This is a genomic window from Streptomyces sp. BBFR51 (assembly GCF_044591655.1).
Taxonomy (GTDB): Bacteria; Actinomycetota; Actinomycetes; order Streptomycetales; family Streptomycetaceae; genus Streptomyces.
Genome location: NZ_CP172448.1, coordinates 3,270,830 through 3,324,985 on the forward strand (window position 1 = coordinate 3,270,830; position 54,156 = coordinate 3,324,985).

Annotated in this window: 57 protein-coding genes, 1 tRNA gene and 1 riboswitch (2 of these 59 only partly in view); of the genes, 24 read left to right on the top strand and 34 right to left on the bottom strand. The window is 71.0% G+C overall.

What is annotated here, in order from left to right; genetic code table 11:
* Positions 1-401 carry the start of a C45 family autoproteolytic acyltransferase/hydolase gene (locus tag ACGH7X_RS14825; protein WP_399885498.1) on the bottom strand. 544 nt of this gene lie to the left of the window's left edge, so the window shows 401 of its 945 coding nt (coding positions 1-401); its start codon is at positions 399-401; its stop codon lies off the left edge, out of view.
* A gap of 161 nt (positions 402-562) precedes the next feature.
* Between ACGH7X_RS14825 and ACGH7X_RS14830 the strand changes: the two genes are divergently transcribed.
* On the top strand, positions 563-985 hold the full coding sequence (locus tag ACGH7X_RS14830) for a MerR family transcriptional regulator (protein WP_399885500.1): 423 nt from the start codon (positions 563-565) through the stop codon (positions 983-985).
* 85 nt (positions 986-1,070) lie between these two features.
* Here ACGH7X_RS14830 and ACGH7X_RS14835 read toward each other — a convergent pair whose 3' ends face one another.
* Complete coding sequence (locus tag ACGH7X_RS14835; RefSeq protein ID WP_399885502.1) at positions 1,071-1,658, bottom strand: TetR/AcrR family transcriptional regulator; 588 nt, start codon at positions 1,656-1,658, stop codon at positions 1,071-1,073.
* A 380-nt stretch (positions 1,659-2,038) separates the two neighbouring features.
* Here ACGH7X_RS14835 and ACGH7X_RS14840 point away from each other — a divergent pair, with 380 nt between their 5' ends.
* Positions 2,039-2,821 carry a DUF5937 family protein gene (locus ACGH7X_RS14840; protein ID WP_399885504.1) on the top strand — a complete coding sequence of 261 codons (783 nt, stop codon included), beginning with the start codon at positions 2,039-2,041 and terminating at the stop codon, positions 2,819-2,821.
* Positions 2,822-2,929: 108 nt separating this feature from the next.
* Here the strand turns inward: ACGH7X_RS14840 and ACGH7X_RS14845 are convergent, their stop codons facing one another.
* A complete protein-coding gene (locus ACGH7X_RS14845; RefSeq protein WP_399885506.1) occupies positions 2,930-3,466 on the bottom strand; it encodes a peptidase inhibitor family I36 protein in 537 nt (178 codons plus the stop codon).
* Positions 3,467-3,652: 186 nt separating this feature from the next.
* Here ACGH7X_RS14845 and ACGH7X_RS14850 point away from each other — a divergent pair, with 186 nt between their 5' ends.
* Positions 3,653-4,216, top strand: a complete 564-nt coding sequence (locus ACGH7X_RS14850) for a GNAT family N-acetyltransferase (RefSeq protein WP_399885508.1) — start codon at positions 3,653-3,655, stop codon at positions 4,214-4,216.
* A gap of 178 nt (positions 4,217-4,394) precedes the next feature.
* Here the strand turns inward: ACGH7X_RS14850 and ACGH7X_RS14855 are convergent, their stop codons facing one another.
* Entirely contained in the window at positions 4,395-5,909 is a 1,515-nt protein-coding gene (locus ACGH7X_RS14855; RefSeq protein ID WP_399885510.1) for an MFS transporter, read from the bottom strand.
* 280 nt (positions 5,910-6,189) lie between these two features.
* Between ACGH7X_RS14855 and ACGH7X_RS14860 the strand changes: the two genes are divergently transcribed.
* The gene (locus ACGH7X_RS14860; protein WP_399885512.1) at positions 6,190-9,015 is read left to right on the top strand and encodes a hypothetical protein; all 2,826 of its coding nucleotides are present in this window, start codon (positions 6,190-6,192) and stop codon (positions 9,013-9,015) included.
* Between the two features lie 132 nt (positions 9,016-9,147).
* Here ACGH7X_RS14860 and ACGH7X_RS14865 read toward each other — a convergent pair whose 3' ends face one another.
* On the bottom strand, positions 9,148-10,017 hold the full coding sequence (locus ACGH7X_RS14865) for an NAD(P)H-binding protein (protein WP_399885515.1): 870 nt from the start codon (positions 10,015-10,017) through the stop codon (positions 9,148-9,150).
* 99 nt (positions 10,018-10,116) lie between these two features.
* Here ACGH7X_RS14865 and ACGH7X_RS14870 point away from each other — a divergent pair, with 99 nt between their 5' ends.
* From ACGH7X_RS14870 to ACGH7X_RS14900, 7 genes are all read left to right on the top strand, one after another.
* On the top strand, positions 10,117-10,809 hold the full coding sequence (locus tag ACGH7X_RS14870; RefSeq protein WP_399885516.1) for a TetR/AcrR family transcriptional regulator: 693 nt from the start codon (positions 10,117-10,119) through the stop codon (positions 10,807-10,809).
* A gap of 450 nt (positions 10,810-11,259) precedes the next feature.
* Positions 11,260-13,038, top strand: coding sequence for an ATP-binding protein (locus tag ACGH7X_RS14875; RefSeq protein ID WP_399885518.1), 1,779 nt, complete (start codon positions 11,260-11,262; stop codon positions 13,036-13,038).
* A 2-nt stretch (positions 13,039-13,040) separates the two neighbouring features.
* A complete protein-coding gene (locus ACGH7X_RS14880; RefSeq protein ID WP_399885520.1) occupies positions 13,041-13,463 on the top strand; it encodes a roadblock/LC7 domain-containing protein in 423 nt (140 codons plus the stop codon).
* The gene (locus ACGH7X_RS14885; RefSeq protein WP_399885522.1) at positions 13,460-13,813 is read left to right on the top strand and encodes a DUF742 domain-containing protein; all 354 of its coding nucleotides are present in this window, start codon (positions 13,460-13,462) and stop codon (positions 13,811-13,813) included. Before ACGH7X_RS14880 ends, ACGH7X_RS14885 begins: the two co-directional genes overlap by 4 nt.
* Positions 13,791-14,438, top strand: coding sequence for a GTP-binding protein (locus ACGH7X_RS14890; protein ID WP_399885524.1), 648 nt, complete (start codon positions 13,791-13,793; stop codon positions 14,436-14,438). The genes ACGH7X_RS14885 and ACGH7X_RS14890 overlap by 23 nt, the downstream gene beginning before the upstream one ends.
* Positions 14,435-15,655 (top strand): cytochrome P450, encoded by a 1,221-nt coding sequence (locus ACGH7X_RS14895; RefSeq protein WP_399885526.1) that lies wholly within the window; start codon positions 14,435-14,437, stop codon positions 15,653-15,655. The genes ACGH7X_RS14890 and ACGH7X_RS14895 overlap by 4 nt, the downstream gene beginning before the upstream one ends.
* Before the next feature lie 11 nt (positions 15,656-15,666).
* On the top strand, positions 15,667-16,893 hold the full coding sequence (locus tag ACGH7X_RS14900) for a cytochrome P450 (RefSeq protein WP_399885528.1): 1,227 nt from the start codon (positions 15,667-15,669) through the stop codon (positions 16,891-16,893).
* Positions 16,894-16,942: 49 nt separating this feature from the next.
* On the opposite strand, the gene ACGH7X_RS14905 is transcribed toward ACGH7X_RS14900, so the two are convergent.
* Together ACGH7X_RS14905 and ACGH7X_RS14910 are read right to left on the bottom strand one after the other, a co-directional pair.
* Positions 16,943-17,416: a carboxymuconolactone decarboxylase family protein gene (locus ACGH7X_RS14905; RefSeq protein ID WP_399885530.1), complete on the bottom strand. Its 474-nt coding sequence runs from the start codon at positions 17,414-17,416 to the stop codon at positions 16,943-16,945.
* A 108-nt stretch (positions 17,417-17,524) separates the two neighbouring features.
* Positions 17,525-18,406: an alpha/beta fold hydrolase gene (locus ACGH7X_RS14910; protein WP_399885532.1), complete on the bottom strand. Its 882-nt coding sequence runs from the start codon at positions 18,404-18,406 to the stop codon at positions 17,525-17,527.
* Positions 18,407-18,611: 205 nt separating this feature from the next.
* Here ACGH7X_RS14910 and ACGH7X_RS14915 point away from each other — a divergent pair, with 205 nt between their 5' ends.
* Positions 18,612-18,914, top strand: coding sequence for a hypothetical protein (locus ACGH7X_RS14915; RefSeq protein ID WP_399885534.1), 303 nt, complete (start codon positions 18,612-18,614; stop codon positions 18,912-18,914).
* Positions 18,915-18,965: 51 nt separating this feature from the next.
* Here the strand turns inward: ACGH7X_RS14915 and ACGH7X_RS14920 are convergent, their stop codons facing one another.
* The 3 genes from ACGH7X_RS14920 to ACGH7X_RS14930 all read right to left on the bottom strand — a co-directional run bounded on the left by ACGH7X_RS14920 (position 18,966) and on the right by ACGH7X_RS14930 (position 22,350).
* Positions 18,966-19,325, bottom strand: a complete 360-nt coding sequence (locus tag ACGH7X_RS14920) for a VOC family protein (protein ID WP_399885536.1) — start codon at positions 19,323-19,325, stop codon at positions 18,966-18,968.
* Between the two features lie 30 nt (positions 19,326-19,355).
* The gene (locus ACGH7X_RS14925) at positions 19,356-20,834 is read right to left on the bottom strand and encodes an MFS transporter (protein WP_399885538.1); all 1,479 of its coding nucleotides are present in this window, start codon (positions 20,832-20,834) and stop codon (positions 19,356-19,358) included.
* Positions 20,835-20,949: 115 nt separating this feature from the next.
* Entirely contained in the window at positions 20,950-22,350 is a 1,401-nt protein-coding gene (locus ACGH7X_RS14930; protein WP_399885540.1) for a DUF445 domain-containing protein, read from the bottom strand.
* Between the two features lie 198 nt (positions 22,351-22,548).
* On the opposite strand from ACGH7X_RS14930, the gene ACGH7X_RS14935 reads away from it, so the two are divergent.
* On the top strand, positions 22,549-23,913 hold the full coding sequence (locus tag ACGH7X_RS14935) for an SGNH/GDSL hydrolase family protein (protein WP_399885542.1): 1,365 nt from the start codon (positions 22,549-22,551) through the stop codon (positions 23,911-23,913).
* A gap of 120 nt (positions 23,914-24,033) precedes the next feature.
* On the opposite strand, the gene ACGH7X_RS14940 is transcribed toward ACGH7X_RS14935, so the two are convergent.
* From ACGH7X_RS14940 to ACGH7X_RS14955, 4 genes are read right to left on the bottom strand one after another with little or no spacing between them, the layout of a single operon-like run.
* Positions 24,034-24,870: a DUF1707 domain-containing protein gene (locus tag ACGH7X_RS14940; RefSeq protein ID WP_399885544.1), complete on the bottom strand. Its 837-nt coding sequence runs from the start codon at positions 24,868-24,870 to the stop codon at positions 24,034-24,036.
* A gap of 33 nt (positions 24,871-24,903) precedes the next feature.
* A complete protein-coding gene (locus ACGH7X_RS14945; protein WP_399897025.1) occupies positions 24,904-25,875 on the bottom strand; it encodes an ATP-binding cassette domain-containing protein in 972 nt (323 codons plus the stop codon).
* Between the two features lie 23 nt (positions 25,876-25,898).
* Complete coding sequence (locus tag ACGH7X_RS14950) at positions 25,899-26,777, bottom strand: ABC transporter permease (RefSeq protein ID WP_399885546.1); 879 nt, start codon at positions 26,775-26,777, stop codon at positions 25,899-25,901.
* On the bottom strand, positions 26,770-27,576 hold the full coding sequence (locus ACGH7X_RS14955) for an ABC transporter permease (RefSeq protein ID WP_399885549.1): 807 nt from the start codon (positions 27,574-27,576) through the stop codon (positions 26,770-26,772). Before ACGH7X_RS14955 ends, ACGH7X_RS14950 begins: the two co-directional genes overlap by 8 nt.
* A gap of 181 nt (positions 27,577-27,757) precedes the next feature.
* Between ACGH7X_RS14955 and ACGH7X_RS14960 the strand changes: the two genes are divergently transcribed.
* Positions 27,758-30,196 (top strand): transglycosylase domain-containing protein, encoded by a 2,439-nt coding sequence (locus tag ACGH7X_RS14960; protein WP_399885551.1) that lies wholly within the window; start codon positions 27,758-27,760, stop codon positions 30,194-30,196.
* Positions 30,197-30,208: 12 nt separating this feature from the next.
* On the opposite strand, the gene ACGH7X_RS14965 is transcribed toward ACGH7X_RS14960, so the two are convergent.
* The 3 genes from ACGH7X_RS14965 to ACGH7X_RS14975 form a co-directional block, all read right to left on the bottom strand.
* Positions 30,209-30,529, bottom strand: coding sequence for a DMT family transporter (locus ACGH7X_RS14965; RefSeq protein ID WP_399885553.1), 321 nt, complete (start codon positions 30,527-30,529; stop codon positions 30,209-30,211).
* A 31-nt stretch (positions 30,530-30,560) separates the two neighbouring features.
* Positions 30,561-30,628, bottom strand: a riboswitch (guanidine-III (ykkC-III) riboswitch).
* Positions 30,629-30,680: 52 nt separating this feature from the next.
* A complete protein-coding gene (locus tag ACGH7X_RS14970) occupies positions 30,681-30,983 on the bottom strand; it encodes a GroES family chaperonin (protein WP_399897028.1) in 303 nt (100 codons plus the stop codon).
* Between the two features lie 77 nt (positions 30,984-31,060).
* A complete protein-coding gene (locus tag ACGH7X_RS14975; RefSeq protein ID WP_399885555.1) occupies positions 31,061-31,393 on the bottom strand; it encodes a DUF3618 domain-containing protein in 333 nt (110 codons plus the stop codon).
* A gap of 92 nt (positions 31,394-31,485) precedes the next feature.
* On the opposite strand from ACGH7X_RS14975, the gene bcp reads away from it, so the two are divergent.
* The 3 genes from bcp to ACGH7X_RS14990 all read left to right on the top strand — a co-directional run bounded on the left by bcp (position 31,486) and on the right by ACGH7X_RS14990 (position 32,954).
* Positions 31,486-31,953, top strand: a complete 468-nt coding sequence (bcp, locus tag ACGH7X_RS14980) for a thioredoxin-dependent thiol peroxidase (RefSeq protein WP_399885557.1) — start codon at positions 31,486-31,488, stop codon at positions 31,951-31,953.
* Positions 31,954-32,623: 670 nt separating this feature from the next.
* Positions 32,624-32,836 (top strand): HNH endonuclease, encoded by a 213-nt coding sequence (locus ACGH7X_RS14985; protein ID WP_399885559.1) that lies wholly within the window; start codon positions 32,624-32,626, stop codon positions 32,834-32,836.
* Positions 32,837-32,869: 33 nt separating this feature from the next.
* Positions 32,870-32,954 (top strand) — tRNA-Leu (locus ACGH7X_RS14990).
* Positions 32,955-32,999: 45 nt separating this feature from the next.
* Here the strand turns inward: ACGH7X_RS14990 and rdgB are convergent.
* The 4 genes from rdgB to ACGH7X_RS15010 form a co-directional block, all read right to left on the bottom strand.
* Positions 33,000-33,602 carry an RdgB/HAM1 family non-canonical purine NTP pyrophosphatase gene (gene rdgB / locus ACGH7X_RS14995; protein WP_399885561.1) on the bottom strand — a complete coding sequence of 201 codons (603 nt, stop codon included), beginning with the start codon at positions 33,600-33,602 and terminating at the stop codon, positions 33,000-33,002.
* 46 nt (positions 33,603-33,648) lie between these two features.
* The gene (locus ACGH7X_RS15000) at positions 33,649-34,053 is read right to left on the bottom strand and encodes a hypothetical protein (protein ID WP_399885563.1); all 405 of its coding nucleotides are present in this window, start codon (positions 34,051-34,053) and stop codon (positions 33,649-33,651) included.
* Positions 34,054-34,210: 157 nt separating this feature from the next.
* Positions 34,211-34,948, bottom strand: coding sequence for a ribonuclease PH (gene rph, locus ACGH7X_RS15005; RefSeq protein ID WP_399885565.1), 738 nt, complete (start codon positions 34,946-34,948; stop codon positions 34,211-34,213).
* A 119-nt stretch (positions 34,949-35,067) separates the two neighbouring features.
* On the bottom strand, positions 35,068-35,301 hold the full coding sequence (locus ACGH7X_RS15010) for a glucose PTS transporter subunit EIIB (protein ID WP_003975905.1): 234 nt from the start codon (positions 35,299-35,301) through the stop codon (positions 35,068-35,070).
* Positions 35,302-35,471: 170 nt separating this feature from the next.
* Between ACGH7X_RS15010 and ACGH7X_RS15015 the strand changes: the two genes are divergently transcribed.
* Positions 35,472-36,767: a PTS transporter subunit EIIC gene (locus ACGH7X_RS15015; RefSeq protein ID WP_399897031.1), complete on the top strand. Its 1,296-nt coding sequence runs from the start codon at positions 35,472-35,474 to the stop codon at positions 36,765-36,767.
* A 216-nt stretch (positions 36,768-36,983) separates the two neighbouring features.
* Positions 36,984-38,234: a PTS transporter subunit EIIC gene (locus tag ACGH7X_RS15020; protein ID WP_399885568.1), complete on the top strand. Its 1,251-nt coding sequence runs from the start codon at positions 36,984-36,986 to the stop codon at positions 38,232-38,234.
* Positions 38,235-38,323: 89 nt separating this feature from the next.
* On the opposite strand, the gene ACGH7X_RS15025 is transcribed toward ACGH7X_RS15020, so the two are convergent.
* Positions 38,324-39,076: an MBL fold metallo-hydrolase gene (locus tag ACGH7X_RS15025; protein ID WP_399885570.1), complete on the bottom strand. Its 753-nt coding sequence runs from the start codon at positions 39,074-39,076 to the stop codon at positions 38,324-38,326.
* A gap of 204 nt (positions 39,077-39,280) precedes the next feature.
* Here ACGH7X_RS15025 and ACGH7X_RS15030 point away from each other — a divergent pair, with 204 nt between their 5' ends.
* The gene (locus ACGH7X_RS15030) at positions 39,281-39,748 is read left to right on the top strand and encodes a type II toxin-antitoxin system PemK/MazF family toxin (RefSeq protein WP_399885572.1); all 468 of its coding nucleotides are present in this window, start codon (positions 39,281-39,283) and stop codon (positions 39,746-39,748) included.
* Positions 39,749-39,761: 13 nt separating this feature from the next.
* On the opposite strand, the gene ACGH7X_RS15035 is transcribed toward ACGH7X_RS15030, so the two are convergent.
* From ACGH7X_RS15035 to clpS, 7 genes are all read right to left on the bottom strand, one after another.
* A complete protein-coding gene (locus tag ACGH7X_RS15035; RefSeq protein ID WP_399885574.1) occupies positions 39,762-40,712 on the bottom strand; it encodes a PLP-dependent cysteine synthase family protein in 951 nt (316 codons plus the stop codon).
* A gap of 6 nt (positions 40,713-40,718) precedes the next feature.
* Positions 40,719-41,006, bottom strand: coding sequence for a MoaD/ThiS family protein (locus ACGH7X_RS15040; RefSeq protein WP_399885576.1), 288 nt, complete (start codon positions 41,004-41,006; stop codon positions 40,719-40,721).
* 120 nt (positions 41,007-41,126) lie between these two features.
* Positions 41,127-41,222, bottom strand: a complete 96-nt coding sequence (locus tag ACGH7X_RS15045; RefSeq protein ID WP_309546867.1) for a putative leader peptide — start codon at positions 41,220-41,222, stop codon at positions 41,127-41,129.
* 79 nt (positions 41,223-41,301) lie between these two features.
* The gene (locus tag ACGH7X_RS15050) at positions 41,302-41,724 is read right to left on the bottom strand and encodes a M67 family metallopeptidase (RefSeq protein WP_351400952.1); all 423 of its coding nucleotides are present in this window, start codon (positions 41,722-41,724) and stop codon (positions 41,302-41,304) included.
* Positions 41,725-41,891: 167 nt separating this feature from the next.
* Positions 41,892-43,319, bottom strand: a complete 1,428-nt coding sequence (locus ACGH7X_RS15055) for an amino acid permease (protein WP_399885578.1) — start codon at positions 43,317-43,319, stop codon at positions 41,892-41,894.
* Between the two features lie 369 nt (positions 43,320-43,688).
* A complete protein-coding gene (locus tag ACGH7X_RS15060; RefSeq protein ID WP_399885580.1) occupies positions 43,689-44,297 on the bottom strand; it encodes a DUF2017 domain-containing protein in 609 nt (202 codons plus the stop codon).
* 41 nt (positions 44,298-44,338) lie between these two features.
* Positions 44,339-44,656 carry an ATP-dependent Clp protease adapter ClpS gene (clpS, locus tag ACGH7X_RS15065; protein WP_399885582.1) on the bottom strand — a complete coding sequence of 106 codons (318 nt, stop codon included), beginning with the start codon at positions 44,654-44,656 and terminating at the stop codon, positions 44,339-44,341.
* 109 nt (positions 44,657-44,765) lie between these two features.
* On the opposite strand from clpS, the gene ACGH7X_RS15070 reads away from it, so the two are divergent.
* A complete protein-coding gene (locus ACGH7X_RS15070) occupies positions 44,766-46,112 on the top strand; it encodes a nicotinate phosphoribosyltransferase (protein WP_399885584.1) in 1,347 nt (448 codons plus the stop codon).
* A 157-nt stretch (positions 46,113-46,269) separates the two neighbouring features.
* A complete protein-coding gene (locus ACGH7X_RS15075) occupies positions 46,270-46,857 on the top strand; it encodes a nicotinamidase (RefSeq protein ID WP_399885586.1) in 588 nt (195 codons plus the stop codon).
* A gap of 5 nt (positions 46,858-46,862) precedes the next feature.
* On the opposite strand, the gene ACGH7X_RS15080 is transcribed toward ACGH7X_RS15075, so the two are convergent.
* Both ACGH7X_RS15080 and ACGH7X_RS15085 read right to left on the bottom strand, forming a co-directional pair.
* Positions 46,863-47,207: a hypothetical protein gene (locus tag ACGH7X_RS15080; protein WP_399885588.1), complete on the bottom strand. Its 345-nt coding sequence runs from the start codon at positions 47,205-47,207 to the stop codon at positions 46,863-46,865.
* 146 nt (positions 47,208-47,353) lie between these two features.
* Positions 47,354-49,699 (bottom strand): immune inhibitor A domain-containing protein, encoded by a 2,346-nt coding sequence (locus ACGH7X_RS15085; protein WP_399885589.1) that lies wholly within the window; start codon positions 49,697-49,699, stop codon positions 47,354-47,356.
* Positions 49,700-50,114: 415 nt separating this feature from the next.
* On the opposite strand from ACGH7X_RS15085, the gene ACGH7X_RS15090 reads away from it, so the two are divergent.
* On the top strand, positions 50,115-50,402 hold the full coding sequence (locus ACGH7X_RS15090) for a hypothetical protein (protein ID WP_399885591.1): 288 nt from the start codon (positions 50,115-50,117) through the stop codon (positions 50,400-50,402).
* 18 nt (positions 50,403-50,420) lie between these two features.
* Here the strand turns inward: ACGH7X_RS15090 and ACGH7X_RS15095 are convergent, their stop codons facing one another.
* Positions 50,421-51,128, bottom strand: coding sequence for an RDD family protein (locus tag ACGH7X_RS15095; protein ID WP_399885593.1), 708 nt, complete (start codon positions 51,126-51,128; stop codon positions 50,421-50,423).
* Between the two features lie 280 nt (positions 51,129-51,408).
* Positions 51,409-53,145, bottom strand: a complete 1,737-nt coding sequence (locus ACGH7X_RS15100; RefSeq protein WP_399885595.1) for an RDD family protein — start codon at positions 53,143-53,145, stop codon at positions 51,409-51,411.
* Between the two features lie 293 nt (positions 53,146-53,438).
* Here ACGH7X_RS15100 and ACGH7X_RS15105 point away from each other — a divergent pair, with 293 nt between their 5' ends.
* Positions 53,439-53,867 (top strand): SsgA family sporulation/cell division regulator, encoded by a 429-nt coding sequence (locus tag ACGH7X_RS15105; protein ID WP_399885597.1) that lies wholly within the window; start codon positions 53,439-53,441, stop codon positions 53,865-53,867.
* 13 nt (positions 53,868-53,880) lie between these two features.
* Here the strand turns inward: ACGH7X_RS15105 and ACGH7X_RS15110 are convergent, their stop codons facing one another.
* Positions 53,881-54,156: the 3' end of an FAD-binding oxidoreductase gene (locus ACGH7X_RS15110; protein WP_399885599.1), read on the bottom strand. Its footprint extends 1,149 nt past the window's final position; only the last 276 of its 1,425 coding nucleotides appear in the window; its start codon lies off the right edge, out of view; its stop codon occupies positions 53,881-53,883.

The following is a 54,156-nucleotide window of genomic DNA, read 5'->3' on the forward strand; positions in this document are numbered from 1 at the left end:
CCCCACAGCATGTCCTGCATCCCGATCACGGGGCGCAGGAAGCGGGAGAAGACGATGGTGCCCTCGCACTGATCGGGCCGTAGGTCGTAGTTGCGCAGCAGAGTGCCGTTCCGGCCGATCTGGGTGCAGGCCGGGGAGAAGGGCCGCAGTGCCGCGTGGGTGAGGAAGGCTTCCGCTCCGGGCCGGTCGAGTTGGCCGGCCAGTCGGTCCATAACCGGGACCAGTTCCGGCATGTGCGCACGGAACAGCGCCCGTACACGATCCGCCCCCTCCGGAGTCCGGCCCTCCTCGGTCAGCAGGCCCTCCATCTCCTGCCACAGGGGCCGGGCGTAGGCGGCCCACCGCCCGTCTTCGCCGTCGCCGACCTCGATCGCCTGGAACGTCTTGTGCTGCTGCCGCACGGCTGCCACTCCCCCTGTGGGAATCGGACGAGGCGTGGGCAACCTAGCCAATTGGGCAGCCAATCACCAGGGCGAGTGGAGCGACTGCTGATCGGTGCCGGTCATGCCTCCGGCGCTACGATCTGGAGCGAGGCCTGGATCAAGCCCCGGGGGTGAGCGGCATGACGAGCGGCGAAGCGGCCGTGCAGTGGCTGAGCATCGGCGCGGTGGCCGACCGGACCGGGCTGAGCGTGCACGCGCTGCGGTTCTACGAGCGCGAGGGTCTGCTCGTCGGGCCGGTCGAGCGCACTTCGGGCGGCCGACGGCGGTACACCTCCTTCGACGTCGACTGGCTGCTGATCTGCGTCAAGCTCCGCTCATCCGGCATGCCGCTCGCCGACCTCAAGCATTTCGCCGAACTGGTACGCCAGGGACCGGGCAACGAGTCGGAACGCCTGCGGTTGCTCGACGCCCATCAACGGCGCGTCGACGCACAGATCCAGGCGCTGGAGGAGTGCCGGTCCGTCATCGCCTGGAAGGTCGGTGTCTACGCCGAGCACCTCGCGCGCGGCGAGGCCGGTGGGCTCTGGGACCCGACGGCCTGAGGCGGGCAGGCAGGCGGGCAGGCGGGCAGGCGGGCAGGCGGGCAGGCGCGAACAGCTCCGGCGCGTGCTCCGTACCGCGTGCCCCCTACCGCGTGCCGTGGTGATCGGGGTTGTGCCAGGTCGCGGTGTCGAGCACGGCCTGTGCCGCCCGGCGGGCGTGGAGCGCTGCGTCGGTGTCGCCGGTGAACGTGGCTACGGCCATCGCCCCGTCGAACAGCACCGCCAGCTGCGCCCCGACCACGTCCGCGTCCCGTATGCCGGTCTTCGCCGCCAGCTCGGTCAGCAGCTCACGCATGGCCTGCTTGTGTGCCTGCACCGCCGTGACGACGATCGGTGACGCGGCACCCGCCTCCCCGAACGCCCCGGCGAACACGCAGCCGCGAAAGCCTGGTTGACGAAACCAGTCGTCCAGGAAGTCGAAGGGGCCGAGGGCCCTGGCCACCGGATCCTCGATCGCGTCGATCCGCTGCCCGACCGCCGCGCGAGCCGTCAGGTCGCGGCGGGCGAGACAGTCCGCCAGCAGCGTGTCCTTGGACGGGAACATCTGATAGAGCCGCTTCAGCGGCACCCCCGCCGCGTCCCGGACGTGCCGCATCGTCACCGCGCGGACGCCATGGGTGTAGAACAGCTCGTCGGCGACCGCGACCACGTGGTCGCGCTCCGGGTCAGACATGCTCCGCCCACCGTGTCCAACACCCGTGTCTTGAATGCGGCTTCAGCATCTGCCTCACCCTCGGATCGGCTTGAGAACCACGGTTCTCGCCACTATGGTCCCATTATAGGCAGGATTGCTTCGGCTCGTCGGACGGTCCGGGGCATGCATACGTCGCAGAAAACGCCGTAGCGGACTATCGGGGGAAAGCCGTGCTGCGTATCCACTTCAGCGCCGGAGACTTGGCCCGCACAAGGATCGCCGAGGATCCGGACCCATTATGGGAAACCGTCCTGAGCCTGCACCAACTCCGGGAGAAGAGGCGGGAACCGGTGCTCGACGGCTGGCGGCGGCGCAGGTGCCCACGCGGTGCCCGCGCGCTGCGGATGCTGTCGCCGCTGATGCCGTCGCGAGGCTACTTCCCGGACTTCCTCACACCGGCCGAGGCGGCGGGCGGGCTGGAGTGCGGGATCGAGGCGGTACTCGCCACTCCGCGTCGCCGACTGCGCACCGAACTCGGGCTGCTGTCGGCCCGCGGTCCGCTGTCCCACTGGGCCCGGCAGCTGGCCGACGGCGAAGCGAGCAGCCTGCACCTCCTGGGCCGGGCACTGCGCGAATACCACGCCTCCGTCCTCGAGCCCGGCTGGCGGGACATCGCCTCCCGCATCGAGGGCGACCGACGGCACCGGACCGAAACCCAGTGCCGCCTCGGCACCGAGGAGATGCTGCGCAGCTTCGCGCCCGTGCTGCGCTGGCAGTCCCCGGTCCTGTCCGCCGACTACCCCGTCGACCGGGACGTGCACCTGGAGGGGCGCGGACTGCTGCTCGTACCCTCGTACTTCTGCCGCCACACGCCGGTGGCCCTCCTGGACGAGGCCCTGTGTCCGGTCCTGGTCTATCCCCTCGACCACCGGGTGTGGGAGCCGGACCTGGAGAACTACGCCGGTGTCGCGCTCGCCGACCTGGTGGGATCCAGCCGCGCCGCCGTCCTGGAGGTCGTCGGGGAGGTGAGCGGCGGGAACACCGGTCAACTCGCGCGACGCGTGGGGCTGTTGCTGTCCTCGACCAGTCAGCACCTCGCCGTGCTGCGTCGTTCGGGGCTGGTGGCCAGCACGCGCGAAGGCAACAGTGTGCTGCACGAGGTGACGCCGCTCGGCTCCGCCCTGCTGCGCCGCTGCCTGTGACCGGCTCGGGTCGGCCTGGGCCGGCCTGCGCCGGATCCCTTCGGGAGCGCGCCGGTGCGCCACCGCGGGCTGACCGCGCGATGGCGCACCGGAGGGCCTTACAACCCCTCAGCCGTAGATGCTGGAGGCGTCGTCGTTGTGGCCCAGTTGCGAGACCTTGGTGCCCTCGGAGAACTTCAGCTGCCAGCCTCCGCCGGACTCCCCGTCCGCCAGATAGGCGTTGTCCGAACCCACCAGGTCGTTCTGGCGGTTCCACAGTGAGGACGCCTTGTTGCTGAAGTCGTAGCTGGACAGGTTGTGCCAGTACTCGTCGTTGAACCTCAGCATCCGGCCGCCGTAACCGGCGTCCTCCCAGATGCACACCCAGTCCTCGGTGCAGCTGGCCCGCTCGTCGCGAACGCTCTTGCCGATGGTCTCGTCGAGGTCGACGCACGTGGTCTTTCCGTTGGACACCGCGCATTCGTCGGCGCCCTGCCAGCCCTTGCTGAGGTCGATGGTCCGGCCGTCCAGTTCGGCCATCGACGCGCGGGAGTCCCTCGCGGAGGAGGGCCCCGGGACATCGGCCGAGGCCGGCGCGGCCCCTGCGGCCAGCACGGCCAGAGCGGTGGTCGCCATCGCGGAGGTGAGCTTGAGGGTGAGTCGCATTCTGATCTCCCCGTGTGTGTTCCGTTGGCCGCGGCAGCGGCCGGGACTGGTACGAATCTAGGGAGAGGCCAACGAGGCAAGGGCGTGTTTCAACGGGCAGTGAAACACCCGGGTCTCTCCGGCCCCGCCGAGGGGCCTCGGATATTCGGTGTTCCGCCTGCCCCATGAGGACGCAGGATGATGCGCATGACTCTGGCCACCCCCGTACTGCGGACCGACCGGCTGCGACTGCGGCCCTTCACCGACGCCGACGCGGACCATCTCTTCGCCCTGCACAGCAACACCCATGTGATGCGCTACTGGGATTCCCCGCCGTGGACCGAACGGGCTCGCGCCGAGCGCTTCGTCATGATGTGCCGGAAGGCGGCGGACGAGGGCACGGGAGCGCGGGTGGCCATCGACCGCGCTTGTGACGGGGCCTTCGTCGGCTGGTGCGGCCTGAGCGAATGGAACCCGGTCTATCGCAGCGCGTCGTTGGGCTACTGCCTTAACGAGGCGATGTGGGGCCACGGCTACGCGACGGAGGCCGCGCACGCCTTGCTGCGGTGGGCGTTCGACACGCTGGACCTGAACCGGGTCCAGTCCGAGGCCGATACGCGCAACGTGGCGTCCGCCCGGGTTCTGGAGAAGATCGGCTTCGTGCGTGAAGGGACGTTGCGGGAGGACTGCGTCGTGAACGGCGAGGTGTCCGACTCCTGGGTGTTCGGGCTGATCAGACGGGAGTGGCGGCCGTCGACCAGCCCGCTTTGACCGCGGACCGGCCCCCGCACCACCGGGACCGGCCCCCGTACCAGCGGGACCGGCACCGCCCGCCGCCCGAAGCACACTGCCCGCACGCAAGCGGGCCCGGTACTCGCTCGCCGAGTACCGGGCCCGTCGCTCGCATCCGCCCCGTCCCCACAGGTGGGTGCGAGCCTCCACATGCCGCTTACATGTGGACCGAGGGGGCGGCGTTGGGATCGGCCGCCGCCGGGACGCCACGCCGGTAGAGCAGCGCCGAGACCACCGCTCCCGCGGCGAAGAAGGCGGCCGACCACAGGAAGCTGGTGGAGTAGGACTCCATGGACGCCTGGGCCTGGACGAGCTTGTTGGTCGGGTCCCTGCCGACGAGGTAGGACGTGGCGGCGCTGGCGGCCAGGGTGTTGAGCAGGGGCGTGCCGATGGAGCCGCCGATCTGCTGCATCGTGTTGACGGAGGCGCCCGCGACTCCGGCGTCCTCGGTGGCCACGCCACTGGTGGCGACGCTCATGGCCGGGGCCATGATCAGGCCGATACCGAGGCCGGCGACCAGGAGGGGCGGCAGGACGTTGGCGGCGTACGAGCTGTCCAGTCCCAGGGCGGTGAGCCAGAACATGCCGCCGGCCGCGAGTGCCATGCCCACGGGGACGACGATCTTCGGTCCGACGAACGAGAGGATGAAGGTGGTGGACAGGGTGGCCGACAGCATCAGGGTGGCCACCATGGGAAGGAAGGCCAGGCCTGTCTGGATGGCGGAGAAGCCCAGGGTGAGCTGGAGGTAGTAGGTGAGGAACAGGAACACGCCGAACATTCCGGCGCTGGCGACCAGCATGGACACGAAAGAGGCGCCACGGTCGCGGTCCAGGAGCACGCGCAGCGGCAGCAGGGGATGCGCGGCCTTGGTCTGCCACCAGGCGAACACGGCCAGCAGCGCGGTGCCGGCGGCCAGGAAGCCCCATGACAGCGGCGAACTCCAGTCGTGCGACTCGGCGTTGGAGAACCCGTAGACGATGCCGAACAGGCCCGCGGTGACCAGAACGGTGCCGGGGACGTCGAGCTTGGCGCCGCGGTCGCGCTCCGTGCTCTGCAGCAGCAGCCAGCCGCCGACGATCGCGACGGCCGCGATGATGAGGTTGACGTACAGCGTCCAGCGCCAGTTCAGGTACTCGGTGAGCACGCCGCCCAGCAGCAGGCCGACGGCCGCGCCGGAGCCCGCGATGGCACCGAAGATGCCGAAGGCCTTCGCCCGTTCCTTGGCGTCCGTGAACGTGGTGGTCAGCAGCGAGAGGGCGGCCGGGGCCAGCAGCGCGCCGAACAGGCCCTGCAGCGCGCGGCCGGTGACGAGTACCTCGAAGTTCGGGGCGGCGCCGGCTATCGCGGAGGCCACCGCGAATCCGCCGATGCCCACCAGGAAGGCCGGCTTGCGGCCGAACAGGTCGGCGATCCGTCCGCCCAGCAGCAGCAGACTGCCGAAGGCGAGTGAATAGGCGGTGACGATCCAGGTCCGGTTGCCGTCGGAGAAGCCGAGGTCGGCCTGGGCGGACGGCAGGGCGATGTTCACGATGGTCGCGTCCAGTACGACCATCAGCTGGGCGAGCCCGATCATGGCGAGGATCCACCAGCGGCGACCGGACGAGGCTCCGTCGGCCGGAGAGCCGGCCTTCCGGAGCGCGGCCGCCTGGGGCTCTGCTGTCTGTTGGGACATGGGGACGTTCTCCAGTGCTTGACTCGGCGGGCATGAGTGGGCGAAACGAAACTGTTTCGTATCGATGCCAGCTTACGTCCTCCCGTGAGTGACCGCATGCGTCCCCATCACCGATTTCCGTGTGAGAGGAGCCACACGCGAGTGATCCGGGCGGATGAGGGAGCCCGTGCCGGGACGCGTTCCGCACGCGTCCGTGAAGTGTTTCCCCGCCGCACCCCTTCTGTTCGCCGGGCCTGGCTACCTTCGCCTCGCCCGGTCCGGCAGCAGGAGAGGTATGTCCATGAGCGTCCCTGTCCACCGAACCCCCGAACGGCCTTCCGTAGCCGCCCTGACAGCGGCCCGGGAGCGTCGGGAGACAGGACGGAGCGGGAGTTCGTCCGGGTCGTCCGGGTCGTCCGGGACCTCGGCGGAGCAGGCTCTCCTCGGGCTCCAGTCGAGCGCCGGCAACCAGGCGGCAGCCGCCACGGTGCAGCGCGCCAGGGGCAGGGCCCTGGAGCGGACCCCGGGGACCGACACCACCAGAGCCGGCTCGGCCCCCGGCACCCGAAGGGCGCCGGCCGGCCGCGCCCGAGGCGGCTCGGCCCCCGGTGCCCTGGCCGACCGCACCCCCCTCGACCCTGAATCCGGCATCCGAACCGCCTCGGACCCCGAAGTCCGAAGCACCACCAGCACCACCAGCACCACCAGCACCCCGGAACGGGCCGCGACACCCGAGGCCACCACGGCGACCCGCTTCGCCCCGTCGGGACGCACCCGGCGCGGCTCCGAATCCGACACCAGGCCCGACCCGGCCGGCCCCGTCCGACGCGGCTCGGTATCCGGCACCCAGGGAATGGAAGTCGACCCCGGCTTCCGGGAGCAGATCGACACGGCCAGGGACGAAGCACGCCTCGCCGCCGAACGGGCCGCCGAAGAAGCGCGCCTCGCCGCCGAACGCGCCGCCAAGGAAGCGCGTCTCGCCGCCCTCGCGGCCGGTTTCGCCCCCTCGGGACGTACCCGGCGCGGCTCCGAATCCGACACCCGGTCCGAGCCCGCCGGCCCCATCCGACGCGGCTCGGTATCCGGCACCCACGGAATGGAAGTCGACCCCGGCTTCCAGGAACACGTCGACACGGCCAGGGACGAAGCACGCCTCGCCGCCGAAGAAGAGGAAGCACGCACCGCCGCCGAGCGTGCCGCCGAAGAAGCACGCCTCGCCGCCGAACGTGCCGCCAAAGAAGCCCGCATCGCCGCCCTCGCGGCCACCTTCACCCCGTCGGGACGCACGCGGCGCGGTTCGGACCTCGGCACCCGGCCCGACCCCGCCGGCCTCACCCGACGCGGCTCCGAAACCGGCATCCGGGACATGGAGGTCGACACCGGCTTCCAGGAACACGTCGACACGGCCAGAGACGAAGCACGCCGCGCCGCCGAAGAAGAGGAAACACGCCTCGCCGAAGAACGCGCGGCCGCGGAGAGGGCACGCCTCGCCGCCGAACGCGCCACCGCCGAAGAGGCACGCATCGCCGCCCTCGCGGCCCGCTTCACCCCCTCGGGACGCACCCGGCGCGGCTCGGACCTCGGCACCCGACCCGACCCCGCCGGCCTCACCCGACGCGGCTCCGAAACCGGCATCCGGGACATGGAGGTCGACACCGGCTTCCAGGAACACGTCGACACCGCAAGGGACCAAGCACGCACCGCCGCCGAGGAACGCGAGCCCGAAGAAGCACGCACCGCCGCCGCGGCGGCCGACTCGGAGGCCAGGAGTGATCGCCTGAAGGCAGTCGCCGAGAACGCGGACCAGGGGAAGAGGCTCCTCGATCCCACGGACGCCCTGGGCAAGGGGGTCCAGGCCCCCACCGCCGCCGGGCTCGGCCAGGAGGCCACCGCGAAAACGGCCTCCGGCGCACCGGACGCCTCCGCCCTGAAGCACGACGCCGCCGCCGCGGGGGTCTCCGGCGCCTCGGTGAGCGCCCTCACGGAGCTCCTCGCCCTCGGGGCCAGCGTCGCGGATTCGTTCAGGAACCTGAAGGCGTCCCTGCGGAAGAAGACCGGAGCCGGGCACCACAACGCGCGGAAGAAGGCCAAGACCAAGGCGACCGACGCGGGCGTCAGTGTCACCAGTACGGGTGCCAACGCCGGCGCCCTCGCCAAGGACGCGGTCAAGCTCCAGGGAGTGGCGAACACCGCGTCCGCCGCCGAAGCGAGCGGCATCCTCAGCGCCGTCGCCGGTCTGGCGAAGAGCATCCGTGCCCTCGGCAAGGTCGGGGGAGCGACCAGCAAGTACCGGAAGCTGAGGAAGCTCGGAGACGCCGGCGTCGTCCACGCCGGACTGCTGGACGGCCTGCAGACCCAGGCGAACACCGCGGAGCGGGACGCCGCCACCGCCTATGCCGCGATCACGGCGCTGGAGACGGAGCTGAACGGCGGTCGCGCACGGGCGGAGCTGAACGACGCGCTCACCGCCGCCGTGACCGCCTACGAGGCGGCGGCGCTGCTCGAGGCCCAGGCCAAGGTCGCCTACTTCAGCGCCCTGCGGGACGTGGACACCCTGACCGACACGACGAAGCTCGCGAAGAAGAAGCAGGTCTCCAAGGGCGCGAAGGAGGCGATGGGCGGCGTCGTGGGCGAGGGTCTCAAGGGCGCGGGCGGCATCGCGACGGCGGCCATCGTCGCCACGGGAGCGCTGGCGTCCAACCCGGCCGGTTGGATCATCGCCGGGGTGGGGGCGGGCCTCGTCGTCACCGTCGCCGGCTACAAGGGAGGCCGGGCGGCCACCAAGCGCTTCCAGGAGGCCCACCACCCCGAGCGCTACACGCCGGACGGCGAGGAGACGCCGGTGGCCCAGCCCACCTGGGAATCGCTGAAGCACGCCATGAAGGTCTGGAAGAAGGTGTCGAGGCACAAGCGCCGGCTGGCGGCGCACAGGATCTACGCCATGGCCTCGAGTCCCGACACGGCGCCCGATCTGCGCCGCTCCGCCCTGGAGCTGCTGGTGGTGATCAAGTCCGGTCCCAAGGAGCACAAGATGGAACAGGAGGCGTGGGAGGCGAGCCTCATGGACCCGGCGGGCAAGGCCGATTGGATCAAGGAGATCACGGACCAGCTGAGCTCCGGATCGTGAGGGAGCGGGGCGGGAACAGGGTGTCTTGGCGATGACACCCCCGTTCCCGCCCCGCGGCACCCGGCCGGCGGTACGGGCCCGCAGCACCGGCCCGCGGCTCACCGGCCGGTCGAACGGGTCGACCGGACCGGATCAGGCGCCGGTCAGCCGCTCGCGCAGTACCTCCCGCAGGCCGATCGGCTCCCGGCCCAGCAGCCCGGCCAGGGTCGGGTCGGCCGCGGAGAACTCGCCCGCGCGGGCGGCGGCGAAGATGCCGAGGAGATGGTCGGCCGACTCGGCGGGGACGCCGTTGCCGACCAGTTGGTCCCGGAACGGGGCGTCGGGTGCGGTGGTGCGGGTGAAGGTGCGGCCGGTCAGCTCGGTGGCGATGCCCGCGATGTCGTCGAAGGTGAACGCCCGGGAGGCGGTGAGCGGCGGGGTGGGGCCCTCGAAGCGGCCCTCGTCGGCCAGGATCGCGGCGGCCGCCTCGGCGAGGTCGGCGTGGGCGGTCCAGGCGACCGGTCCGTCGGCGGGGAGCACGATCTGGCCGGACTCCACCGCGCGGTCGAGGAAGAGCACGGCGCTGGCGGCGTAGAAGCCGTTGCGCAGCGAGGTGTACGGCACACCGCTCTCGCGCAGGATCTCCTCGGTGGCGGCGTGGTCGCGGCAGGACTGGAAGTGCGACCCCTCACCGGCTCCCATCTGGCTGGTGTAGAGGATGCGGCGGGCGCCCGCCGTGACGGCCGCCTCGATCGCGGCCCGGTGCTGCTTGACGCACTCCTCGCCGATCTTGTCCACGGAGACGACGAGGACCTGCGAGGCGCCCTCGAAGGCGTGGGCGAGGCTCGCGGCGTCCGTGAAGCTGCCCCGCCGTACCCGCACGCCCTGGTCGGCGAAGGCCCGCGCCTCGGGCTTCTCCGGGTCGCGGACGCTGACGCCGATCCGGTCCGCAGGCACCCGGGTGAGCAGGTGCTCGACGATCTGACGGCCCAGCTTGCCGGTGGCTCCGGTCACGATGATCATGATTCGCTCCAGTGATCACATAAGTTTGTTTCCAGTGGAATCACTTCCACGGTAACACTGATAATGACGATGGGAACACTGACGCGATATCGTTGATTCATGTCCTCTCGTTCCGACCAGACCCGGCAGCGGGTCATCGAGGCCGCCATCGGCCTGCTGACGCGCGGCGGACGCGACGCGGTCACCACGCGCGCGGTCGCCGAGGCGGCGGGACTGCAGCCGCCGGCCATCTACCGGCTGTTCGGCGACAAGGACGGGCTGCTGGACGCGGTGGCCGAGCACGGCTTCGCGACCTTCCTCGCCGGCAAGCGCGTCGACCCCGACCCGCCGGACCCCATCGCGGACCTGCGGGCCGGCTGGGACGTCGCGGTCGAGTTCGGTCTGGCCAATCCCGCGCTGTACACGCTGATGTACACCGAGCCGACCAGAACGGAGTCGGCCGCCTTCAGGACCGGCATGGAGGTCCTCATGGGCCGGATCCGGCGCCTCGCCGCCGGTGGCTGGCTCCGCGTGGACGAGGAGCTGGCGGCCCAGATCATTCACGCCACGGCACGCGGCGCGGTGCTCACCTGGCTGTCCCTGCCCCAGGACCGGCGCGACCCGGCCCTGCTCACCACCCTGCGGGAGTCCATGGTCGCCGCCGTCACCGGCGAACGCCCCGCCGTACGGGACGCGGGCCCGGCGGGCGCCGCCCGCGCCCTGCGCGCCGCCCTCCCCGACCAGACGGCACTCAGTGACGCGGAGCAGCGGCTGCTGAGCGAGTGGCTGAGGCGCCTCGCCGACGACGGCTGACCGCCTACCAGGATTCCGCGAGCGGGGCCAACACTCTTTCCAGCCACAGCCGTTCGGCCGTCATCCGGGTATTTTTCGCGCCAAAGCCCCGATGGTTCCGGCTCGCAGTCACGAGGCTGACACGAGGTGTGAGCGCAAGCGGTATGGTCCCTTCCCGTACGTCGAACGCCGGTCGTGGATACGGGAGTTCGAGGCGGTGCAGGGTGCGCGGTCCTGGTCCGTCTCGAGTCCGCGTCGTCGTCGCCCCCTGCTCGTACCGGCCCTCGCGTGTTCCTTGGAGATCCATGTCGTGCGCCCTCGCCGCCGCCGGGTCGTTCCGGCCCGTCGAGGTCCGCGGGCATCACCGCCGCCCCCAGCCCCCGCCCTTTGCCCGGCCCCACCCCTTGCCCGGCCCCTCCGCGTCTCGGCCACCCTCCCCCACACCGACGGCTTCCGATCCGTGAGGACCTGATGACTGAACTGATATTGACCGCCACCGCGGCGCTGGCGGTGGCCGCGGTCGGGGCCGCGTGGCGTTTCCGGCGCAAAGGCGACCAGGCCCGGCGCCGGGCCGAGTTGCTGCGCGAGCACGCCGACCGGCTCACCCTGCAACTCGTCGCGGCCGAGCAGTGCGTGCAGCACCTCACGACCACCGTGATTCCGGCGGCGGCGAAGGACGGGCGGAGCGCCGCGGGCCCCGAGGGCGGGCTTCTGGTGCCGGCGCAGCTCGAGGGGACCCCGCTCGCCGAGCGGCTGCGGGCCGTGCCCGGGTCGGTCGCCGCCGCGGTGGAGGACGTACGGGCCCAGGAGCGGACGGCCGCCGGGCAGGCCGCGGCCCAAACCGCCGACCACGTGCGGCAGGACACCGAGCTGCGGATCGCACAGGTACGGCGCGAATCCGTCGGCGTGGCCCGGGCCGCCGTACGCGGCTTCGCCAACAACGTCGTGGCCCGGTCGGCGCGGCTGGGCCGGGCCGTCAGCCAGGGCGTACGGCGGCACATCTCGGACGAGGCGTACGCGACGCTGGTGGAGATCGACCACCTCGCGCAGCAGATGCTGCTCACGGCGTCGGGGTACTCCGTACTCGCCGGGGACAAGCTGTCCCGGCGCTGGCCCGCCACCACGCTGACCGACATCGTGCGCGCGGCCATGGGCCGCATCGAGGGGTACGAGCGGATCAAGCACCCCGAGATGGGGTCCGTGGTGGTCGAGGGCCGCGCGGTGGAGGCGGTCGTGCACGCGCTCTCCGTACTCCTGGACAACGCGCTGCGCTACTCGCCGCCCGCCGCCAGTGTCCACGTCTCGCTCGAACAGGGGCACCACGCCTGCTTCCTGATCGTGGACGACGCCGGACTGCGCATGGACGACGAGCGGCTGCTGTGGGCCAGCGACGTGATGTCGGGCGAGCAGCGCGACGACATCACCCGCCTGGGCGCCCACCCCCAGACCGGGCTGCGCGTGGCGTCCCTGCTGGCGGAGAACTACGGCTTCCGCGTCGAGCTGACCGCGCCGAACATCTACCAGGGAACCCGGGCCATGGTCGTCCTGCCGAAGAACCTGCTCGTCGACCCGGCGACGGCCCATCCGGTCGCCACACCCGCCGCCCAACCCGCCGCCCAGCCCGGCGCCGGCACCGGCCTCGCGCCGTCGGCCCCGGTCGCCGAACCCGCGCCGCCGCGCCCTGTGACCGCCTCCGCCGTGAAGCCCGCGGTGGCTCTCGCCGCGACGCCCGGACCGGATTCCGTACCGGAGCACGAGACCGAGGCCGGATCGCCCGCCTCGCACCCCGCGCCCGAACCGGCCCCCGCTCCCTCGGCCCCGGTCGCCGCCCCCGCGTCACCGGCGCCCGCGGCGGCCCTAGCCGCGGAGCCCCGGGCCACGGCGCCCGCACCCGGCCCCGTACCGGAGCCCGTACCGGAGCGGGAGTCGGGGCACCAGCGGCCGGAGCACGCACACGACCCCGCCCCCGAGTCGGCCGAACCGCGCCCCGCACCGGCAGCCGCACCCGACACCGCCGCCCCCGCGGCCACCACCGCGAGCGGCCTCACCGTCCGCCGGCGCTCCACCGCCCCCGCCCCCGCGCGCCGTCCCGCCGCGCCCGACGACACCGAGCCCGGCCGGCCCACCGTCGCCGCGGCCTGGGCGGCGGGGACCCGCCGCGGCCGGCAGGGAGAGGCCGGACCCGCCGACACCGACGCCGACGCCACGCACACCGCCGGCCGCGACGCCGCTCACGACGAAGGACACTGATCGTGCAAGACACACACACCAACAGCCTGGGCTGGCTGCTCGACCAGGAACTCGGCACCGTCGAAGGCGTCCGCTACGCCGTACTGATGAGCAGCGACGGCCTGTTGAAGGCACGGACCGAGACGATCGGCCAGGACGACGGGGAGAAGTTCGCCGCGCTGACGGCGGCGCTGCGGGCGGCGGGCAAGGCCTGGGACGAGTTCACCGGCGGTGCGGGCATGCGCCAGCTGCTGATCGAGTCGGTCGGCTGCATCGGCCTGACGACGACCGCCGCGAAGAACACCATGCTGTCGGTGTGCACCACGGGCCCGGACGCCGACGTCGGGCTGATCTCCCACCACATGGTGCGGCTCGCCACCCGGGTGGGGCACGAGCTGGCCACGGAGGAGCGCGTCCCGGTCGCGGAAGGCGGCTCACCGGCATGAGCGGGCCGCGGCGTGACCCCGACATGGTCAGGCCCTACGTCCGCACCCAGGGCCGGATCCGCGCACGCGAGGACGTGCGCCTGGAGAGCGTGGTCATCGCCGCGACCGGCCCCACGGACACCCTCGGCCCGGACGCCCGCCGGGTGATGCGGCTGTTCGCGGGCGCGGACGGCGGCCTGGCCGTCGCCGACATCGCCGCCGCGCTCGAGCTGCCGCCCTCCACGGTGCGCATCCTCGTCTCCTCGCTGATGGACTCCGGCCACCTCTCCAGCCCGGTCGCCGCGACCGACGACGAACCCGACTTCGACCTGTTGCAGGAGGTACTCCGTGGGCTCCGCTCCATGGTCTGACCCGTCCGTCGCCTACGTCCCGGCCACGGTGACGCGGTCGGCCAAGATCGTGGTCGCGGGAGGCTTCGGCGTCGGCAAGACGACGTTCATCGGCAGCGTCTCGGAGGTACGGCCGCTGCGGATGGAGGAACCGATCACGCAGGCCAGCGCCGGTGTGGACGACCTGCGCGGCACCCCGCACAAGACGACGACCACCGTGGCGATGGACTTCGGCCGCATCCACATGGCCGACGGGCGGCTCGCGCTGTACCTGTTCGGGCTGCCGGGCCAGTCCCGTTTCCAGCCGCTGTGGGAGGACCTGGCCCAGGGCGCCCTCGGCTGCCTCGTCCTGGCCGACACCCGCGACCTCGACGCCTCCCACGACGCCCTCGGTCTGCTGGACGGTGCGGGCATCCCGTACGCCGTCGCCATCAACACCTTCCCCGGCGCCCCGGGTTACCCCGAGGCCGAGCTGCGCGAGGCGCTGGCCCTCGAGCCCGCCACGCCCCTGACGGTCTGCGACGCCCGCGACCGCACGTCCTGCCTGCACGCCCTGATCACGCTCACGGAGTACCTCTCCGAACACGAGCACCAGCAACAGCACCAGCACCGCTCAGCCGCCGCCCTCCTGGAGTCCCGCCGATGACGTTGCCCTCCACCGAGCCCGCGCCGACCACCCCACCGGGCCGGATCGCCCTGTACGCCCCGGAGTTCGCCGCCGACCCGCACGCCGCCTACCGGCGGATGCGGCGCACCCACGGTCCGCTCGTCCCCGTCGACCTGGCGCCCGGGGTGCCCGCGACCCTGGTGATCGGCTACTACCAGGCCCGCCGCATCCTCAACGACCCGCTGCACTTCCCGGCCGACCCCCGCGCCTGGGAGAAGCTGATCCCGGCGACCTGCCCGGTGCGGCCGATGATGGAGTGGCGGCCCAACGCGCTGCGTTCGGGCGGCGCCGAACACGCCCGCTACCGGGCCGCGAACACCCAGGCCATCGACCGCGTCGACCAGCACGGGCTGAGGGCCCTGGTCGAGAAGGTCGCCGACGGCGCGATCGACGGGTTCCGCGGTGTCGGCTCGGCGGACCTGCTCACGCAGTACTCGTTCCCCATCGCCTTCAGCGTGCTGAGCGCGCTGCTCGGCTGCCCGGACGAGATCGGGCAGCGCATCGCCGACGGCATGGCGAAGATCTTCGACACCACCAACGCCGACCAGGGCAACCAGATCCTCGCCCAGGCCGTGTCCGACCTCGTGACCCTGCGCCGGCACCACCCCGGCGACGACATCACGTCCCGGCTGACCCTCCACCCCGCCGAGCTGAGCGACGAGGAGATGGGCCATCAGCTCGTCACGCTCTACGGCGCCGGGATCGAACCCCTGACCAACCTGATCAGCAACACGATCCTGAAGATCCTCACCGACGACGAGTTCTCCGCGGACCTGCACGCCGGACTCTCCACGGTGCGCGACGCCCTCGACGCGGTCCTCTACACCGACCCGCCGATGGCGAACTACTGCATCTCCTATCCCCCGTACCCCATCGACGTGGAGGGGGTGCTGCTGCCGGCCGACCAGCCGGTCGTGATCTCCATGGCGGCCGCGAACAACGACCCGGCCCTCACCGAGGGCGTTCCCGCGGGCCAGCACGCCGGCAACCGCGCCCACCTGGCCTGGAGCACCGGCCCGCACACCTGCCCCGCCCGCTCGCACGCCTACCTCATCGCGGAGACCGCGGTCACCCACCTCCTGGACGCGCTGCCCCGCACGGACCTCGCCCGGCCGCCCGCCGAACTGACGTGGCGCCCCGGCCCGTTCCACCGCGCCCTGGAATCCCTGCCCGTCACCTTCCCCGCCGCACACTAAGGAGCCAGGCCATGGCGACCCAGCAGCCCGTCCTCGTCCTCGACCCCACCGGCGCCGGTCACCACGCCGAGCACCGTGCCCTGCGGGAGGGCGGCCCGGCGACACGGGTGGACGTCCTCGGGGTGGAGGCCTGGTCCATCACCGACCCCGCCCTCCTCAAGCAGCTGCTCACCAGCCCCGACGTCTCCAAGGACGCGCGGGCGCACTGGCCCGCCTTCGGCGAGGTCGTCGGCACCTGGCCGCTCGCCCTGTGGGTGGCGGTGGAGAACATGTTCACCGCGTACGGCCCGGGCCACCGCAAGCTGCGCCGGCTGGTGGCGCCCGCCTTCAGCGCCCGTCGCATCGCCGCGATGCGGCCCGCCGTCGAGGACATGGTGAACGGGATCGTCGACCGCCTGGCGGACCTCCCCGCCGGTGAGCCGGTCGATCTGCGCCAGGAGCTGGCCTACCCGCTGCCCATCGCGGTGATCGGTCACCTCATGGGCGTGCCCGAGGACCGGCGGGAGGGCTTCAGGGCCCTCGTCGACGGGGTCTTCGACACCACCCTGGACCAGGGCGAGGCGCAGGCCAACACCGCCCGCCTGTACGAGGTCCTGGACGAGCTGATCGCCGCGAAGCGCGCCACCCCGGGCGACGACATGACGTCCCTGCTCATCGCCGCGCGGGACGACGAGGAGGACGGCGCCCGCCTCTCCCCCGAGGAGCTGCGCGACACCCTGCTGCTGATGATCAGCGCCGGTTACGAGACCACCGTCAACGTCATCGACCAGGCCGCGCACACCCTGCTGACCCGTCCCGACCAGCTCGCCCTGGTCCGCAAGGGCGAGGTCACCTGGGCGGACGTGGTGGAGGAGACGCTGCGCCACGAGCCGGCGGTCAAGCACCTGCCCCTGCGGTACGCGGTCACGGACATCCCCCTGCCGGACGGGCGGACCATCGCCCGCGGGGAGGCGATCCTCGCCTCGTACGCCGCCGCCAACCGCCACCCGGACTGGCACGAGGACGCCGACACCTTCGACGCCACACGCACGGTCAAGGAGCACCTGGCCTTCGGCCACGGCGTCCACTTCTGCCTGGGCGCGCCGCTGGCCCGCATGGAGGTGACCCTCGCGCTGGAGAGCCTCTTCGACCGCTTCCCGGACATCCGCCTCGCCGACCCGGCGGAGGAGCTGCCGCCCGTGCCCTCCCTGATCAGCAACGGCCACCAGCGACTCCCGGTCCTGCTGCACGCGGGCTGAACGGCGGGCAGCGGGACACCGGGGGCCGAGGGGGCAGCGGCAGGCGGCTTCAGCCGAACATTCCCGGCTCGTAGTCGCCCGCCGGCTGCTGGGTGATGACGTTCATGCGGTTGTACGTGTTGATGAGGGCGATCAGCCCGACCAGGGCGGTGAGCTGCTCCTCGTCGTAGTGCTCGGCGGCGTTCGCCCAGGCCTCGTCGGTGACGCCGCCGCCGGCGTCGGCGACGCGGGTGCCCTGCTCGGTCAGTTCCAGGGCGGCGCGCTCGGCGTCGGTGAACACCTTGGCCTCCCGCCAGGCGGCGATCAGGTTCAGGCGCAGCGAGGTCTCCCCCGCCTTCGCGGCGTCCTTGGTGTGCATGTCGAGGCAGAAGCCGCAGCCGTTGATCTGGCTGGCGCGGATCTTGACCAGCTCCTGGGTCGCGGCGGGCAGGGTGGAGTCGCTCACGGCCTTGCCCGCGGAGTTGATGTGCCGCAGGAGCTTGCCCGCGAGCGGGTTGGCGAACAGGTTGAGGCGCGCTTCCATGATGAGTTCCTCCGTCATTGGTCACTGGCTGTCGGCCTACACAGCTACGACGAAGCGCGTGGGGTGGGATGTGACAGGCCGGGGCACGGGGATGCCGTGACCTGCGTCTCACCCGTTTGGGGTGGTTCGTACCATCAGCCGGCCCAGTGCGGCCGTCACGGCGGCCGGGCGTTCGTCCATCACCCAGTGGCCCGCGTCGTCCAGCATCGTCAGTTCGGCGCGGGGCACGGCCTCGGCCAGCTCGGTCGCGATCGCGGGGCTCAGGTACGGGTCCTTGCGGCCCCAGACGACGGCTGTCGGGCAGGAGATCCCGGCGAGGCCTCGGCGGAGTTCGGGGCGGGGCGGGGTGCGGTAGTCGCCGAAGTAGTGGAGCAGCCAGCGGCGGCCCTCGGGGGTGTCCATCCAGCCGACGTAGCCCTCCAGGACGTCGGCGTCCAGGTGACCGGCGCGCACGAGCGGCGCGAAGGAACGGCGGTGGAGGGCGGCGTAGGGCAGGCGCGTCGCCGGGCGGCGGAGTACGGGGCTGCGTCCGGCGAGGCCGACCAGGCTGAACGCGGCGTACCAGCGGCGGGTGAACGTGGCCTGCGCGCGGCTGTTGAGGATCGCCAGTCTGCGTACCCGCCCGGGGTGGGTCTCGGTGTAGCCGAGGGCGAGGAAGCCGCCGTAGTCGTGGCCGACCAGGTTCACCGCGTCCAGCCCGAGCGCGTCCAGCAGCCGGCCGAGCCGGGCGACCTCCGTGTCGTAGTCGAAGGACAGGTGCAGCGGGCGGTCTGACGTGCCCCAGCCGAGGAGGTCCGGGGCGACGACCCGGTGCCGGAGCGACAGGGGCGGGACCTGGTGGCGCCAGCAGCGGTGGTCGGCCGGGTAGCCGTGCAGGAGCAGCACGGGCTCGGCGTCGGGCGGCCCCGACTCCCAGCAGGCCACGCGGGCGCCGTCCACCCGGACCGACCGGGCGCGGGACCGGTCCGTGCCGGGACTCTGCGTACTCATCGGCTTCCTGCTCCCTCGTTCCCGTTGCGCCTGTCCACGTTCCGTTGTGCCTGTCCGCCCCCGCTCCTCAACTGGGCGAATACCCCGAGGTGTCGCGGTCAGGGCGCGAGGTTCGGCCAATCGGGCGGCGCTCACCCCGGCGCGAGCGCCGTACCCGGTGAGGATTAGCCTCGGTTCCAGGAGTCGGTGCGGCAGGAGGCATGACATGGCGAAGGTTCCCAGCGCGGTGGTCGCCGCGGGCGGTCTCGTCGGCGGGTACGGCGTGGCCCGCTGGACGAAGAAGCGGCAGCTCGGCGGGGTCGTGCTCGCCGTGGCCGGGGCGGCTGCCGCGCAGCAGTGGCGGGAGCGGGCCGGCGGCCGGGCCGCGGGCGCGCTGAGCGCCGCGTACGTCGCCGGGTTCGCCGGGTCCCACCCGCTGGCCAAGAAGGTGGGCGCCTGGCCCGCCGTGTTCGGTGTCGCCGGTGCGGTGGCGCTGGCCTCGTGGGCGGTCGCCGACCGGCGGGCCTGAGCACCGCGGCACCCGGGCACCGCGCGGCCGAGGCCCGTCAGGACGTGTGCGTCAGGACGTGTGCGTCAGCACATTGATCACGCGCCCGTTCGGATCCCGTACGAAGAAGCGCCGTACGCCCCAGTCCTCGTCCCGCGGCTCCCGTACGATCTCGGCGCCCGAGGCGACCACCTGGTCGTACACCGCGTCCACGTCCTCGACCTCCACGCTCAGGTCGGGGACGACGGGCGCGGTGCGTTCCTCGGTGAACAGGCTGATCTGGGCGGTGGGGTTGGACGGGGAGGCCAGGGTCGTCACCCAGCCCATGTCCATGACCTCCTCGAAGCCGAGCAGGCCGTAGAACTCACGGCTCGAGTGCCACTGCTCCTCGGCCTTGACGTGGATGTTGGGGACGATCCTTCGGATGCTCATCGGAGTAGTCTCACCGTTTCTCTCGGCTCCTCACCGCTGCGCCACCGTCGACAGCGGTTCCGCGATGTCCTCCAGCGAGCGGCGTTCCGCCTTGACCGCGAGGAACGCGGCCACCAGGCCGGCCGCGCACATCAGTCCCGCGCCGATCTGGAAGGCCAGGACCGTGTCGCCGACCACGCCGGACTCGGTCAGGTCGGCGAAGAGCAGCGGGCCGCTGATGCCGCCGGCGGCGGTGCCGAGGGCGTAGAAGAAGGCGATGGCCATGGCGCGGGTCTCCATGGGGAAGATCTCGGAGACGGTCAGGTACGCGCTGGAGGCGCCCGCCGAGGCGAAGAACAGCACCACGCACCAGCAGGCCGTCATCGTGTTGGCCGTGAGCGAGCCGCGGTCGAACAGCCAGGCCGTGCCGAAGAGCAGGATGCCCGACAGCAGATAGGTGCCGGAGATCATGATCCGGCGGCCGACCGTGTCGAAGAGGTGGCCGAGGAGCAGCGGGCCGCAGAAGTTGCCCGCGGCGATGACGGCGAAGTAGTAGCCGGTGCTGCCGGTCGGCACGTCGAAGAACGTGATGAGGATGGTGCCGAAGCCGAAGGTGATGGCGTTGTAGAGGAAGGCCTGGCCGATGAAGAGGGAGAGGCCGAGGACCGCACGGCGCGGGTAGCGGCGGAAGACGGTCTTGGCGATCAGGCCGAAGCCGATGCTCTTGCGCTGGTGGATGGTGATCTCACCGGCCGGCTCGGGCAGCTTCTCGCCCTTCTCCTTCTCGATCTGCCGTTCGACGGAGGAGACGAGTCTGTCGGCCTTCTCGCCCTGACCGTGGATGAACTGCCACCGTGGGCTCTCCGGGACGTGCCGCCGCACCAGGAGCACCACCAGGCCCAGGACCACACCCATGGCGAAGCTGAGCCGCCAGCCGAGGTCCTTGGCGAAGATGTCGGTGTCCAGCATCACGATGGACAGCAGCGCGCCGCCGATCGCGCCCAGCCAGTAGCTGCCGTTGATGATCAGGTCGACCCGGCCCCGGTAGTGGGAGGGGATCAGCTCGTCGATCGCGGAGTTGATCGCCGCGTACTCGCCACCGATGCCGAAGCCGGTGAGGAAGCGGAAGAGGAAGAACCACCAGGACTCGAAGGAGATGGCGGTCAGCGCCGTCGCCGCCAGATAGACCACCAGCGTGATCATGAACAGCTTGCGGCGGCCGTGGCGGTCGGTCAGCCAGCCGAAGAACAGCGCCCCGGCGCAGGCGCCCGCCACGTACAGGGCGGCGGCCAGGCCGGTGATCTGGGCCGAGCTGATGTCGAGGCCGCTGCCGTCCTCGGCGATGCGCCCGGCGACATTGCCGACGATCGTGACCTCGAGGCCGTCCAGGATCCAGACGGTGCCCAGCCCGATCACGATCATCCAGTGCCACCGCGACCAGGGCAGCCGGTCCAGACGGGCCGGCACGGCCGTGGTGACCGTACCGGTGGAGGCGGGCTCCGCGCCCGACGACGACGCCTGTGCTGTCATGGCTCCCTCTCCGTCGAGCTCCGTCGAGCGAACGCCTCCCGTATGCCCGGCACCGGGAGGAACACGCCCGCCGCGCCGGGGGCCGACGAGAGGCCCGAGGCCCGTCGGACGGGGGCTACGCCCCCAGCATGCGGGAGACCGTGTAGATCAGCAGCCCGGCCAGCGAGCCGACCACCGTGCCGTTGATGCGGATGAACTGGAGGTCGCGGCCGATGTTCGCCTCGATCTTCTTCGTGGTGTGCTCCGCGTCCCAGCTCGCCACCGTGTCCGTGATCAGGGAGGTGATCTCCTTGCGGTAGGTGGTGACCACGTACACCGCGGCGCCCTCCACCCACCCGTCGACCTTGCCCTGCACCTTGGGGTCGGAGGCCATCCGGGCGCCCAGCGACAGCAGCGAGGCCCGGACCCTCAGGCGCAGTTCGCTGCGCTCGTCCTCCGCCGCCGAGACGATCATGGACCGTACGGCCGTCCAGGCGGACGCGATCAGATCCTGCACCTCACCGCGGCCCAGCACCTCGGTCTTCAGCCGCTCCACACGCGCGCGGGTGTCCGTGTCGGACTGGAGGTCGGAGGCGAAGTCGGTGAGGAAGCGGTCGAGGGCGCCGCGCGCGGGGTGGGCGGGCATGTCGCGCATCTCGGTGACGAAGCGCAGCAGCTCCTTGTAGACCCGCTCGCCGACCCGCTTGTCGACGAACCGGGGGGTCCATCCGGGTGCCCCGCCCTGTACGGCGTCCATCACGGAGTCGCCGTGCAGGATCAGCCAGTCGTGGGCACGGGAGACGATCAGGTCGACGGCGCGTCTGTGGCCGCCGTCGGCGACGACCCGGTCCAGCATCTTGCCGATGCCGGGGGCGATCTCCTGCGCGTCGGCACGGCGGGTGATCGCCTCGCCGACCACCGCCTGCACGTCGGAGTCGCGCAGCACGGTGAGGGCGCCGCGCAGGGCGGCGGACAGCTCGGCCGTCACCCGGTCGGCGTGCTCGGGCACGGCGAGCCAGGCGCCGAGCCTGCTGCCGATGCCGACGGCGCGCAGCCGCTGGCGTACGACGGCCTCGGAGAGGAAGTTCTCCCCGACGAACTCGCCCAGCGAGACGCCCAGCTGGTCCTTCTTCTTGGGGATGATCGCGGTGTGCGGGATGGGGATGCCCAGCGGGTGCCGGAACAGGGCCGTGACCGCGAACCAGTCGGCTAGGGCGCCGACCATGCCGGCCTCCGCGGCGGCCGACACATAGCCCGCCCAGGCGCCCGCGCCGCGGTGGGAGGCCCACTCGGCCAGGACGTACACCACGGCGACGAACAGCAGCATGCCGGTCGCGGTGAGCTTCATGCGGCGCACGCCGCGGCGCTTCTCCTCGTCGGCCGGGCTGAAGGAGGTCATCGCGCGGTCGCGGTACGCCCCCGCGGCCGGCGCACCGGCTCCCGCGTCCGCCCCCGTGCCCTCCCCGGCCCCTCCGGACCCGCCGGCACCCCCGGAACCCTCAGAACCGCCGGGAAGTTCCGCCTTCGTGCGTTCCATCCGCTCCACCGTTCGCTGATCCGTCCCGCACACATTGTCCCTTCCTGACCGACTCCTGGAACGGAACACAAGTTCCCGGCGTCTGTCCGGGAGGGGGAATGCCCGGGGCTCCTGCGGCCTTTCCCCGGCCCATGACGCATCATGGGTTCACCGGACCGGAGCCTCGGGGCTCCCCTCGCCCGAGGAGAACAACACGGCATGACCCGGGGTCGTGACGGAGGTGCGGGGGCGCCTCCCACCAAGCACCGTGCCCTGCTCGCGGCGATCGTCACCCTGATAGTGGCGATCTCCGCGGCCATATACGCCGGAGTGTCCGCGGACGGCGGCGGCAGGGACCGCACACCGCTCGCCGGCGGCCGTCTCCCGCGCGGCGACGTCGCTCCCGCCTCCACCGGCAGCTGGGTCGGCGCCTGGGCCACCGCGCCGGCCGCCGCCGAACCGGGCACCGAGACGAGCGGCATGGCGGGCCGCTCCGTGCGCAACGTCGTGCACACGAGCATCGGCGGCACCAGCGCGCGGATCACCCTGTCCAACCTCTACGGGCAGTCCCCGCTGACCGTCACGCACGCCTCCATCGCCCTGGCCGCAGGACCCGACACCGCCGCCGCGCTCGTCGATACCATGCGCCGGCTGACCTTCGGCGGCAGCGCACGGGTGATCATCCCGGCGGGCGGACAGGTGATGAGCGACATCGCCCGCATCGCCGTCCCCTACGGCGCGGACGTCCTGGTCACCACGTACTCCCCCATCCCGTCCGGGCCGGTGACCTACCACCCGCAGGCCCGGCAGACCAGCTACCTGGCCGACGGCGACCGCACGGCGGACGTCACCGGCGTCGCGTACACCACGCCGACGCCGTACTGGCGCTACCTGACCGCGCTGGACGTGCTGAGCAACGAGGCCGACGGCACCGTCGTCGCGTTCGGCGACTCGATCACCGACGGCTTCGGGGCCGAGGTCGGCGCCAACCACCGCTGGACCGACATCCTCGCCGGGCGGCTGCACGACGCGGCCGGCGCGGGCGAGGACGCGCCCCGCTACAGCGTCGTCAACGAGGGCATCAGCGGCAACCGCGTCCTGACCAGCAGGACGGGCCGGCCCGCGGACAACCCGAGCGGGCTCAGCAGGTTCGAGCGGGACGTCCTGGGCCGCACCAACGTCAAGGCCGTCGTCATCGTCCTCGGCGTCAACGACATCCTGCACAGCCCGGAACTCGCCGACCGCGACGCCCTCCTCACCGGCCTGCGCACCCTGGTCGACCATGCGCACGCCCGGGGACTGAAGGCCGTCGGGGCGACGATCATGCCGTTCGGCGGCTACGGCGGCTACACCAAGGCCCGGGAGACGATGCGGCAGGAGATCAACGAGGAGATCCGCTCCGGCGGGGTCTTCGACGAGGTCGTCGACTTCGACAAGGCCCTGCGCGACGCCTACGACCCGCGCCGCCTGCGCTCCGACTACGACAGCGGCGACCACCTGCACCCCAGCGACAAGGGGTACGCCCGCATGGGCCGGCTCCTCGACCTGGACGCGCTGAAGGGGGCCGCGCCGATCAAGGCGTAGGGACCGGCGAAGACGGGCGAGGACCGGCGAAGACCGACGGGGAGCCGCACAGTACGGACGTCGGCGGCGCGTCACTCGTCGCCCGGGCGGGGTGCACAGGCTCCGGCGTCGGCGTCCGGCTCAGTCCTCGCCGCGCCTGCGGCGGTCCCGGTCCTCGCGGCGCAGTTCGCGCTGCTCGCGGCGTTCGTCGCGGTGCTCGCGCAGCATGTCCCGGTGCCCGTCCAGCATCCTGCGGTGGGCGTCGTCCACGTCCTCCCGGGCGGAGGAGTGCAGCTCCCTCATCGCGGCCTTGCGGTCCAGCTTCTCCTGCCGGCGCTCCTCCTTCAGCCGCTGCCGCTCCGCCCGCGTCACCTTGCGCTCGACGCCGACGCCGCCCCAGAAGGCGAAGCCCGTCACGACCACGCGCGGGGCGCCCGGATCCCCGGGGACACCCTCCTCGCTGTGGTCGAAGCCGCCCATGATCCCGATGCCGCGCACGAGGACCTCGACGCCCGGCGGCACGATCACGTTCACCCCGCCCATGATCGCCACGCAGTTGATCACGACCTCGCGGTCCGAGAAGTCCGCCTCGCGCAGGTCGATGTCCCCGCCGCCCCAGAACGCGAAGGAGTTGAACCGCTTCGGCACCGTCCAGCGCCCCTTGCGCTGGAAACCGGACATCACCGCGACCGCCCACGCCGACGAGCCCTCACGGCCGGTGACCCGGCCCGCCCAGCCCTCGCCCCGCTCGGGCTCCTTGGTCATCGACACCCGGGGCGCCCCGCCCGCCCCGCCGACCGGCAGGTCCCGGGTGATCGGCGCCAACTCGCCGTAGGTCCGCGCGCTGTACGTTGCGTCCAGCCGCTCCTCGAACTCGGTCATGTCCAGGCGCCCCTCCGCGAGGGCGTCCCGCAGGACCTCGGCGACTCGTTCACGGTCGGCGTCGGATGCGCGGAGTTCCGGGGCGTCGTCGGTCATGGACAGCAGCCTACGAGGTCACCGCGCCGGACACTACGCGCCCGCGCGTTCCGCGTACATCTTCGCGATCACCGACTCGATGTCCGGCTCCCGCACCGACAGGTCCACCAGCGGATACTCCGCCGCGATCCGCGCCACCAGCCCCGCCGCCGACGACGACGCCGGGAACGACAGCCACTGCCGCGGCCCCTCCACCCGCACCACCCGCGCGGGATGCGGCGCCTCGATCGGCGGCAACTCCCGTTCCAGGTCCACCACCAGGGTGCGCTCGCTCTCCCCCACCTCGTGCAGACCCTCCAGCGCACCGTCGTACATCAGCCGCCCGTGGTCGATCACCATCACCCGCGAGCAGAGCTGCTCGATGTCCTGGAGGTCGTGCGTGGTCAGCAGCACCGTCGTACCGCGCTCGGCGTTCAAGTCCCGCAGGAACCCCCGCACCTTCGCCTTGGACACCACGTCCAGGCCGATCGTCGGCTCGTCCAGGTACAGCACCTCCGGATCGTGCAGCAGCGCCGCCGCGATGTCCCCGCGCATCCGCTGCCCCAGTGACAGCTGCCGCACCGGCACGTCCAGCAGCTCCTGGAGCTGGAGGAGTTCGACACAGCGGTCCAGGTTCTCGCGGTAACGGGCGTCCGGGATGCGGTACATGCGGTGCATCAGCCGGTAGGAGTCGATCAGCGGCAGGTCCCACCACAGCGTCGTCCGCTGCCCGAAGACGACCCCCATACGGTGCGCCAGCCGGGTCCGCTCCCGGGACGGGTCGATACCGGCCACCCGCAGCCGGCCACCGCTCGGCGTCAGGATGCCGGTGAGCATCTTGATCGTCGTCGACTTCCCGGCGCCGTTCGGCCCGATGTAGCCGACCACCTCGCCGCGCGCCACCGTGAACGACAGCCCGTCCACGGCCCGCACCTGGCGCCGCTCCCGCTTCATGAAGCCGGTCTTCTTGCGCACGTCGAAGACCTTCTCGACGCCGTCCAGCTCGATGAAGGCCGCCGCGGCCACCTCTGTCACCCTCTCCAACTCCCTCAGCTCCCCGTACTCCGGTACGAACGCAGGCCCGCCCGCCAGGCCAGCCCCGCCAGCGCACAGCACGCCGCGGCCACCAGCGGCGGCGTGAACGCCACCCACCCGGGCAGACCCAGCGGATACGGCCGCCCCAGCACATAACTCGCCGGCAGCCAGTTCACGAAGGCCAGCGGCACCACGAACGTCGCCCCGCGCACCAGGTCGAGCGCGAACACCGTCGGCGGATACTGCAACATCGTCGTACCGCCGTAGGTGAACGCGTTGGACACCTCCGACGCGTCCTGCGCCACGAACTGGAACGCCGCCGCCGCCACGAACACCGCGCAGAAGATCCCCGCCCCGCTGAGCAGCGTCACCGGCATCAGCAGCAGCTTCGCCGCCGTCCAGTCGACGTCCAGGACCACCAGCGCATACCCCAGCACCAGCAGCCCCTGCACCACCCGGCCGAGCCGGCGCAGCCCGAACCGGTCCGCCGCCACCTGCGCGAGCACCGGCACCGGACGCACCAGCAGCGTGTCCAGCGTGCCGTCCCGCACCCGCCGCCCCAGCCGCTCCATCGAGCCGATCGCCAGATCGGCGAGACCGAACGACACCCCGGACAGCCCGTACAGGAACGCCACCTCCGGCAGCGAGTAGCCGCCCAGCGCGTCGATCCGGGAGAACATCAGCAGGATCGTCACGAAGTCCAGCGCGGTCATCGCGAAGTTCCCGAACGTCGTCAGCGCGAACGACGTCCGGTACGCCATCGTCGACCTGATCCACATCCCGGCGATCAGCCCGTACGCGCGCACCCCCTCGACGACCCGGCCGCGCGGCACACCCCGCTCGACCGCCTCGGCGGCACCGGCCACCTCGGCCGCATCCGTCACCTCAGCCACCCTGGACCACCACCCGTCGCGTCGCCGCCGACTGCACCAGCCGCCCCACCGCCAGCAGCGCCACCGCCCAGGCCCCCTGGAAGAGATACGTCCCCAGCGGATCCGCCTCCCCCAGCAGCACGTCCGCCGGCGCCTGGAGCAGCGACGACCACGGCAGCGCCCGCACGATCTCGCCCAGCGCCCCCGGGAACACGTTCAGCGGCAGCAGCATCCCCGAACAGAACAGCCCCGCCAGCCACGCCATCTGCGTCACCCCCGTGCCGTCCAGGAGCCAGAACGCCGAGAGCGCCACCAGATACCGCAGCGCAAAACCGACGAGCATCGCCAGCACCACCGTCACCAGGAACGCCGCCCACACGGACACCTCCCGCGGCAGCGCCACCGGGAAGAACAGCGACCCGAACACGAACGGCAGCACCCCGCGCCCCAGCAACTGGAACAGCGCCCGCCCCACGTCCGCCGCCAGCCACCACAGCTGAAGGTCCGCCGGCCGGTACAGATCGACGGCGACATCACCCGTACGGATGCGCTCCATCAACTCGTCCTCGAACCCGCCGCCCCCGATCGCCAGCGCCGCCAGCAACGCCTGCCCCAGCCACACGAAGGTCACGGCCTGCGCCTGGTCGTACCCCCCGAGCTGCGGTTTCTCGTCCCACAGGGCCAGATAGGTGTATACCAGGATCAATCCGAAGACCGTGTTGGTGAACACCCCGGCCGCGGTGGCCGCCCGATACGTCGCGTACCGTCGAAAACCACCCGCCGCGACGGCCACGTACAACCGCCCGGAGCCCACACCCACAGCCCTCCCCCTCCGATCGGCACCAAAGCGCAGGAGCCTAGTACGGCGGCGAAGGCCGCTGCCACGCAATTTCACGGGTGTGCCGTCGAGTGGGAACGGAACGCCCGGTGCGAGAGTCTTCAACAGAAGAACCCAGACGACGCGAAACCCGCACGAAGCGAAACAGGAGTCCGTGCACGACATGAGTGACGAGCCGCAGCCGCAGCAGCCGAACCAGGGCTGGGCGCCGAGAGAGCCCCAGGCGGCCGGCGCGGGTCAGACAGGGCAGACCGCGGAAACGGGCAAGACCGGGAAGCCGAAGCGGCCCAAGCGCACCGGATGGCGCCGGCTGATCCCGACCTGGCGCATCACGCTGAGCACCGTCGTCATCGGCCTCCTGCTGATCGTCGGCGGCTTCTTCCTCGGCTACCACCTCGTGCAGATCCCCGCCGCCAACGCGCTCGCCACCAAGCAGTCCAACGTCTACCTGTACGCCGACGGCAGCGTCCTCGCCCGCGACGGCGAGGTCAACCGCGAGAGCGTCGGCCTCGCCCGCATCTCCAAGGACGCCCAGCACGCCGTCCTGGCCGCCGAGGACCGCGACTTCTACACCGAGTCCGCCATCGACCCCGGGGCGATGGTCAGGGCCGGCTGGAACACCGCCACCGGCAAGGGCAAACAGTCCGGCTCCACGATCACCCAGCAGTACGTCAAGAACTACTACCTGGCCCAGGAGCAGACCGTCACCCGCAAGGTGAAGGAGTTCTTCATCTCGATCAAGCTCGACCGGGAGAAGAGCAAGAGCGAGATCCTCGAGGGCTACCTCAACACCAGCTTCTTCGGCCGCGGCGCCTACGGCATCCAGGCCGCCGCCCAGGCCTACTTCGGCGTCGACGCCAAGGACCTCACCGCCGCCCAGGGCGCCTACCTCGCCTCCCTGCTCAACGCCCCCAGCCAATACGACGTCGTCGCCCACCCCGAGAACAGGCCCGCCGCCGAGTCCCGCTGGAACTACGTCATGAACGGCATGGCCGACAAGGGCTGGATCAGCCCCTCCGACCGCGCCGCGGCGAAGTTCCCCAAGCCCAAGCAGTCCACCATCTCCACCGGCATGTCCGGACAGCGCGGCTACGTCGTCAACATCGTCAAGAAGTACCTGATCGAACACGACATCGTCGACGAGGAAGAACTCGACCGCGGCGGCTACCGCATCACCACCACCCTCCAGAAGGACAAGCAGGACGCCTTCGTCAAGGCCGTCGACGACAAGCTGATGTCCCAGCTGGACAAGAAGGAACGCAAGGTCGACACCTACGTCCGCGCCGGCGGCGCCTCCGTCGACCCGAAGACCGGCAAGGTCGTCGCGATGTACAACGGCATCGACTACGTCAAGCAGTACACACCCAACGCCGTGCGCCGCGACTTCCAGGTCGGCTCCACCTTCAAGCCCTTCGTGTTCGCCTCCGCCGTCGAGAACCACTCCGAGACCCAGGACGGCGACACGATCAACCCCAACACCCGCTACGACGGCACCAGCGAACGCCCCGTCCAGGGCTGGACCGGCGGCCGCTACGCCCCCGAGAACGAGGACCACCGCGACTATGGCGACGTCACCGTCCGCGAGGCCACCGACAAGTCCATCAACGCCGTGTACGCCCAGATGGCCGTGGACGTCGGCTCCGACAAGGTCATGCAGACCGCCATCGACCTCGGACTCTCCAAGAACACCCCGGAACTGACCCCCTCCCCCTCCATCGCCCTCGGCGTCGCCACCGCCAGCCCCCTCGACATGGCACAGGCGTACGCGACCATCGCCAACCACGGCAGGCACGGCACGTACACACTGGTCGAGAAGGTCATGAAGGACGGCAAGCAGGAGGTCGAACTGCCCGAACGGCGCGAGAGCCAGGCCGTCAGCCGCGAGTCCGCCGACACCACCACCTCCGTCCTGCGCAGCGTCGTCCAGAACGGCACCGCCACCGCCGCCCAGGCCGCCGGCCGCCCCGCCGCAGGCAAGACCGGCACCGCCGAGGAGGACACCGCCGCCTGGTTCGCCGGCTACACCCCCGAACTGTCCACCGTCGTCGCCGTCATGGGCCAGGACCCGAAAACCGCCGCCCACAAACCCCTGTACGGCGCCATGGGCCTGGAGCGCGTCAACGGCGGCGGCGCCCCCGCCGAAATCTGGAGCCAGTACACCCGCAGCGCCCTCAAGGGCGAACCCGTCACCGACTTCGACCTCCGGCTCCAGGACGGCGCCGACGTCACCGCGCCCCCGTCCGCCGACTCCTCCGACGAACCCGGCAGCGGCGACGAGAGCGGCAGCGGCGACCCCGACGACGAGTCCACCGGCGACGAGGACGGCTCCGGCACCGAAACCCCGGGCGGCGGCGACGGCAACAGCACCCCGCCCGGCGACTCCGGCGGCAACGACACCGGTCCCCCCTCGACCGGCGGCGGCACCCCCACCACGGGCGGCGCCAGCACCGAACCCGGCCCCACCGGCGGCGGCGACGGCGACGACGACTCCTCCAACGGCGGCACCACCGAGGGCGGCGGGGACAGCACCGGAGCGGGCGGCGGCGGCTCGGACACCGCGGGCACCGTCGCCGGCCTCCCCATCACACCCCGGCGCCAGTGACACCGCGCCGGATCAGTGACCCGAGGTCGCCTTCAGCCCCACCACGGCGACCAGCAGCAGACAGATGAAGAAGATCCGGGCGGCGGTCATCGGCTCACCCAGCACCAGCATGCCGAGCACCGCCGCCCCGGCCGCACCGATCCCCACCCACACGCCGTAGGCGGTACCGATGGGCAGCGTCCGGGCCGCGTACGACAGCAGCAGCATGCTCGCGACGATCCCGGCACCCGTGAACACACTCGGCCACAGCCGGGTGAAACCGTCGGTGTACTTCATCCCGATCGACCAGCCGACCTCGAGCAGACCGGCGACGACAAGCAGAACCCACGCCATGACAGGCACCTCCGTGAACGAACTGAACGGTGGTGCGTCGTCTTTTCCTTCAGCCCGGTACGGCGCGTCTCGTCGGGGTGCTTCCCAAGGTAGCAAAGACAACGGAAAGGGGCTGGTGACACCGGTCACCAGCCCCTTCGTCCCTACCGCCTCACAGATACAGCCCGGTGGAGTCCTCCGACCCCTCGAACCGGTCCGCGGCCACGGCGTGCAGATCACGCTCGCGCATGAGCACGTAGCCCACACCGCGCACCTCGACCTCCGCACGGTCCTCCGGGTCGTACAGCACCCGGTCGCCCGGCTCCACGGTCCGTACGTTCTGCCCGACCGCGACGACCGCGGCCCAGGCCAGCCGCTTGCCGACCGCCGCCGTGGCGGGGATCAGGATGCCGCCCCCGGAACGCCGCTCGCCCTCACCGGAGTCCTGCCGCACGAGTACACGGTCGTGCAGCATCCGGATGGGCAGCTTGTCGTCCTGGGGGACGTGCTCGTTTCTCTTGGCGCTCACGCCTCGAACCTACCCGCCCCGGCTCAGCGCCTGCGCCGCCGGGTACCGCCCAGGGCGAGCAGCCCCACGACCCCGGCCACCACGAGCGCGACGGGCACGACCCGCTCCAGCCGCGGCGCGCCCTCCTCGTCCACGAACTGCGACTTCACATCGCTGACCACCCGATTGACCTGGACGTACGCCCGCCCAAGGGTGTGATCGACGCTGGAAGCGACCTTGGCCTTGGCATCGCCCACGATCGTCTTCGGGTGCACCCGCATCCCGATCTCGTCGAGCGTCTCGGCCAGCACCTCGCGGCGGCGCTTGATGTCCGCCTCGATCTGCGCCGGGGTTCTGATGTCCGACGTGTCCGCCACCGTACGCCTCCGAAGTCTTCTGACACTGTCCCGGACAGTCTGTCAGCTCCGGGCCCCGCCGCACTGTCAGGACCCCCGGTTACGCTGGATCGATGAGCGAGCGACTCCAGCCCGGGGACCCGGCCCCCGCCTTCACCCTCCCGGACGCCGACGGCAACGAGGTGTCCCTGTCCGACCACAAGGGCCGCAAGGTCATCGTCTACTTCTACCCTGCCGCGCTTACCCCCGGCTGCACGAAGCAGGCCTGCGACTTCACGGACAACCTCGAGCTGCTGACCGGCGCCGGGTACGACGTGATCGGCATCTCCCCCGACAAGCCGGAAAAGCTGGCCAAGTTCCGCGAGGCCGAGTCCCTGAAGATCACCCTCCTCGCCGACCCCGACAAGAAGACCCTCGACGCGTACGCCGCCTACGGCGAGAAGAAGAACTACGGCCGCACCTACATGGGCGTCATCCGCTCCACGATCATCGTCGACGAACAGGGCAAGGTCGAACACGCCCTCTACAACGTCCGCGCGACGGGCCACGTAGCCAAGATCATCAAGGACCTGGGCATCTGAGGCTCCCTGCGGGGCCCGTACCGCGTCGACACGATCCGGTACGGGCCCTTCTGGCCCTTCCGCATGCCGCACGTGACTGTCCGATAACCGGTTCGCTACTCCGTACGAGGCTGCGAACGCGCGGCCGGGGACGGAGGGGCACGATGGCGGCAAGTGCGTACAGCCGGGAGCGGCTGGAGGAGGCCGTCGCCGAAGCTCGAAACTGGGCAGATCTGATGCGGCGACTCGGCCTCAAGGCAAGCGGTGGCCAGCGAAGGGTGCTCCAGGAAAGGGTCAACGGATACGGGCTGGACACGAGCCACTTCGTCAAGCGCAGCCCTTGGCGCACATATCCCGACGCGGCCATCGCCGAGGCCGCCGCCTCGTCATCCTCCCTACGCGAGGTGGCGCTGAAGCTGGGCGCGACCCCGGCCACCGGCACCCTGTCCCACATTCGGCGCCGCATCAGCGCAGCAGGACTGGGCGTACCGGACGACAGCCGCTCGCGCGCCACACTGCGTCGCATGACGAGCGCCCAGGGCATCGACACGAGTCACTTCGAGCGTAGGTCGTGGGGACGAGAGGAGCCGCCCGCCCCAGCACCTACCGCTCACCGCGCGCTCATCGTTCTCCCCCTCACGCAGGTCGAACCAACAGGGCACAACTGCACAGAGCCCTGGGTGAAATCGGAGTGCCGTACTCCTGCGAGACCTGCGACAACACCGGCGAATGGCTCGGCCGGCCCATCACCCTGCAGATCGACCACGTCAATGGGAACTGGCGAGACAACCGCCGGGAGAACCTGCGGTATCTCTGGCCCAACTGCCACGCCCTGACGGAGACCTGGTGCCGCCGGAAGGGTAGGGCACCCCTCGCAGGATGGCCCGTTCCCCCCGTACACTGATTGCCGCCGGTCGAGCGCGATGACTGTTTTTGAGCGGCCGTGATGGAATTTGGCAGTCATGCTGGGTTTAGGTCCCAGTGGGTTCACACCCGTGTGGGTTCGAGTCCCACCGGCCGCACATGGACACAGAGGGGCCGCCTACAGGCGGCCCCTCTGCCGTTACTCAACCCAACAGCTCCCGCACCACCGGTACCAGTGCCCTGAAGGCCTTGCCGCGGTGGCTGATCGCGTTCTTCTCGGCCGCCGTCAGTTCCGCGCAGGTGCGGGTCTCGCCCTCCGGCTGGAGGATCGGGTCGTAGCCGAAGCCGCCGGTGCCGGCCGGGGTGTGGCGGAGGGTGCCGCGGAGTTGGCCCTCGACCACGCGTTCCGTGCCGTCGGGGAGGGCCAACGCGGCCGCGCAGGCGAAGTGGGCGGCGCGGTGTTCGTCGGCGATGTCGCCGAGCTGGGCGAGGAGGAGGTCGAGGTTGGCCTTGTCGTCGCCGTGGCGGCCGGCCCAGCGGGCGGAGAAGATGCCGGGGGCGCCGTTCAGGACGTCGACGCAGAGGCCGGAGTCGTCGGCGACGGCGGGCAGGCCGGTGGCCTGGGCGAGGGCGTGGGCCTTGAGGAGGGCGTTCTCGGCGAAGGTGACGCCGGTTTCCTTGACGTCGGGGATCTCGGGGTAGGCGTCCGCGCCGACGAGCTCGTGGGGCAGGCCGGCGTCGGCGAGGATCGCGCGGAGTTCGGTGATCTTTCCGGCGTTGCGGGTGGCGAGGATCAGGCGGGTCATGGGGTCCAGTATCCCGGGCGCCCGCCAGTCCTCCGACACCCGCTCCCTACGGCGTGCAGACCTTCGTCAGTTCGCCGGCCGCGTCCGTCACCGGGCTGAGGTCGGGGGTCTCGTCGCCGTTCTTCACCGAGGTGCGGACGTTGTCGACGGCCTTGCCGAGTTCGTCGACCGCCTTGTTGACGTCGGTGTTGTCGGTCCGGTCGCCGATCTTGTCGAGGTTCTTGTCGATGGAGTCGAGGGACTCCTCCCACTGGGTGGGGTCGTCCGCGTTCTCCACGGCCTGCTGGAGTTCGGTGACGCTGTCGGCTATCGCGTCGGCCGTGCGTACGCAGTCGAGCGCCTTGTCGACGGCGTCGCAGCCGGTGGTGAGGCCGGCCGTCAGGGCGATGGTCGCCGCGGTGGCGACGGCGGTGGCGGTGCGGCGAAGGCTGCGGTGGCGGCTCGCGGCCATGGGTCTCGGTCCTCCCCTTGGGACAGGGCCGGGCGGCCCATGTGCGGTGCGGCTTCGGGCGTACGGCAAGGACTGCCGTACGCCCGTGGTGCTGTACTGCTAGGGACGCGTCTGCGGGCGGCCCAGTTGCCTGCCGTTGGCGTTGCCTTTACTCCCTTTACCTTTCGAGGGTCGCGTCGAGGGCCTTGCGCTGGAGTTCGGCGAGTTCGGTGCAGCCGGCGGTGGCGAGGTCGAGCAGGGTGTTGAGTTCGTCGCGGGCGAAGGGCTCGGCCTCGGCGGTGCCCTGGACCTCGACGAAGCGGCCGTCGCCGGTGCAGACGACGTTCATGTCGGTGTCGGCGCGGACGTCTTCCTCGTAGCGCAGGTCGAGGAGCGGGGTGCCGCCGACGATGCCGACCGAGACGGCGGAGACGGTGCCGGTGAGGGGCTTGCGGTTGGCCTTGATCATCTTCTTGGCCTGGGCCCAGGTGATCGCGTCGGCCAGTGCGACGTAGGCGCCGGTGATGGCGGCGGTGCGGGTGCCGCCGTCGGCCTGGAGGACGTCGCAGTCCAGGACGATGGTGGTCTCGCCGAGCGCCTTGTAGTCGATGACGGCGCGCAGGGAGCGGCCGATGAGGCGGCTGATCTCGTGGGTGCGGCCGCCGATGCGGCCCTTGACGGATTCGCGGTCGCCGCGGGTGTTGGTGGCGCGGGGAAGCATGGCGTATTCGGCGGTGACCCAGCCTTCGCCGCTGCCCTTGCGCCAGCGCGGGACGCCTTCGGTGACGGAGGCGGTGCAGAGGACTTTGGTGTCGCCGAAGGAGACGAGGACGGAGCCTTCGGCGTGCTTGCTCCAGCCGCGTTCGATGGTGACGGGGCGGAGCTGCTGGGGGGTGCGGCCGTCGATTCGTGACATGCGGGTGAGCCTAGCGGCCCATGCGGAAGGGGCCTTCCCCGCTGTGGAAAACCGCGGTGGAGGCCCCTTGCCGGTGAAGCGGTGAAGCGGTGAAGCGGTGAAGCGGTGAACCAGGTGGTTCACATCATGTCTTCGATCTCCGCGGCGATCGGGTCGGCGTCGGTGCCGATGACGACCTGGATGGCGGTGCCCATCTTGACGACGCCGTGGGCGCCGGCGGCCTTGAGGGCGGCTTCGTTGACCAGCGCGGGGTCGTTGACCTCGGTGCGGAGTCGGGTGATGCAGCCTTCGATCTCGTCGATGTTGTCGATGCCGCCGAGGCCGGCGACGATCTTCTCAGCCTTGCTGGCCATGTTCGTTCTCCCTGATCCGGACCGCTTTGTCGCAGTAACCCACAGTTGGCCCATCTTCGCGAGCCATCGTGTGGTGCGTACCGAATGATGGCGTCACGACGGCGGAGCCGCCCGTCGACTGGTCTACACCAGTGTACCGGCGGCCGGATGGAGACTCGGATGGAGACCGGATGAGTGCCGACAGCGCGGTCAGTCCCGCTCGCGTCCGCTGGAACAAGGCGTTCCAGGGGTTGCAGAAGATGGGTCGCAGTCTTCAGTTGCCCATCGCGGTCCTGCCCGCCGCGGGCATTCTCAACCGGCTGGGGCAGCCGGACGTGTTCGGGGACGACGGTCTTGGCTGGTCGAACGTCTCGAAGGTGATGACCGGCGCGGGTGGTGCGCTGCTGGACGGCTCGCTGGGGCTGCCGCTGCTGTTCTGTGTGGGCGTGGCCATCGGGATGGCGAAGAAGTCGGACGGCTCGACGGCGTTGGCGGCGGTGGCGGGGTTTCTCGTCTACTACAACGTGCTGCGGCAGTTTCCGGAGGACTGTCCGGAGGGTTCGGAGGTGGTTCCGCAGGTCGGCTGTCAGCTGACCGACGGTTCGGGGACGGTGACGGCGTTCGTCTTCCAGAATCCGGGGGTTTTCGGCGGGATCGTGATGGGGTTGCTGACGGCGTATTTCTGGCAGCGGTTCCATCGGACGAAGCTGGTGGACTGGCTGGGCTTCTTCAACGGGCGCCGGCTGGTGCCGATCATCATGGCGTTCGTGGCGATCGTGTTCGCGGCGCTGTGTCTGTGGGTGTGGCCGCCGATCGGTGACGCGCTGGAGAGCTTCAGCGACTGGTTGAACGGGATCGGCGCGTGGGGCGCGGGTGTGTTCGGGCTGGCGAACCGGGCGTTGTTGGTGATCGGTCTGCATCAGTTCCTGAACGTGCCGATGTGGTTCCAGTTCGGTTCGTACACGAAGCCGGACGGCACGGTGGTGCACGGCGACATCAACATGTTCCTGGCGGGCGACCCGGACGCGGGTCAGTTCACGACGGGCTTCTTCCCGATCATGATGTTCGCCCTGCCGGCGGCGGCGCTGGCGATCACGCACTGCGCGAAGCCGCACCGGCGCAAGGAGGTCGGCGGTCTGATGCTGTCGGTGGCGCTGACGTCGTTCGTGACGGGGATCACGGAGCCGCTGGAGTACTCGTTCCTGTTCATCGCCCCGCTGTTGTACGCGGCGCACGCGGTGTTGACGGGGGTGTCGATGGCGGTGACGTGGGCGCTGGGTGTGAAGGACGGGTTCAGCTTCTCGGCGGGGTTGATCGACTACGTCATCAACTGGAATCTGGCGACCAGGCCGTGGCTGATCATTCCGATCGGTCTGTGCTTCGCGGTGGTGTACTACCTGGTCTTCCGCTTCGCGATCACCAAGTTCGACCTGAAGACGCCGGGACGGGAGCCGGAGGACGAGGTGGAGGACGTAACCAAGGGGTAGACCTCGCGTACCCTTTGATCGTGGTCTTGCGAAGGCCCCCGGACCGTTGGTTCGGGGGCCTTCGACGCGCGGCCGCGCGGGCCCTGTTGAGGTTCCGGTTCCGGCACTTTGCGTAGCGTTCCGGTCGCGAAATCGTGGGTTCCTTATGTGGCCTTCATCGTGTTACAACAGGTCTACACCACTGAGTGGTGTAGACCACCACCCGATGGAGGAAGTATGAGCACCGCCACCGACAAGGCGGCCCCCGCGAAGAAGCGGGGATCTGGTCTTTTCCAGGGTTTGCAGAAGGTCGGCCGCAGCCTGCAGCTCCCGATCGCCGTTCTCCCGGCGGCGGGCATCATGGTCCGGCTCGGCCAGGACGACATCTTCGGCAAGGACGGCCTGGGCTGGGACAAGGTCGCCGCCGTCTTCAACAACGCGGGCGGCGCTCTCACCGGCTCGCTGCCGATCCTGTTCTGCATAGGCGTGGCCATCGGCTTCGCCAAGAAGGCCGATGGCTCGACCGCGCTGGCCGCGGTGGTCGGCTTCCTCGTCTACAGCAAGGTCCTGGAGGCCTTCCCGGTCACCGAGGCGGTGGTCCAGAAGGGCGAGGACGTCGCGGCGACGTACAACGACCCGGGTGTGCTCGGCGGCATCATCATGGGTCTGCTCGCCGCCGTCCTGTGGCAGCGGTTCCACCGGACGAAGCTGGTGGACTGGCTCGGCTTCTTCAACGGCCGTCGTCTGGTGCCGATCATCATGGCCTTCGTCGGCATCGTGGTGGGCGTGTTCTTCGGTCTGGTCTGGGAGCCCATCGGCACCGGCATCTCCAACTTCGGTGAGTGGATGACCGGCCTCGGCTCCGGCGGCGCGGCCCTGTTCGGCGGCGTGAACCGCGCGCTGATCCCGGTCGGCATGCACCAGTTCGTGAACACCGTGGCCTGGTTCCAGCTCGGCGACTTCACCAACTCCGCCGGTGACGTCGTGCACGGCGACATCACCCGCTTCCTGGCCGGTGACCCGTCGGCCGGCATCTTCCAGGCGGGCTTCTTCCCGATCATGATGTTCGGTCTGCCGGCCGCCGCCCTGGCGATGGCGCACACCGCCCGTCCCGAGCGCCGCAAGGCCGTCCTCGGCATGATGGTCTCGCTCGCGCTGACCTCGTTCGTCACCGGTGTGACCGAGCCGATCGAGTTCTCGTTCATGTTCATCGCGCCGGTCCTGTACGTGCTGCACGCGGTGCTGACCGCCGTCTCCATGGCGGTGACGTGGGGCCTGGGTGTGCACGCCGGCTTCAACTTCTCGGCCGGCGCCATCGACTACGTCCTGAACTGGCATCTGGCGACCAAGCCATGGCTGATCATCCCGATCGGTCTGGTGTTCGCGGCGATCTACTACTTCACGTTCCGCTTCGCGATCATCAAGTTCAACCTGAAGACCCCGGGCCGCGAGCCCGAGGAAGAGGTCGAGGACCTCACCAAGGCGTGAGCCACCGCCGTACGGCTCGACGGCCGTACGGCATGACGAGGGCCCCGGAACCGGGAAGGTTCCGGGGCCCTCGTACGTCCGGGTGCGGGCTAGATCTCGTACACCGCGCCGGCCGCGGCGACCTCCACCGCCCCGTCGTAGACCTCGCGCGCGTCGGTCAGGTTGACCTCGGGGTCGGTCCACGGGGGGATGTGGGTGAGCACCAGGCGCCGGGCGCCGGCGCGGGCGGCGCTCTCGCCGGCCTCGCGTCCGTTGAGGTGGAGGTCGGGGATGTTCTCCTTGCCGTGCGTGAAGGCGGCCTCGCACAGGAACAGGTCGGTGTCGCGGGCGAGTTCGTCCAGCGTGGCGGTGACGCCGGTGTCGCCGGAGTAGGTCAGCGACCGGCCGCCGTGCTCGACGCGGATGCCGTAGGCCTCCACGGGGTGGGCGACGCGCTCGGTGTGCACGGTGAAGGGGCCGACCTCGAAGGTGGAGGGCTTGACCGTGTGGAAGTCGAAGACCTCGCTCATGGAGGAGGCGGAGGGGGTGTCGGCGTAGGCGGTGGTGAGCCGGTGCTCGGTGCCCTCGGGTCCGTAGACCGGGAGGGGGGCGCAGCGGCCGCCGTCGTGCCGGTAGTAGCGCGCCACGAAGTAGGCGCACATGTCGATGCAGTGGTCGGCGTGCAGATGGCTGAGGAAGATCGCGTCGAGGTCGTAGAGACCGCAGTGGCGCTGCAGCTCGCCGAGGGCACCGTTGCCCATGTCGAGGAGCAGCCGGAAGCCGTCGGCCTCGACGAGGTAGCTCGAGCAGGCCGATTCCGCGGACGGGAACGACCCCGAGCAGCCGACGACGGTGAGCTTCATGAAGCAGAAACCTCCGCTGGCGCGTGTGGGTAGACGGGGGTCGTGCGGTTCGTCGAGCGTAAGGCGCAAAACCTTTGGTCGCTCCTCCGCCAGGTGCCGTTGTGGGCGAACTCACCTGCGCTGTCACCGGTTCGGCTGGAAGTGGGGCGCGCGGGGTCACCGAAGGGGCGCGCGGGGGTTGTGCGCGCCGGTACGGTCGTCGGTATGGACACGTCCTGGTGGCTCGCCTTCGCGGCGGTGGTGCTTCTCGCGCTCGTCGCCACGGTCGTCGACGGCTGGGGCCGGGGGCGGCGGCCTCCGCGGCAGGGCGGCAGCCGGCGTCCGCCGGGGCACCCGGGAGGGCCGAGGGGCCGGGCGGACCGGCCGCGGCCCGCGGAGATCTGGTGGGCGAACGTGCCGTACGAGGACTCCGGCGGTGCGAAGGACCGGCCGTGTCTGGTGATCTCGGTGCGCGGGCGGCGGGTGCTGGTCGCGAAGATCACCAGCCGGTACCGGGACGGGCGGGCCGGGGTGATCACGTTGCCGCCGGGCTCGGTCGGGGACGAGCGGGGGCGGACGAGCTACCTGGAGACCGACGAGCTGCGCAGGGTGCCGGTGCGGGACTTCCGGCGCCGGGTGGGTGTGGTGGACCCGGCCCTGTGGGACCAGGTCCGCCGTCACCTCGCCGAATGAGCCGAATGACCCGTCAGGCCCAGAGCTGGCCCTGGAGGGTCTCGATGGCCTCTTCGGTGGTGGCCGCCGTGTAGACGCCGGTGGAGAGGTACTTCCAGCCGCCGTCGGCGACGACGAACGCGATGTCCGCGCTCTCGCCGGCCTTGACGGCCTTCTTGCCGACGCCGATCGCGGCGTGCAGCGCGGCGCCGGTGGAGACGCCCGCGAAGATGCCCTCCTGCTGGAGCAGCTCGCGGGTGCGGGTGACCGCGTCGGCGGAGCCCACCGAGAAGCGGGTGGTGAGGACGGAGGCGTCGTACAGCTCGGGTACGAAGCCCTCGTCGAGGTTGCGCAGGCCGTACACCAGGTCGTCGTAGCGCGGTTCGGCGGCGACGATCTTCACGTCCGGCTTGTGCTCGCGCAGGTAGCGGCCGACGCCCATGAGGGTGCCGGTGGTGCCGAGGCCGGCCACGAAGTGGGTGATGGAGGGGAGGTCGGCGAGGATCTCGGGGCCGGTGCCGGCGTAGTGGGCGCCGGCGTTGTCCGGGTTGCCGTACTGGTAGAGCATCACCCAGTCCGGGTGTTCGGCGGAGAGTTCCTTGGCGACCCGGACGGCGGTGTTGGAGCCGCCCGCGGCCGGGGAGGAGATGATCTCCGCGCCCCACATGGCGAGCAGGTCCCGGCGCTCGCGCGAGGTGTTCTCGGGCATCACGCAGACGATGCGGTAGCCCTTGAGCCTGGCGGCCATGGCCAGGGAGATGCCGGTGTTGCCGCTGGTCGGCTCCAGGATCGTGCAGCCCTTGGTGAGGCGGCCGTCTTTCTCGGCCTGCTCGATCATGTGGAGCGCGGGGCGGTCCTTGATCGAGCCGGTCGGGTTGCGGTCCTCCAGCTTGGCCCAGATGCGGACGTCGCCGGACGGCGAGAGCCGCGGCAGGCGCACCAGAGGGGTGTTGCCCACCGCGGCCAGCGGGGAGTCGTAGCGCATGGCCGATCAGGCCATACCGCCGGCCACGGCCGGCAGGATCGTGATGCTGTCGCCGTCGGTGAGCTTGGTGTCGATGCCGTCGAGGAAGCGGACGTCCTCGTCGTTCAGGTAGACGTTGACGAAGCGGCGCAGCTGCTCGCCGTTGTCCTGGTCGATGATGCGGGCCTGGATGCCCGTGTGCCGGGTCTCGAGGTCGGCGAAGAGCTTGGCGAGGGTGTCCCCGGTGCCCTCCACCGCCTTCTGGCCGTCGGTGTACTGGCGGAGGATGGTCGGGATGCGGACCTCGATGGCCATGGCTGAGGGCTCCTGTCGGAAGTTTGTCGTGGGTTCGTCGGGCGCGCGGCGGCACACGTCTGGGCGCCGCGGCTCACGGCCGTACGGCACGGCTCGCGGCCGTACGGCGGCAGCGGAAGATCAACAGATGGCGCTTTTCAGCCTGCACAGGTCGACGTGCAGCCGCGCCACGAGCAGCGTGCCCGGCGCCTTTTCGCTCACGTCGAGAAGAACCATGGGTTCATCGTATCGATTCCCGGTCCGGCTTCCGGAGTGTGATCTCACCTGATGGACTCATTCCGTCCGCTGTGCGAGATCAGTACGCCTCTACGACCTTGACCTCCTCCTCCGTGACCTCGCCCTCCAGGATGCGGAACGACCGGAACTGGAAGTCGCCGGCGCCGTCGGTGTCGGCGGTGGAGACGAGGACGTAGTGGGCGCCGGGCTCGTTGGCGTAGGTGATGTCGGTGCGGGAGGGGTGGGCCTCGGTGGCGGTGTGGGAGTGGTAGATGACCACCGGCTCCTCGTCGCGGTCGTCCATCTCGCGGTAGAGCTTGAGGAGGTCCTGCGAGTCGAACTCGTAGAAGGTGGGCGAGCGGGCGGCGTTGAGCATGGGGATGAACCGCTCGGGGCGGCCCTCGCCCACGGGACCGGCCACCACGCCGCACGCCTCGTCGGGGTGGTCCTCGCGCGCGTGGGCGACGATCTGGTCGTACAGGGCCTGGGTGATGGTCAGCATGCGGCCAGGATAAGCAGACGGACCGGGCCGTACCGGTGGGTGGTACGGGCCGGTCCGTCTGCCGGAAGGCCAGGGTGGTGGCCGGGGTGGCGCCGGGCGTGGTGGCCGGTGCGGTGGCCACGTGCGGCGGCCGGTGCGGTGGCCAGGTGCGGTGGGCTGTGCGGCCGTCAGCCGATCTTCTCGAGCTCCGGCTCGCCGGGCCGCTCGGTGATCTGCGGGTTGCGGCTCTTGAGCACGAACCAGCCGATGCCGAGGGCGGCGGCCCAGCCGGCCATCACGTACAGGCAGACGCGGGCGTCGGCGTCGTAGGCGATGAGGCAGGTGACGAAGAGCAGGAAGGCGATGGCGATGTAGGAGCACACGGAGCCGCCGGGCGCCGGGAAGGAGGAGGCGGGCAGGCGGCCCGCGACGACCTTGCGGCGGTACAGGACGTGGCTGATCAGGATCATCAGCCAGGTCCAGATGCCGGCCGCGGTGGCGACGGAGGTGACGTAGCCGAAGGCCTTCTCCGGGACGAGGTAGTTCAGCACCACGCCGATGGCCATGAAGACGACCGAGACGCCGATGCCGATGGCCGGGGTCTTGGTCGACGACAGCTTGTTGAAGACCCTGGGGGCCTCGCCGTTGTCCGCGAGGGTGCGCAGCATGCGGCCCGTGGAGTACATGCCGGAGTTGCAGGACGACAGGGCGGCGGTGAGCACGACGAAGTTGACGATGCCGGCGCCGGCCGGGATGCCGATGACGGTGAAGGCCTCCACGAAGGGGCTGACGCCCTCGGCGAACTCGGTCCACTTCACCACGGCCAGGATGACGGTCAGGGCGCCCACGTAGAAGAGGGCGATGCGCCAGGGCAGGGTGTTGATGGCCTTGGGGAGGGTCTTCTCCGGGTTCTCGGACTCACCGGCGGTGACGCCGACCAGCTCGACGGCGAGGTAGGCGAACATGACGCCCTGGAGGGTCATCAGGGACGAGCCGATGCCCTTGGGGAAGAAGCCGTCGAACTCCCACAGGTTGGAGACGGCGGCGGTGTCGCCTGCCTGGCTGAAGCCGAGGGTGAGCACGCCGACGCCGATCACGATCATGCCGATGATGGCGGTGACCTTGACCATCGAGAACCAGAACTCGATCTCGCCGAACAGCTTCACCGAGATCAGGTTGGCGACGAACAGCAGGACCAGGAAGACCAGGGCGGAGACCCACTGCGGGATGTCCGGGAACCAGTAGTGGATGTAGATGGCGGCGGCGGTCAGTTCCGCCATGCCGGTCACCACCCACATCAGCCAGTACGTCCAGCCGGTGAAGTAGCCGAAGAAAGGACCGAGGAACTCGCGCGAGTACTCGGCGAAGGAGCCGGAGACGGGACGGTAGAGGAGCAGCTCGCCGAGCGCCCGCATGATGAAGAAGATGATCACGCCCGCGAGGGCGTACATGAGGATGATGCTGGGGCCGGCCTTGGCGATGTTGGCCCCGGCGCCCAGGAAGAGGCCGACGCCGATGGCGCCGCCGATCGCGATCATCTGGACCTGGCGGCTGTTGAGTCCGCGCTCGTAGCCCTCTTCGGGGGCCTTGTCCGTGTCGACCTGCGCTGAGGTCATGTGTGGTGCGCCTTTCTCCATGCCGATCCGGGCCTTGACTCGGCCTCGGATCGGGTCTCGATCCCCCCGGATGATGGAGCTGAGCGGGCCTCACATCCCGCTCGGTGCCTGGCCGGCGGTCCGCCGGCTCGGTGGCGCACCCGGCCGAACATTCGGGTGGTGTTCGCCGGGCGGTCGTGAAGATTTACCACGACGGCGGCGCTGATCACAGGGGTCGACTGTGACGTGTCCCACAGGGAGAAGCGGACAAAGGGCACCCCGGCGGTGCAAAAAAGGGCGCGGGTTTGACGGGATCGTTATCCGGATTTGAGATTCCGCTGAGCGGACACCCTGGGTGACCGAATCACCGCGCTCGGGGCATAACGGCGCTCAGGTCATGAGCGTCGCGACGAGTGACTCCTGAAGTCCGCCGAGCCACAGGTACGCCATCACCATCGGCTTGCGCGGGTCCTCGTCCGGGAGCCGGTAGAGCAGGTCGGTGTCGTCCTCGTCGGCGATCTCCAGCCGGGAGCCGATCGCCAGGCGCAGGTCGTTCAGGGCGCCCAGCCACTGCCGGGACTCCTGCGCCGACAGCTTCAGCACCGCCCCGTCCTCGCCGGCCGACCGGGAGGCCACGGCGTCCAGGGCGCGGATCACCGCGAGCGCGCTGTCCCGCTTGCCGGCCCGCAGGTCGTTCTCGGTGTAGCGGCGGAACTCGGCGGAGTGCGCCCGCTGCTCCTCGGCCTCCTGGGCCTGCGGGGTGCCCTCGGGGTCGCCGTAGGCGTCCGGGAACAGGCGGCGCAGCACCGGGTCGGAGGGCGGCTCGCTCGGGCCCTCGGCGAACAGCTCGGCGAGCGGGTCGTCGGAGGCGTCCTCGGCGGGTCCCGGGCCGATCAGCTCCAGGAGCTGCACGGCCAGGGAGCGGATGATGGAGATCTCGACGTCGTCGAGCGCGACGGCCGCGCCGCCGCCGGGGAGCGGTTCGAATTGTCCGGGCATGAAGGCGATTCAGCTGCTTCCGTCCTGCGGGCGGGCGTGGGTCATTTCCGGTCCTGCTGGAGGGTGGCCCACAGACCGTAGCCGTGCATGGCCTGTACGTCCCGCTCCATCTCCTCCCGGCTGCCGCTGGACACGACCGCCCGGCCCTTGTGGTGGACGTCCATCATGAGCTTGGTGGCCTTGTCCTTGGAGTAGCCGAAGTAGGACTGAAAGACGTACGTCACATAGCTCATGAGGTTGACAGGGTCGTTGTGCACGATCGTCAACCAGGGCACGTCGGGCTCGGGTACGGCGAAGACCTCCTCCGCCGACTCGGTCTTCTCGATCTCCATGGGTGCGGCTGCCGTCACAAGGCCCATGCTGCCACCACAGGGGGGCACCCGCACAAACGGGCCTGTGGCCGGCGCCACGCGAACCGGGCGGGCATCGAAATCGTCAGAGTGACGAAATGGGGGTACGATCCGTCGTATGAACACAGCGGACCTTGGGCTGCCGGTGGACGTCCCCTCGACGGCGCTCTTCACGGACCAGTACGAGCTGACCATGCTGCGAGCAGCCCTGAAGGCCGGCACGGCCGGGCGGCGGAGCGTGTTCGAGGTCTTCACCAGGCGGCTGCCCGACGGGCGCCGGTACGGCGTCGTGGCGGGCACCGGACGGGTGCTGGACGCGGTGGAGAACTTCCGCTTCGACGCGGACGTCCTGCGCTTTCTGCGCGAGAAGGACATCGTCGACGAGGAGACCCTGGACTGGCTCGCCCAGTACCGCTTCAGCGGCGACATCTGGGGCTACCCCGAGGGCGAGGTGTACTTCCCGGGCTCGCCGATCATGCGGGTCGAGGGGACCTTCGGCGAGTGCGTGCTGCTGGAGACGGTGATCCTGTCCATCCTCAACCACGACTCGGCGATCGCGGCCGCCGCCTCCCGGATGTCCTCCGCCGCCGGGGAGCGCCCGCTGATCGAGATGGGCGCCCGCCGCACCCACGAGCTGGCCGCCGTCGCCGCCGCCCGCTCCGCCTACGTCGGCGGCTTCGCCACCACCTCCGACCTGGCCGCCGGCTTCCGCTACAACATCCCCACCGTCGGCACCTCCGCCCACGCCTTCACCCTGCTGCACGACAACGAGCACGACGCCTTCCGCGCCCAGGTCGACTCGCTCGGCCGGGACACCACGCTCCTGGTGGACACCTACGACGTCGCCGAGGCCGTCCGTACGGCCGTGGAGATCGCCGGGCCCGAGCTGGGCGCGGTGCGCATCGACTCCGGCGACCTGCTCCTCGTCGCCCACCGGGTGCGGCAGCAGCTGGACGAGCTGGGCGCCACGGGGACGAGGATCGTCGTGACCTCGGACCTGGACGAGTACGCCATCGCCTCGCTGGCGGCGGCGCCCGTGGACGCCTACGGGGTCGGCACCCAGCTGGTGACCGGGTCCGGGCACCCGACGGCCTCCATGGTCTACAAGCTGGTCGCCCGCGCCGAGTCCGGCGAGGAGGGGGCGCCGCTGGTGCCGGTGGCCAAGAAGTCCACCGGGGGCAAGACCTCGATCGGCGGACGCAAGTGGGCCGCCCGGCGGCTGGACGCGGAAGGCTACGCCGAGGCCGAGGTGGTCGGCACCGGGCCGGTGCCCGACGCCCTCGCCGACCGGCAGCTTCTGGTCGAGCTGGTCAAGGGCGGCGAGGTGGTCGCCCGCGAGCCGCTGGACGCCGCCCGGGACCGGCACGCGGCCGCCCGCGCCAACCTGCCGCTGTCCGCGACCCAGCTCTCCCGAGGGGAACCCGTCATTCCGACGGAGTACGCGCACGGGGGCTCGGGTAGCTAAAGCTGTGCGGCCCGACAAGGCCGGAACCAGCCCCGCACCACCCGCCCGTCCGCCCCCACCGGACGCCACCCGTCACTACTCCACCCGTCTCCACGCCACCCGTCCCCACACCACCGTCTCCACACCCCACAGTCGACCCAGTCGAAGGACACCGACCATGCGCCGCGCCTTGATCGTCGTAGACGTGCAGAACGACTTCTGCGAGGGGGGCAGCCTCGCGGTGTCCGGCGGTGCCGACGTGGCCGCCGCCATCACCGAGCTGATCGGGCAGGCGCCCGCCGGCTACCGCCACGTGGTGGCCACCCGCGACCACCACGTCGCGCCGGGCGGCCACTTCGCCGACAACCCCGACTACGTCCACTCCTGGCCGGCCCACTGCGTCGCCGGCACCGAGGGGGTCGGCTTCCACCCGAACTTCGCGCCCGCCGTCGCCTCCGGCGCGATAGACGCCGTCTTCGACAAGGGTGCGTACGCGGCCGCCTACAGCGGCTTCGAGGGCGCCGACGAGAACGGCACGACGCTCGCCGAGTGGCTGCGGTCCCGGGAGATCGACGAGGTCGACGTCGTGGGCATCGCCACCGACCACTGCGTGCGGGCCACCGCCCTGGACGCGGCCCGTGAGGGCTTCCGTACGCAGGTGCTGCTCGACCTGACCGCCGGAGTGGCCCCCCAGACCACCGAGCGGGCGCTGGAGGAGCTGCGGGAGGCGGGCGTGGAGCTGTCCGGGAAGCCGGTCGTGCAGTAGCTCCCCTAGGTCTGGGCGGTCGGGCGTCTGAGCAGGGCACGGATCGGATGCCACAGCTCCTGGACCAGGTCCGGCCCGCCCGGCGCCCCGGCCACCGGTGCCGTACGCCATATCAGGCCGTCCGGGTGGTGCAGGACCGCGGTGATCTCGTCCGGGGTCGGCGGGGCCGCGTTGCCCCGCAGGTAGACCGCGCGCAGCCCCAGGTTGCGCAGCCTGGTCAGGGCGCGCGCCCGGTTCTGGGCGTGGACGAGAAAACGCACGCTGCCGCCGCTCGCCAGGGTGGGGCTGGGCAGGTTCAGTGCCACCACCACCGTGCCGTTCGGCAGCTTGCAGAAGCCTCCTGCGGCCATGCGGTCATACCCCCGAGTCAGCCTGTGTCGGTCCGGGTGTCGGGCCCGGTGTCAATAAGAGAACCACAGGACGCACCTAAACACGGATCGGCGGCGACCCGCCAGGGGGTCACCGCCGATCATGCTCTGACCTGGGCAGATGCTAATTACCTGCCCGCAGGGCCGACCTCGAGCTCGATCGTGGAGCCGTTCTTGGCCTCCTTGAGGATCTTGATCTTCGTGTTGGTGTCAGTGATCTTGACGCCGCCGGTCGGGTTCGCCGGGTCGTAGTAGTCGTTCTTGCGGTCGTTGAAGACCGAGACGCCCTTGGAGCCCGGGACGTACTTCGCGACGTCCGCCTTGTGCAGCGTCATGCCGTCCGTGCGGTAGAGGCTGAACGGCGAGTCGTACGCCTGGAATCGGTTGCGCATCAGGGTGCCGTCCTTCCACTTCAGCGCGGTCGGGTGCGAGTCGATCGGCAGGACGAGACCGGCGCCCGGGTGCTGGCTGGTGTTGTTGTCCGCCTGGGAGGTGTCCCACTTCCAGATCAGCAGGCCGTTCTGGTACGCGTAGTGCTCGACCCAGTTCGGGCGCTCCGAGAAGCCGAAGTTGTACGGGCCGGTCTTCAGCGTCTTGTCGTACGACACGTACTGCCGGTTCTCGGCGATGTAGTACTGCGCGTACTCCTTGGTGAACGACGCGCCCTTGCGGGTGAAGCCGTTCGCCGTCCACGCGGCGTCCTCGGTCTCCGCGTTGTCGGAGAAGAGCGTCTCGCCGTCGGCCGTCACCGCGATCTCGTCGGCGGCGAAGCCCTTCATCGCCAGGCCGCCGTCGGTCTGGTAGCGGAAGCGCAGGTCGATCTTCTTGCCCGCGTAGGCGTCCAGCGGGTAGACCAGCTTGCCGTAGGCGTCGACGGTGGCGCTCAGGGCGGGCTTGTCACTGCCGTCGCGCTGGATCGGCTGGCCGTCGAACGTGCCGTCGATCGCGGTCCAGTTGGCGCCGCCGTCGGTGGACACCTCGGTGTAGAGGAAGTCGTAGTCGGCCTCGATGTCGTACCAGCCGTCCAGGGTGAGGGACGCGGACGACTTGCCGGTGAGGTCGACGCTGCGGCTCAGGGTGTTCTTGAGGTCGTTGCCGCTCCCGCTCCACCACTGGGTCTCGCCCTCGGCGGGGGCCACGATCTCGGTGGTGACCTCCTCCTTCGGCAGCTCGACGACCAGGCCCTGCTTGTGCTTGGTGTTGTACTCGGCCAGGCCCAGCTTGTGCCAGGAGTTGACGCCCGCCTTGGCGGTGTCGTAATTCAGCCAGCCCAGCTGGAGCTTGTCCCAGGCGTTCATGTCGCCGGGGAGGTCGCCGATCTCGTTGCGGCCGGTGCCGAGCCAGGAACCGGACGACATCAGCGTCCAGAAGCCGGTGGAGTTGTCGCCGCCCGCGGTGTCGTAGTGGTCCGGCAGGCCGAGGTCGTGGCCGTACTCGTGCGCGTAGACGCCGAGTCCGCCGTTCTCCGGCTGGATGGTGTAGTCGCCGACCCAGACGCCGGTGTCGCCGATCTGGGTGCCGCCGAGCTTGTTGTCACCGGGGCCGGTGGCGCCGGCGTCGGTGCCGAAGGCGTACCAGCGGTGGGCCCAGATCGCGTCCTCGCCCTGCGCGCCGCCGCCCGCGGACTCGTCCTCGCCGGCGTGCACGATCTGGAAGTGGTCGATGTAGCCGTCGGGCTCGTTGAAGTCGCCGTCGCCGTCGAAGTCGTAGCGGTCCCACTGGTCGTACTGGGCCAGCTGCGACTTGATCTGGGCGTCGGTGCGGCCGGCCGCCTTCTGGTCCGCGACCCAGGCGGTGACGCCGTCCTGCACCGCGTACCAGGCGCAGTTGTCCGGGTCGCACTTGTTGGAGCCGTAACGGGCCTCGTTGTAGGGGACCTTGACCCAGTCGGCGACCTCGCCGTCGACCGAGTAGCGGCCGGAGGACTGCTTCTCGTAGTACGTCTTGACCGAGTTGACGCCCTTGCCGGAACCGAAGTACAGGTCCTGGAAGTGCTCCTGGTCGTAGTCCTCCTGCCAGGCCGTGGAGTTGTCCGTCTTGCGGTTCGGCTTGGCTATCTGGTTGTGCAGCGGTCCTGCGTCGCCGCCGTAGCGGCTGTCGACCTTGTCGCCGAACTCGACCAGGATGGTGAAGATCTTGTCGGTCTTCTCCCGGCCCAGCTCGACGTACTTGGCGTCGCCCTTCTTGCTCTTCAGCTGGACGACGTTGGAGCCGTCCTTCTTCTTCACCGAGGCGTTGCCGGATATGACCTGCTTCAGGGCTTCCTCGCGCTGGGCGGCCTGAGTGTCACTCAGGGGGCCCTTGAGGTTGTGGGAGCGCGTCTCCTTCGCCGGACTCGGGTCGTGACGGTTCACGGCCTCCGGCCGGGCGGGCGAATCCGCCTGCGCCACGCCGGCCGCCGAGAGCGTGGCGGTGGCTGCCGCGAGTGCGACGGTGGTCGCCGCGGTTCTGAAGGTCCAGGATCTTCTGGTCACTTGAGTTCCTCCCCCGCGTCCACGCGCGCGGCTGGGGGGACAAGGACAGAGCGAAGTCCGCGCAAACGTGTTCAACGCGTGTAGTCAAGTGACGACATTTGACTAGAGGTTCCCGAGAAAAGACAGACCTTGACTTGAGCAGAACAAGTGCACTATGCGGAGCCGTGGTTCGCTTTGCGGACGCCGAATCGTGACCGTCGCGACGTCCGACGGGCGCGCGGGACCGTCCACTTCCCGGACGTCATGAATCCGTGCGCCCCCCGTGCATCGGCCATGTCGGTTAGGTCATGCTTACTGCTGGTTCCACTCGGGCACACAGCGGGTTAGAGTCGCTTGGCGGAACGCCCGGAAGCCGGCGGAAAGCCAGGCCGACAGCCCGTCTCACCCCTGATTGTCTTCCGAGGACACGATGGCCATGCCCCGTCCGACTGCCGCACAGTTCGCCTACGGTTCGTGCACCGTGATCTTCTCGACGCTCGCCATGCTGCTGCTGTCGCGGACGAGTTCGGGTCCTGGAGTCGCTCTTATCGCCGTCGCGGCCCTCGCCCTCGGGCTGTTGGTCGCCATGACCGTCCCCCTGCCCAGGACGCGCGCGGTGACCGCCGTGCCGGCCCACAGGCCCGCCGCGGACCGGGAGCCGGTACCGGCGGCGGCCCGGATCTCCGCGGGCGCGGGCGAGACGGCGCGCGGACGGGCCGCCTGACCGCGTCCGGCGCGGTCGTCAGCGGGTGCTGACCACGACCGTCTTGGCCGCCTTGTCGTGCAGGCCCTGCTTGTAGGGCCGGTCGAAGAAGCTCCAGCCACCCGCGATGATCGTCCATACGCAGGCGCAGCAGAACGCGAACGGGATCCACAGCACCAGGGCGCGGATCAGCGACGTCTGCCCCGAGGGCGTCGCTCCGTTGTCCAGGTTGGCCACGCGCAGCCCGAGCCACCTCTTGCCGAGGGTCTGGCCGTTCCTCGTGGTCATGTACGTGTCGTAGCCGATGTAGAGCAGGGCGGCGATCAGGGACTGCCAGAAGGACTTGCCGACGGAGACGTCGTCGCCGTCCACCTGGTACTCCTGGACGTTGAAGGCCCAGCTGAGCAGCCAGACCACGATGCCCACGAGAATCATGTCGATGATCCGCGCGAGCGTACGCCGCCCGCTGTCGGCGAGCGGGGGCATCCCGGCCAGCGGATCAGCGGGGTAGCCGCCACCGCCGTACGGGTCACCGCCGTAGGGGCCGCCGGATCCGCCGCCGGGGGGCGGGGCACCGTACGGTCCGCCGCCGCCCGGGGGCGGGGGCGGGTTGTCGTACGGCGAGCCCGTGCCGCCCTCGCCGGGGCCCGGGTCGGGGCCCGGCCCGGGGGACGGGGGACGCTTCCTGAACGGGTCGTCTTCCGGCGGCTGTCCGCCTGATCCGGGGGGCGGCGGTTCACTGCTCATGCCCCGAGTCGACCCCGGGCCCTTTTACGGCGCATCCGGCGAGCGGCCGTTCGGAGTACGCGGCGTGCCCTTGCCTTGCCGTCGACGCCGTCGGAGGGGGAGTGGGCTGAGGGTTCGTCGGCGGGTGCGGGTGCGTGTGGGGCTTGTCGCGCCCGCGCGGCGGAGCCGCAAATTCAACACAGCCCCGCGCCCCTTGAGGGGTGCGGGGAACTGCGCGAGCAACCACGACGCACCCGCACCCGACCACGAGACGCGCACGCCCCCGACCCCACCCGCCAAGCTAGCCCGCGACGAACGTGGCGGCGGCCTTGTCGTGCCAGCACTGGCGCCACGGGCGGTCGAAGAGGCACCACGCGACGCCGACCACACCCACCACAAGAAGGCCCGGGACGCTGTAGACCAGCCAGCGGCGCAGGGCCGCGCCGAAGGACGGCGGCTCGTGGGCCTCGATGTCCCGTACCTCCAGGCCGAGCAGCCTCTTGCCCAGCGTGCGGCCCCACTTGGCGGTCGGCAGCGCCTCGTAGACGACGCCGAAGAGCAGCAGGACGGCGAGCACGATCCCCAGATACGTGGAGGTCGTGCCGTCCAGCAGCCACACCGTGACCGTCTCGCCGGACAGCTTGGCCTGGTCGATCTTGTCGTTGACGTGGTCGGCGGCCTTGACCCCGAGGGGGACGGCGGCCACGGCGGTGACGCCCGCGAGGACGACGGTGTCGATCAGCCGGGCGGCCAGCCGCTTGCCGAGACCGGCGGGCCGGGCGGCCGCCTGGCGCCGGGCGGCGGCCTGGAACACGTCCTCGACCGGCGGCTTCCACGGCGCGACGGGCTGCTCGTCCCCGCCCGCCCCGGCGAGCCGGTGCACCTGCTGCGCCCAGGAGGACTGCCCGCCGCCGGAACCGGCCGCCGCGACCGGCGCGGAGGTGGCGGGCTGCGGCGCGGGAGCCGGTGCCTGCCCCTGGTGGGGAACCCCGGGGGCGGCGGGGGCGGCCGGAGGCTGCGCGCCGGCGGCCCGGGCGGCGGCCGCCTTGCCGGCGCCGAAGCCGGGGCCGGACGCGGGGCCGCCGGGCTGCGCGCCCGTACGCGGGGTGACCGCGCGGAAGGTCATGGTGCCCTCGTCCTCCGCCGCGGGGGCACTCTGCGGGCCCGCCGTCGGGCGGCGGAAGACGAAGGTGTCGCCGGCCTGGGCCTCCGCCTCGCCGGAAGTGGCTCCCGCCGAGGCGTCCGCGCGCGCGGCGCCGGAAGCGGCATCGTCCTGCACGGGCCCGCCACCGCCCGCGGGGCCCGCAGCGCCCGCCGGTGCGGTGCGCGCGGGTACGCCGCGGTCCCGCCCGGGGCCGCGCCCGTCCTGCGCAGACCCGCCGGCCTCCGCCGAGCCCGCCGAGTCGGCTGACGCGGCGCGCGCGGGTCCGCCGGGGCGCCGCACGGAGCCACGCCCGTCCTGCGCCGACCCGCCACCGCCGGCCGAGCCCACAGCACCCGCGGGGCCCGCCGAGTCCGCCGACGCGGCACGCGCCGGTCCGCCCGGGCCACGCCCCTCCCCCGCCCCGCTGCCCGCCGTACCGGCCCCCGCGATCCCCGCACGCGGGTCACCCGGCGCCGCGCCGGAGTCGGTCGGGTCGGCCGGTCCCGCCTGCCGGGCGTGCGGGACCCTCGGGTCCGTGCCCCGCGCCGTGCCCGGCCAGGCGACGCGCTGCTCCGGGGTGCCGGGGAAGCCGGGCTGCTGGGAGCGGTCGGCGCCCCAGGCCGTGGCGGGCTCGGGGCGGCTGCCGTGCTGGGAAGCGGCTCCGGGCGACTCCTCGACCGGGTCCTCGTCGAAGAAGTGCGGGCCGGTCTCCTCGACGGAGGGCCGCGCGCCGGGCGGAGGCGCGAGCGGCTCGCCGTCCTCGGGGGCGGGCCGGCTCGTGCCCGCCACCCAGGAGGCGCCGTTCCAGTACCGGACGTATCCAGGAATGGACGGGTCCGGGTAATACCCTTCGCGGGGCCTGTCGTCGCCGGGGGCCGGGGTTGGGGCGCTCATGTCCGTCGTCCCGTATCTGCTCGGGGGTTGATATGGGGGCCTCAACATCTATCAGACGGGCGCAATCCGCACCGCCCGTCCCGCCGGACCCGCCCCTTTCCGGGCAACCTCGTGCACGGACCTTCACACCAGGGGACGCCCGGGACAGAGGTGGTGCGAAAAAAGTTCCGCGAACCCGCGTAATGCTCCCGCCCCCGGCCGCTCTCTCTCGTGCGGGCCCGCTCCGGGCGGCCCGTACGGATCCGGACCAGACACGAGATCCGGGACACGAGACACGAGAGAGGAACCCCGCCATGCATCCCGACCCCGCCGTCCCCGCCGTCGTGGAACGCGAACTGGAGCTGAGGCTCATCCTGTCCCCCGAGCGCGGCATCCCGGTGCCGGCCCGGCTCGGTTACCACACCGACGACCCCTACGCCGTGCACATCACCTTCCACATCGACTCCGGCCACCCGGTGCACTGGACGTTCGCCCGCGACCTCCTGGTGGAGGGCGTCTTCCGGCCGTCGGGGCACGGCGACGTGCGGGTGTGGCCGTCGAAGTCGGAGGGCCGCAGCGTCGTACTGATCGCGCTGAGCAGCCCCGACGGCGACGCCCTCCTGGAGGCGCCCACGCCCCAGGTGTCGGCCTGGTTGGAGCGGACCCTGCGGGCGGTGCCGCCGGGGACGGAGGGCAGGCAGCTCGGCATCGACGACGGGCTGGCCGAGCTGCTCGCCCGGTGAGGAGGGGCAGGGATCAGAAGAGCTTGCCCGGGTTGAGGATGCCCAGCGGGTCGAAGACCTGTTTGACGGCCCGCTGCATCTCCAGGCCCACCGGGCCGATCTCCCGCGCCAGCCACTTCTTCTTCAGTACCCCCACGCCGTGCTCGCCGGTGATGGTGCCGTCGAGTTCCAGGCCGAGGGCCATGATCTCGTCGAAGGACTCGCGGGCCCGCCGGGACTCGTCGGGGTCCAAGGCGTCGAAGCAGACCGTGGGGTGGGTGTTGCCGTCGCCCGCGTGGGCGCAGACCCC

Excerpts from the sequence above, each read along its gene's own strand:
- ACGH7X_RS14830 (WP_399885500.1), top strand. The coding sequence starts at position 563 with ATGACGAGCGGCGAAGCGGCCGTGCAGTGGCTGAGCATCGGCGCGGTG.
- ACGH7X_RS14835 (WP_399885502.1), bottom strand. The coding sequence starts at position 1,658 with ATGTCTGACCCGGAGCGCGACCACGTGGTCGCGGTCGCCGACGAGCTG.
- ACGH7X_RS14840 (WP_399885504.1), top strand. The coding sequence starts at position 2,039 with ATGCCGTCGCGAGGCTACTTCCCGGACTTCCTCACACCGGCCGAGGCG.
- ACGH7X_RS14845 (WP_399885506.1), bottom strand. The coding sequence starts at position 3,466 with ATGCGACTCACCCTCAAGCTCACCTCCGCGATGGCGACCACCGCTCTG.
- ACGH7X_RS14850 (WP_399885508.1), top strand. The coding sequence starts at position 3,653 with ATGACTCTGGCCACCCCCGTACTGCGGACCGACCGGCTGCGACTGCGG.
- ACGH7X_RS14855 (WP_399885510.1), bottom strand. The coding sequence starts at position 5,909 with ATGTCCCAACAGACAGCAGAGCCCCAGGCGGCCGCGCTCCGGAAGGCC.
- ACGH7X_RS14860 (WP_399885512.1), top strand. The coding sequence starts at position 6,190 with ATGAGCGTCCCTGTCCACCGAACCCCCGAACGGCCTTCCGTAGCCGCC.
- ACGH7X_RS14865 (WP_399885515.1), bottom strand. The coding sequence starts at position 10,017 with ATGATCATCGTGACCGGAGCCACCGGCAAGCTGGGCCGTCAGATCGTC.
- ACGH7X_RS14870 (WP_399885516.1), top strand. The coding sequence starts at position 10,117 with ATGTCCTCTCGTTCCGACCAGACCCGGCAGCGGGTCATCGAGGCCGCC.
- ACGH7X_RS14875 (WP_399885518.1), top strand. The coding sequence starts at position 11,260 with ATGACTGAACTGATATTGACCGCCACCGCGGCGCTGGCGGTGGCCGCG.
- ACGH7X_RS14885 (WP_399885522.1), top strand. The coding sequence starts at position 13,460 with ATGAGCGGGCCGCGGCGTGACCCCGACATGGTCAGGCCCTACGTCCGC.
- ACGH7X_RS14895 (WP_399885526.1), top strand. The coding sequence starts at position 14,435 with ATGACGTTGCCCTCCACCGAGCCCGCGCCGACCACCCCACCGGGCCGG.
- ACGH7X_RS14900 (WP_399885528.1), top strand. The coding sequence starts at position 15,667 with ATGGCGACCCAGCAGCCCGTCCTCGTCCTCGACCCCACCGGCGCCGGT.
- ACGH7X_RS14905 (WP_399885530.1), bottom strand. The coding sequence starts at position 17,416 with ATGGAAGCGCGCCTCAACCTGTTCGCCAACCCGCTCGCGGGCAAGCTC.
- ACGH7X_RS14910 (WP_399885532.1), bottom strand. The coding sequence starts at position 18,406 with ATGAGTACGCAGAGTCCCGGCACGGACCGGTCCCGCGCCCGGTCGGTC.
- ACGH7X_RS14915 (WP_399885534.1), top strand. The coding sequence starts at position 18,612 with ATGGCGAAGGTTCCCAGCGCGGTGGTCGCCGCGGGCGGTCTCGTCGGC.
- ACGH7X_RS14920 (WP_399885536.1), bottom strand. The coding sequence starts at position 19,325 with ATGAGCATCCGAAGGATCGTCCCCAACATCCACGTCAAGGCCGAGGAG.
- ACGH7X_RS14925 (WP_399885538.1), bottom strand. The coding sequence starts at position 20,834 with ATGACAGCACAGGCGTCGTCGTCGGGCGCGGAGCCCGCCTCCACCGGT.
- ACGH7X_RS14930 (WP_399885540.1), bottom strand. The coding sequence starts at position 22,350 with ATGGAACGCACGAAGGCGGAACTTCCCGGCGGTTCTGAGGGTTCCGGG.
- ACGH7X_RS14935 (WP_399885542.1), top strand. The coding sequence starts at position 22,549 with ATGACCCGGGGTCGTGACGGAGGTGCGGGGGCGCCTCCCACCAAGCAC.
- ACGH7X_RS14940 (WP_399885544.1), bottom strand. The coding sequence starts at position 24,870 with ATGACCGACGACGCCCCGGAACTCCGCGCATCCGACGCCGACCGTGAA.
- ACGH7X_RS14960 (WP_399885551.1), top strand. The coding sequence starts at position 27,758 with ATGAGTGACGAGCCGCAGCCGCAGCAGCCGAACCAGGGCTGGGCGCCG.
- ACGH7X_RS14965 (WP_399885553.1), bottom strand. The coding sequence starts at position 30,529 with ATGGCGTGGGTTCTGCTTGTCGTCGCCGGTCTGCTCGAGGTCGGCTGG.
- ACGH7X_RS14970 (WP_399897028.1), bottom strand. The coding sequence starts at position 30,983 with ATGCTGCACGACCGTGTACTCGTGCGGCAGGACTCCGGTGAGGGCGAG.
- bcp (WP_399885557.1), top strand. The coding sequence starts at position 31,486 with ATGAGCGAGCGACTCCAGCCCGGGGACCCGGCCCCCGCCTTCACCCTC.
- rdgB (WP_399885561.1), bottom strand. The coding sequence starts at position 33,602 with ATGACCCGCCTGATCCTCGCCACCCGCAACGCCGGAAAGATCACCGAA.
- ACGH7X_RS15000 (WP_399885563.1), bottom strand. The coding sequence starts at position 34,053 with ATGGCCGCGAGCCGCCACCGCAGCCTTCGCCGCACCGCCACCGCCGTC.
- rph (WP_399885565.1), bottom strand. The coding sequence starts at position 34,948 with ATGTCACGAATCGACGGCCGCACCCCCCAGCAGCTCCGCCCCGTCACC.
- ACGH7X_RS15010 (WP_003975905.1), bottom strand. The coding sequence starts at position 35,301 with ATGGCCAGCAAGGCTGAGAAGATCGTCGCCGGCCTCGGCGGCATCGAC.
- ACGH7X_RS15015 (WP_399897031.1), top strand. The coding sequence starts at position 35,472 with ATGAGTGCCGACAGCGCGGTCAGTCCCGCTCGCGTCCGCTGGAACAAG.
- ACGH7X_RS15020 (WP_399885568.1), top strand. The coding sequence starts at position 36,984 with ATGAGCACCGCCACCGACAAGGCGGCCCCCGCGAAGAAGCGGGGATCT.
- ACGH7X_RS15025 (WP_399885570.1), bottom strand. The coding sequence starts at position 39,076 with ATGAAGCTCACCGTCGTCGGCTGCTCGGGGTCGTTCCCGTCCGCGGAA.
- ACGH7X_RS15030 (WP_399885572.1), top strand. The coding sequence starts at position 39,281 with ATGGACACGTCCTGGTGGCTCGCCTTCGCGGCGGTGGTGCTTCTCGCG.
- ACGH7X_RS15035 (WP_399885574.1), bottom strand. The coding sequence starts at position 40,712 with ATGCGCTACGACTCCCCGCTGGCCGCGGTGGGCAACACCCCTCTGGTG.
- ACGH7X_RS15040 (WP_399885576.1), bottom strand. The coding sequence starts at position 41,006 with ATGGCCATCGAGGTCCGCATCCCGACCATCCTCCGCCAGTACACCGAC.
- ACGH7X_RS15045 (WP_309546867.1), bottom strand. The coding sequence starts at position 41,222 with ATGGTTCTTCTCGACGTGAGCGAAAAGGCGCCGGGCACGCTGCTCGTG.
- ACGH7X_RS15050 (WP_351400952.1), bottom strand. The coding sequence starts at position 41,724 with ATGCTGACCATCACCCAGGCCCTGTACGACCAGATCGTCGCCCACGCG.
- ACGH7X_RS15055 (WP_399885578.1), bottom strand. The coding sequence starts at position 43,319 with ATGACCTCAGCGCAGGTCGACACGGACAAGGCCCCCGAAGAGGGCTAC.
- ACGH7X_RS15060 (WP_399885580.1), bottom strand. The coding sequence starts at position 44,297 with ATGCCCGGACAATTCGAACCGCTCCCCGGCGGCGGCGCGGCCGTCGCG.
- clpS (WP_399885582.1), bottom strand. The coding sequence starts at position 44,656 with ATGGGCCTTGTGACGGCAGCCGCACCCATGGAGATCGAGAAGACCGAG.
- ACGH7X_RS15070 (WP_399885584.1), top strand. The coding sequence starts at position 44,766 with ATGAACACAGCGGACCTTGGGCTGCCGGTGGACGTCCCCTCGACGGCG.
- ACGH7X_RS15075 (WP_399885586.1), top strand. The coding sequence starts at position 46,270 with ATGCGCCGCGCCTTGATCGTCGTAGACGTGCAGAACGACTTCTGCGAG.
- ACGH7X_RS15080 (WP_399885588.1), bottom strand. The coding sequence starts at position 47,207 with ATGGCCGCAGGAGGCTTCTGCAAGCTGCCGAACGGCACGGTGGTGGTG.
- ACGH7X_RS15090 (WP_399885591.1), top strand. The coding sequence starts at position 50,115 with ATGCCCCGTCCGACTGCCGCACAGTTCGCCTACGGTTCGTGCACCGTG.
- ACGH7X_RS15095 (WP_399885593.1), bottom strand. The coding sequence starts at position 51,128 with ATGAGCAGTGAACCGCCGCCCCCCGGATCAGGCGGACAGCCGCCGGAA.
- ACGH7X_RS15100 (WP_399885595.1), bottom strand. The coding sequence starts at position 53,145 with ATGAGCGCCCCAACCCCGGCCCCCGGCGACGACAGGCCCCGCGAAGGG.
- ACGH7X_RS15105 (WP_399885597.1), top strand. The coding sequence starts at position 53,439 with ATGCATCCCGACCCCGCCGTCCCCGCCGTCGTGGAACGCGAACTGGAG.